The organism is Micrococcus sp. EWR3.9.1 (genome assembly GCF_052615555.1).
The window spans coordinates 111,319-165,054 of sequence record NZ_JBQXFD010000003.1; the positions used below are offsets into that span (position 1 = coordinate 111,319).

Annotated in this window: 56 protein-coding genes and 1 pseudogene (2 of these 57 cut by a window edge); 31 read left to right on the forward strand and 26 right to left on the reverse strand. The window is 74.8% G+C overall.

Translation table 11 applies throughout. The annotated features are described in order from the left end of the window. Positions 1-57 carry the final stretch of an SRPBCC family protein gene (locus tag ACUJ8O_RS03190; protein ID WP_144825846.1) on the forward strand. It extends 423 nt beyond the left edge of the window, so the window shows 57 of its 480 coding nt (coding positions 424-480); its start codon lies off the left edge, out of view; it ends in the stop codon at positions 55-57. A 145-nt stretch (positions 58-202) separates the two neighbouring features. Here ACUJ8O_RS03190 and ACUJ8O_RS03195 read toward each other — a convergent pair whose 3' ends face one another. Next, entirely contained in the window at positions 203-1,501 is a 1,299-nt protein-coding gene (locus ACUJ8O_RS03195) for a fatty acid desaturase family protein (protein ID WP_439247408.1), read from the reverse strand. A gap of 66 nt (positions 1,502-1,567) precedes the next feature. Then, positions 1,568-2,620: a ferredoxin reductase gene (locus tag ACUJ8O_RS03200; protein ID WP_445373140.1), complete on the reverse strand. Its 1,053-nt coding sequence runs from the start codon at positions 2,618-2,620 to the stop codon at positions 1,568-1,570. An 86-nt stretch (positions 2,621-2,706) separates the two neighbouring features. On the opposite strand from ACUJ8O_RS03200, the gene ACUJ8O_RS03205 reads away from it, so the two are divergent. The 4 genes from ACUJ8O_RS03205 (at position 2,707) to ACUJ8O_RS03220 (ending at position 6,120) form a co-directional block, all read left to right on the forward strand. Next, complete coding sequence (locus ACUJ8O_RS03205; protein ID WP_036314531.1) at positions 2,707-3,945, forward strand: PucR family transcriptional regulator; 1,239 nt, start codon at positions 2,707-2,709, stop codon at positions 3,943-3,945. A gap of 99 nt (positions 3,946-4,044) precedes the next feature. Then, on the forward strand, positions 4,045-4,389 hold the full coding sequence (locus tag ACUJ8O_RS03210) for a hypothetical protein (RefSeq protein ID WP_152743628.1): 345 nt from the start codon (positions 4,045-4,047) through the stop codon (positions 4,387-4,389). 267 nt (positions 4,390-4,656) lie between these two features. Beyond that, positions 4,657-5,772, forward strand: a complete 1,116-nt coding sequence (locus ACUJ8O_RS03215; RefSeq protein WP_036314529.1) for a type I restriction endonuclease — start codon at positions 4,657-4,659, stop codon at positions 5,770-5,772. 135 nt (positions 5,773-5,907) lie between these two features. Beyond that, on the forward strand, positions 5,908-6,120 hold the full coding sequence (locus ACUJ8O_RS03220) for a hypothetical protein (RefSeq protein WP_010079881.1): 213 nt from the start codon (positions 5,908-5,910) through the stop codon (positions 6,118-6,120). Positions 6,121-6,155: 35 nt separating this feature from the next. On the opposite strand, the gene ACUJ8O_RS03225 is transcribed toward ACUJ8O_RS03220, so the two are convergent. Further along, complete coding sequence (locus ACUJ8O_RS03225; protein ID WP_020624710.1) at positions 6,156-6,701, reverse strand: GNAT family N-acetyltransferase; 546 nt, start codon at positions 6,699-6,701, stop codon at positions 6,156-6,158. A 72-nt stretch (positions 6,702-6,773) separates the two neighbouring features. Here ACUJ8O_RS03225 and ACUJ8O_RS03230 point away from each other — a divergent pair, with 72 nt between their 5' ends. Further along, positions 6,774-7,283, forward strand: coding sequence for a GNAT family N-acetyltransferase (locus ACUJ8O_RS03230; protein ID WP_044659331.1), 510 nt, complete (start codon positions 6,774-6,776; stop codon positions 7,281-7,283). On the opposite strand, the gene ACUJ8O_RS03235 is transcribed toward ACUJ8O_RS03230, so the two are convergent. Together ACUJ8O_RS03235 and ACUJ8O_RS03240 are read right to left on the reverse strand one after the other, a co-directional pair. Next, positions 7,273-7,962, reverse strand: a complete 690-nt coding sequence (locus ACUJ8O_RS03235) for a M23 family metallopeptidase (protein WP_020624712.1) — start codon at positions 7,960-7,962, stop codon at positions 7,273-7,275. The two genes, ACUJ8O_RS03230 and ACUJ8O_RS03235, sit on opposite strands and share 11 nt — an antisense overlap. A gap of 12 nt (positions 7,963-7,974) precedes the next feature. Next, on the reverse strand, positions 7,975-9,237 hold the full coding sequence (locus ACUJ8O_RS03240) for an NAD(P)/FAD-dependent oxidoreductase (RefSeq protein WP_063189387.1): 1,263 nt from the start codon (positions 9,235-9,237) through the stop codon (positions 7,975-7,977). Positions 9,238-9,310: 73 nt separating this feature from the next. Here ACUJ8O_RS03240 and ACUJ8O_RS03245 point away from each other — a divergent pair, with 73 nt between their 5' ends. Then, positions 9,311-10,078: a sulfite exporter TauE/SafE family protein gene (locus ACUJ8O_RS03245; protein WP_036337137.1), complete on the forward strand. Its 768-nt coding sequence runs from the start codon at positions 9,311-9,313 to the stop codon at positions 10,076-10,078. Positions 10,079-10,099: 21 nt separating this feature from the next. Here ACUJ8O_RS03245 and ACUJ8O_RS03250 read toward each other — a convergent pair whose 3' ends face one another. Then, a complete protein-coding gene (locus ACUJ8O_RS03250) occupies positions 10,100-10,708 on the reverse strand; it encodes a TetR/AcrR family transcriptional regulator (protein WP_095346782.1) in 609 nt (202 codons plus the stop codon). Positions 10,709-10,780: 72 nt separating this feature from the next. Here ACUJ8O_RS03250 and ACUJ8O_RS03255 point away from each other — a divergent pair, with 72 nt between their 5' ends. Genes ACUJ8O_RS03255 through ACUJ8O_RS03270 form a run of 4 tightly spaced genes read left to right on the forward strand, consistent with a single transcriptional unit; the run spans position 10,781 to position 14,591 of the window. Then, positions 10,781-11,566, forward strand: a complete 786-nt coding sequence (locus ACUJ8O_RS03255; protein ID WP_445373141.1) for an ATP-binding cassette domain-containing protein — start codon at positions 10,781-10,783, stop codon at positions 11,564-11,566. Next, positions 11,566-11,982, forward strand: a complete 417-nt coding sequence (locus ACUJ8O_RS03260) for a YhgE/Pip family protein (RefSeq protein WP_445373142.1) — start codon at positions 11,566-11,568, stop codon at positions 11,980-11,982. The genes ACUJ8O_RS03255 and ACUJ8O_RS03260 overlap by 1 nt, the downstream gene beginning before the upstream one ends. Continuing rightward, positions 11,979-14,024: a YhgE/Pip family protein gene (locus ACUJ8O_RS03265; RefSeq protein WP_445373143.1), complete on the forward strand. Its 2,046-nt coding sequence runs from the start codon at positions 11,979-11,981 to the stop codon at positions 14,022-14,024. Before ACUJ8O_RS03260 ends, ACUJ8O_RS03265 begins: the two co-directional genes overlap by 4 nt. Before the next feature lie 6 nt (positions 14,025-14,030). Then, positions 14,031-14,591, forward strand: coding sequence for a GNAT family N-acetyltransferase (locus tag ACUJ8O_RS03270; protein ID WP_020624718.1), 561 nt, complete (start codon positions 14,031-14,033; stop codon positions 14,589-14,591). Between the two features lie 12 nt (positions 14,592-14,603). On the opposite strand, the gene ACUJ8O_RS03275 is transcribed toward ACUJ8O_RS03270, so the two are convergent. Then, positions 14,604-15,134: an SgcJ/EcaC family oxidoreductase gene (locus ACUJ8O_RS03275; protein WP_036314517.1), complete on the reverse strand. Its 531-nt coding sequence runs from the start codon at positions 15,132-15,134 to the stop codon at positions 14,604-14,606. A gap of 29 nt (positions 15,135-15,163) precedes the next feature. After that, a complete protein-coding gene (locus ACUJ8O_RS03280) occupies positions 15,164-15,304 on the reverse strand; it encodes a hypothetical protein (RefSeq protein WP_017488522.1) in 141 nt (46 codons plus the stop codon). 311 nt (positions 15,305-15,615) lie between these two features. Here ACUJ8O_RS03280 and ACUJ8O_RS03285 point away from each other — a divergent pair, with 311 nt between their 5' ends. From ACUJ8O_RS03285 to ACUJ8O_RS03295, 3 genes are read left to right on the forward strand one after another with little or no spacing between them, the layout of a single operon-like run. Further along, positions 15,616-16,866: a polysaccharide deacetylase family protein gene (locus ACUJ8O_RS03285; RefSeq protein WP_095353534.1), complete on the forward strand. Its 1,251-nt coding sequence runs from the start codon at positions 15,616-15,618 to the stop codon at positions 16,864-16,866. 10 nt (positions 16,867-16,876) lie between these two features. Next, complete coding sequence (locus tag ACUJ8O_RS03290) at positions 16,877-17,431, forward strand: TIGR03086 family metal-binding protein (protein WP_036314513.1); 555 nt, start codon at positions 16,877-16,879, stop codon at positions 17,429-17,431. 39 nt (positions 17,432-17,470) lie between these two features. Further along, complete coding sequence (locus ACUJ8O_RS03295; protein ID WP_036314546.1) at positions 17,471-17,779, forward strand: hypothetical protein; 309 nt, start codon at positions 17,471-17,473, stop codon at positions 17,777-17,779. A 17-nt stretch (positions 17,780-17,796) separates the two neighbouring features. Here ACUJ8O_RS03295 and ACUJ8O_RS03300 read toward each other — a convergent pair whose 3' ends face one another. The 4 genes from ACUJ8O_RS03300 to ACUJ8O_RS03315 all read right to left on the reverse strand — a co-directional run bounded on the left by ACUJ8O_RS03300 (position 17,797) and on the right by ACUJ8O_RS03315 (position 21,560). Next, the gene (locus ACUJ8O_RS03300; RefSeq protein WP_235187731.1) at positions 17,797-18,198 is read right to left on the reverse strand and encodes a VTT domain-containing protein; all 402 of its coding nucleotides are present in this window, start codon (positions 18,196-18,198) and stop codon (positions 17,797-17,799) included. 538 nt (positions 18,199-18,736) lie between these two features. Then, the gene (locus ACUJ8O_RS03305; RefSeq protein WP_036314511.1) at positions 18,737-19,579 is read right to left on the reverse strand and encodes a GTP pyrophosphokinase; all 843 of its coding nucleotides are present in this window, start codon (positions 19,577-19,579) and stop codon (positions 18,737-18,739) included. A 65-nt stretch (positions 19,580-19,644) separates the two neighbouring features. Beyond that, the gene (locus ACUJ8O_RS03310) at positions 19,645-20,100 is read right to left on the reverse strand and encodes an acyl-CoA thioesterase (protein WP_036314509.1); all 456 of its coding nucleotides are present in this window, start codon (positions 20,098-20,100) and stop codon (positions 19,645-19,647) included. Beyond that, positions 20,097-21,560: an FAD-binding oxidoreductase gene (locus ACUJ8O_RS03315; RefSeq protein ID WP_239074307.1), complete on the reverse strand. Its 1,464-nt coding sequence runs from the start codon at positions 21,558-21,560 to the stop codon at positions 20,097-20,099. The genes ACUJ8O_RS03310 and ACUJ8O_RS03315 overlap by 4 nt, the downstream gene beginning before the upstream one ends. A gap of 86 nt (positions 21,561-21,646) precedes the next feature. On the opposite strand from ACUJ8O_RS03315, the gene ACUJ8O_RS03320 reads away from it, so the two are divergent. The 3 genes from ACUJ8O_RS03320 to ACUJ8O_RS03330 all read left to right on the forward strand — a co-directional run bounded on the left by ACUJ8O_RS03320 (position 21,647) and on the right by ACUJ8O_RS03330 (position 24,586). Beyond that, positions 21,647-22,309, forward strand: coding sequence for a GNAT family N-acetyltransferase (locus ACUJ8O_RS03320; RefSeq protein ID WP_020622112.1), 663 nt, complete (start codon positions 21,647-21,649; stop codon positions 22,307-22,309). A gap of 1 nt (position 22,310) precedes the next feature. After that, positions 22,311-23,681 (forward strand): glutaminase A, encoded by a 1,371-nt coding sequence (gene glsA, locus ACUJ8O_RS03325; protein ID WP_036339005.1) that lies wholly within the window; start codon positions 22,311-22,313, stop codon positions 23,679-23,681. Positions 23,682-23,806: 125 nt separating this feature from the next. Further along, positions 23,807-24,586, forward strand: a complete 780-nt coding sequence (locus ACUJ8O_RS03330; protein ID WP_036339002.1) for a Pr6Pr family membrane protein — start codon at positions 23,807-23,809, stop codon at positions 24,584-24,586. Positions 24,587-24,729: 143 nt separating this feature from the next. Here ACUJ8O_RS03330 and ACUJ8O_RS03335 read toward each other — a convergent pair whose 3' ends face one another. The 6 genes from ACUJ8O_RS03335 to ACUJ8O_RS03360 form a co-directional block, all read right to left on the reverse strand. After that, the gene (locus tag ACUJ8O_RS03335; protein WP_070709459.1) at positions 24,730-25,395 is read right to left on the reverse strand and encodes an SDR family oxidoreductase; all 666 of its coding nucleotides are present in this window, start codon (positions 25,393-25,395) and stop codon (positions 24,730-24,732) included. Positions 25,396-25,496: 101 nt separating this feature from the next. Next, positions 25,497-26,552 (reverse strand): siderophore-interacting protein, encoded by a 1,056-nt coding sequence (locus tag ACUJ8O_RS03340; protein ID WP_445373144.1) that lies wholly within the window; start codon positions 26,550-26,552, stop codon positions 25,497-25,499. Continuing rightward, complete coding sequence (locus ACUJ8O_RS03345; protein ID WP_069941200.1) at positions 26,549-27,418, reverse strand: ABC transporter ATP-binding protein; 870 nt, start codon at positions 27,416-27,418, stop codon at positions 26,549-26,551. The genes ACUJ8O_RS03340 and ACUJ8O_RS03345 overlap by 4 nt, the downstream gene beginning before the upstream one ends. Next, complete coding sequence (locus ACUJ8O_RS03350; protein WP_371506708.1) at positions 27,415-28,485, reverse strand: FecCD family ABC transporter permease; 1,071 nt, start codon at positions 28,483-28,485, stop codon at positions 27,415-27,417. Before ACUJ8O_RS03350 ends, ACUJ8O_RS03345 begins: the two co-directional genes overlap by 4 nt. Then, the gene (locus ACUJ8O_RS03355) at positions 28,482-29,540 is read right to left on the reverse strand and encodes a FecCD family ABC transporter permease (protein WP_036314493.1); all 1,059 of its coding nucleotides are present in this window, start codon (positions 29,538-29,540) and stop codon (positions 28,482-28,484) included. The genes ACUJ8O_RS03350 and ACUJ8O_RS03355 overlap by 4 nt, the downstream gene beginning before the upstream one ends. Positions 29,541-29,549: 9 nt before the next feature. Continuing rightward, positions 29,550-30,626 (reverse strand): iron-siderophore ABC transporter substrate-binding protein, encoded by a 1,077-nt coding sequence (locus ACUJ8O_RS03360; protein WP_155934040.1) that lies wholly within the window; start codon positions 30,624-30,626, stop codon positions 29,550-29,552. Positions 30,627-30,828: 202 nt separating this feature from the next. Here ACUJ8O_RS03360 and ACUJ8O_RS03365 point away from each other — a divergent pair, with 202 nt between their 5' ends. From ACUJ8O_RS03365 to ACUJ8O_RS03380, 4 genes are all read left to right on the forward strand, one after another. Continuing rightward, the gene (locus ACUJ8O_RS03365; protein WP_036314489.1) at positions 30,829-31,572 is read left to right on the forward strand and encodes a ubiquinone/menaquinone biosynthesis methyltransferase; all 744 of its coding nucleotides are present in this window, start codon (positions 30,829-30,831) and stop codon (positions 31,570-31,572) included. 334 nt (positions 31,573-31,906) lie between these two features. Further along, positions 31,907-32,635 carry a response regulator transcription factor gene (locus ACUJ8O_RS03370; RefSeq protein WP_036314541.1) on the forward strand — a complete coding sequence of 243 codons (729 nt, stop codon included), beginning with the start codon at positions 31,907-31,909 and terminating at the stop codon, positions 32,633-32,635. 94 nt (positions 32,636-32,729) lie between these two features. Then, positions 32,730-34,307, forward strand: coding sequence for a sensor histidine kinase (locus ACUJ8O_RS03375; RefSeq protein ID WP_235281271.1), 1,578 nt, complete (start codon positions 32,730-32,732; stop codon positions 34,305-34,307). A 140-nt stretch (positions 34,308-34,447) separates the two neighbouring features. Further along, a complete protein-coding gene (locus ACUJ8O_RS03380; protein ID WP_371506707.1) occupies positions 34,448-34,834 on the forward strand; it encodes a WGxxGxxG family protein in 387 nt (128 codons plus the stop codon). Between the two features lie 94 nt (positions 34,835-34,928). Here ACUJ8O_RS03380 and ACUJ8O_RS03385 read toward each other — a convergent pair whose 3' ends face one another. Continuing rightward, positions 34,929-35,852, reverse strand: a complete 924-nt coding sequence (locus ACUJ8O_RS03385) for an ArgP/LysG family DNA-binding transcriptional regulator (protein ID WP_371506706.1) — start codon at positions 35,850-35,852, stop codon at positions 34,929-34,931. A gap of 69 nt (positions 35,853-35,921) precedes the next feature. Between ACUJ8O_RS03385 and ACUJ8O_RS03390 the strand changes: the two genes are divergently transcribed. The 5 genes from ACUJ8O_RS03390 to ACUJ8O_RS03410 all read left to right on the forward strand — a co-directional run bounded on the left by ACUJ8O_RS03390 (position 35,922) and on the right by ACUJ8O_RS03410 (position 41,472). After that, the gene (locus tag ACUJ8O_RS03390; protein ID WP_371506705.1) at positions 35,922-36,752 is read left to right on the forward strand and encodes a LysE/ArgO family amino acid transporter; all 831 of its coding nucleotides are present in this window, start codon (positions 35,922-35,924) and stop codon (positions 36,750-36,752) included. 25 nt (positions 36,753-36,777) lie between these two features. Then, a complete protein-coding gene (locus ACUJ8O_RS03395) occupies positions 36,778-37,248 on the forward strand; it encodes an NUDIX hydrolase (protein WP_010079918.1) in 471 nt (156 codons plus the stop codon). Positions 37,249-37,306: 58 nt separating this feature from the next. Then, entirely contained in the window at positions 37,307-39,169 is a 1,863-nt protein-coding gene (locus tag ACUJ8O_RS03400; RefSeq protein ID WP_371506703.1) for an ABC transporter ATP-binding protein, read from the forward strand. Positions 39,170-39,347: 178 nt separating this feature from the next. Next, a complete protein-coding gene (locus ACUJ8O_RS03405) occupies positions 39,348-40,343 on the forward strand; it encodes a hypothetical protein (RefSeq protein ID WP_445373145.1) in 996 nt (331 codons plus the stop codon). Positions 40,344-40,461: 118 nt separating this feature from the next. Further along, positions 40,462-41,472: a bile acid:sodium symporter family protein gene (locus tag ACUJ8O_RS03410; protein WP_036336767.1), complete on the forward strand. Its 1,011-nt coding sequence runs from the start codon at positions 40,462-40,464 to the stop codon at positions 41,470-41,472. Positions 41,473-41,561: 89 nt separating this feature from the next. On the opposite strand, the gene ACUJ8O_RS03415 is transcribed toward ACUJ8O_RS03410, so the two are convergent. Both ACUJ8O_RS03415 and ACUJ8O_RS03420 read right to left on the reverse strand, forming a co-directional pair. Beyond that, positions 41,562-42,422 (reverse strand): VOC family protein, encoded by an 861-nt coding sequence (locus ACUJ8O_RS03415; RefSeq protein ID WP_445373146.1) that lies wholly within the window; start codon positions 42,420-42,422, stop codon positions 41,562-41,564. A gap of 119 nt (positions 42,423-42,541) precedes the next feature. Next, positions 42,542-43,021, reverse strand: a pseudogene (locus ACUJ8O_RS03420) (ABC transporter ATP-binding protein); the annotation flags it as partial. 165 nt (positions 43,022-43,186) lie between these two features. Between ACUJ8O_RS03420 and ACUJ8O_RS03425 the strand changes: the two are divergent. Then, positions 43,187-43,762: a TetR/AcrR family transcriptional regulator gene (locus tag ACUJ8O_RS03425; protein ID WP_445373147.1), complete on the forward strand. Its 576-nt coding sequence runs from the start codon at positions 43,187-43,189 to the stop codon at positions 43,760-43,762. A gap of 13 nt (positions 43,763-43,775) precedes the next feature. On the opposite strand, the gene ACUJ8O_RS03430 is transcribed toward ACUJ8O_RS03425, so the two are convergent. From ACUJ8O_RS03430 to ACUJ8O_RS03445, 4 genes are all read right to left on the reverse strand, one after another. After that, positions 43,776-44,042 (reverse strand): hypothetical protein, encoded by a 267-nt coding sequence (locus tag ACUJ8O_RS03430; protein ID WP_044659312.1) that lies wholly within the window; start codon positions 44,040-44,042, stop codon positions 43,776-43,778. A 352-nt stretch (positions 44,043-44,394) separates the two neighbouring features. After that, complete coding sequence (locus tag ACUJ8O_RS03435; protein WP_366365680.1) at positions 44,395-45,087, reverse strand: response regulator transcription factor; 693 nt, start codon at positions 45,085-45,087, stop codon at positions 44,395-44,397. Positions 45,088-45,125: 38 nt separating this feature from the next. After that, a complete protein-coding gene (locus ACUJ8O_RS03440; protein ID WP_366365681.1) occupies positions 45,126-46,538 on the reverse strand; it encodes a sensor histidine kinase in 1,413 nt (470 codons plus the stop codon). A 65-nt stretch (positions 46,539-46,603) separates the two neighbouring features. Further along, complete coding sequence (locus ACUJ8O_RS03445) at positions 46,604-47,755, reverse strand: NAD(P)H-dependent flavin oxidoreductase (RefSeq protein ID WP_158184722.1); 1,152 nt, start codon at positions 47,753-47,755, stop codon at positions 46,604-46,606. Positions 47,756-47,835: 80 nt separating this feature from the next. Here ACUJ8O_RS03445 and ACUJ8O_RS03450 point away from each other — a divergent pair, with 80 nt between their 5' ends. From ACUJ8O_RS03450 to ACUJ8O_RS03465, 4 genes are all read left to right on the forward strand, one after another. Beyond that, a complete protein-coding gene (locus ACUJ8O_RS03450) occupies positions 47,836-49,290 on the forward strand; it encodes an L-lactate permease (protein WP_049147037.1) in 1,455 nt (484 codons plus the stop codon). A 316-nt stretch (positions 49,291-49,606) separates the two neighbouring features. Next, on the forward strand, positions 49,607-50,272 hold the full coding sequence (locus tag ACUJ8O_RS03455) for a response regulator transcription factor (protein WP_135101454.1): 666 nt from the start codon (positions 49,607-49,609) through the stop codon (positions 50,270-50,272). Then, complete coding sequence (locus ACUJ8O_RS03460) at positions 50,269-50,913, forward strand: hypothetical protein (protein WP_135101456.1); 645 nt, start codon at positions 50,269-50,271, stop codon at positions 50,911-50,913. Before ACUJ8O_RS03455 ends, ACUJ8O_RS03460 begins: the two co-directional genes overlap by 4 nt. After that, positions 50,862-51,623 (forward strand): sensor histidine kinase, encoded by a 762-nt coding sequence (locus ACUJ8O_RS03465; RefSeq protein WP_135101458.1) that lies wholly within the window; start codon positions 50,862-50,864, stop codon positions 51,621-51,623. The genes ACUJ8O_RS03460 and ACUJ8O_RS03465 overlap by 52 nt, the downstream gene beginning before the upstream one ends. A 128-nt stretch (positions 51,624-51,751) precedes the next feature. On the opposite strand, the gene ACUJ8O_RS03470 is transcribed toward ACUJ8O_RS03465, so the two are convergent. Continuing rightward, positions 51,752-53,736 carry the 3' portion of a beta-phosphoglucomutase family hydrolase gene (locus ACUJ8O_RS03470; RefSeq protein WP_371506699.1) on the reverse strand. 1,393 nt of this gene lie beyond the right edge of the window, so only the last 1,985 of its 3,378 coding nucleotides appear in the window; its start codon lies off the right edge, out of view — the gene reads right to left on this strand; it ends in the stop codon at positions 51,752-51,754.

Sequence of the window (53,736 nt, forward strand, 5' to 3'; positions counted from 1 at the left end):
GAGCAGCTCCGCGCGTCGATCGACCGGCTCGCGGACCTCGCCGAGCGTCAGGGCTGAGCCGGCCGCTCACCCGGCCGAGGGGAATCCGTTGCGGTTCTGGCCCTTCTGACGGCCGAATCGGCGGCCAGAGGGGTCAGATCCGCAGAAGATCTGGCCCGGGCGCGGGGCGGTGCCGGCGTGGTCTGCCACGTCGCGCGCCGCTTCACGGCAGCGCCAGCCGGAACACCTTCTTCCACGCGGAGCCCACCTGCCGCAGCAGCGGGCCGGTCGTGTACGGCAGGCCGTAGCGGGCGCAGATCTCGCGGACCTTGGGCGCCACCTCGGCGTACCGGCTGGACGGCAGGTCCGGGAACAGGTGGTGCTCCACCTGGTGGGAGAGGTTGCCGGTCATGAAGTGCATCAGCTTCGAGCCGGAGATGTTCGCGGAGCCGATCATCTGCCGCACGTACCAGTCGCCGCGGGTCTCGCCGTCCACCATCTCCTCGGAGAACGTCTCCGCACCCTCCGGGAAGTGCCCGCAGAAGATGACCGCGTGCGCCCAGATGTTGCGCAGGCCGTTGGCCAGCAGCGTGCCCACGAGCGCAGCCTTGCCCGAGCCCGTCAGCACCTCGGCGACCGCCGGCGTGGCCACGTAGTCCTTCGCGAACTGCCGTGCGGCCTTGACGCCCACGGAGCGCAGATCCGTCATCAGCTCCTCGCGGGACTTCTCGCCGGTGCGCACCCGGTCCAGCTCGAGGTCGTAGAGCGCGATGCCCCACTCGAAGATCGGCGCCAGCCCCGCATTGATCACGGGGTTGAGCAGGTGGCGGGGCCGCCACGGCTCGGACTCGTCCATGCGCAGGACGTTGTAGCCCACGTCGCGGTCCTTGCCCACCACGTTGGTCCAGCGGTGGTGCAGGTCGTTGTGGGTGTTCTGCCAGGCCCGCGACGGCGTCACGAAGTCCCACTCCCACGTGGTGGAGTGGATGTCCGGGTCGCGCATCCAGTCCCACTGGCCGTGGAGCACGTTGTGCCCGATCTCCATGTTCTCCACGATCTTCGCGACCGTGAGCATGGCTGTTCCCGCCACGAACGCGGCGGGGTGGCGTGCGTTGAGCAGGAGGGCGCGGCCGCCGAGCTCGAGCCGGCGCTGCCAGCGGATGACGCGGCGGATGTAGGCCGCATCGGAGGCGCCGCGGCGGGCGAGCACGTCGTCGCGGATCGCGTCCAGCTCGCGGCCCAGCTCGGCCACCTGCGCGTCCGTCAGGTGGGCGGCGCCGGGCGGGCGCACCGCCGGGCTCCCGACGACGCCCGGCAGTCCCGGCGTCGCGGTCGCGGTGGTGGGGCGGGACGTGGCGGCACGGGACTCGGGGGTGTGCGGAGCCCAGCTCGTGGTGTCGGGGCGGTCCTGCGGCAGGACCCGGGCGGCGCGGCCGCGCACGGTGGTGCCGGGGATGGCCAGGGCCAGATCGTCCGGGGCGGTGGCGCCGGTGCGGCTGGGGGTGGTGGGTGTCTGGGTCATGCGGTGCTCCTGGGGGCGGGAGGCGGGGGATGGTCGGGAGGCCCGGGTCGCGGCCGGGTGTCAGGTTCAGAGGTCGAGGCTCAGCGGGCCGACGGCGGCGCTCACGCAGGTCTGGATCAGTTCGCCGGGCTCGCCGTGCACCTGCCCGGTCCGCAGGTCCGTGACCTGGCCCGAGCGCAGCGGCGTGAGGCATGCGTGGCAGATGCCCATGCGGCAGCCGGAGGGCGCGGCGATGCCGGCGTCCTCGGCCACCACGAGCAGCGGCACGTCGCCGGGGGCGTCCACCTCGAGGTCGGCGTGCTCGAACACCACGCGGCCGCCGGCCCCCGCCACGCCCGGGGCGAAGTCGGCCTGGAACCGCTCGATGGTGAGGTCCGTGGCCGCCTCGCGCCGCCACAGGGCCTCGGCGTCGTCGAGGAACCCGGCCGGCCCGCACGCGTATGCGGCGCGCTCGCGCCAGTCCGGGCAGAGGCCCTCGAGCTGTGCGGGGGAGGAGAGGTCGAGGCGTCCGGCCTCCGCGGTGTGGTGGTGCACCACGCGCAGGCCCGGGAACTGGTCGGCCAGCTCGGCCAGCTCCTCGCGGAACAGGGCGTCCTCGGGGGTGCGGGAGGAGTGGATGAGCACCACGTCGGCATCCCGGCGCGTCGGCACGAGCGTGCGGATCATGGACATCACCGGGGTCAGGCCTGAGCCGGCGGTGAGCATGAGCAGCGGGCGCGGCTCGTCCGGCAGGGTGAAGTCGCCCTCGGGGATGTCGAGGAAGAGGACGTCGCCGGGCTTCGTGTGGCGCACGAGCGTGCCGGAGACGAGGCCGATGTCGGACACCGTGATCTCCGGGTCCGCGCCCGCGGGGGCGGAGAGCGAGTAGGAGCGCCACTGCCGCACCCCGTCCACGTCGACGCCGATGCGTGCCCACTGGCCGGCGTCGTGGGCCCGCCAACCCGGTCCGGGACGGAACGCGATGGTGACGGCGCCGGGCGTCGCGCGGGCGACGGAGGTGACCACCCCGCGCAGCTGGCGGGAGGAGTGCACGGGGTCGAACAGGCCGAGGACGTCCTGCGGTGTGAGCGGGTGCAGGAGCGTCGTGACCAGGCGGGTGAGCAGGAAGGGGCCGGGCATGCCCCCACGCTATGGCGCAGCGCGCCATGATTCTTCATGTCGGACGTACGATCGACCCGCAGGATTCATCGTGAGGAGACAAGATCATGGCCTCAACCCCCGCCCCGACGCGCGGCACCGACTGGCACCCGCCGTGGCTGTCCCTGCCTTCGGACCTCCCCGGCCGGCTGGCCCCCGCGATCCCGGCCATCATGCAGCGCATCATCGAGACGGTGCCGGAGCAGATCCCGGCGTACGTGAGCGCCCGGGACGGCCGCTACGGCGAGAACCTGACGCGCGGGGTGACCGCGGCGCTCGAGCAGCTGATGAGCCTGCCAGGCACCGCCCGTCCCGCGCTCAGCCCCGAGACGCGGGCGCTCATGGCCTACCTGGGCGCGGGGGAGTTCCGGGAGGGCCGCACGATGGACGCCCTGCTCGGCGCTTACCGGGCCTCCGCACGGATCGTGTTCCGGGACCTGTCCGCCGAATGCGCCCACCTCGGCATGGGCATGTCCGTGGTGATCGACCTCGGCGAGTCCATCTGGGCCTACATCGACGAGCTCTCCTCGGTCAGCGCCCAGGCGTACGCGGAGGCGCAGTCCGCCCAGGCGGGCGTGCTCGAGCTGCACCGCGCCGCCCTCGCCACCGCCCTGGTCCGGGGCGGGACCGAGGAGAAGGAGGTGCAACGGCTGGCCGCGCTCGCGGACTGGCGGCTGCCGCGCCGGCTGGCGGTGGTGGTGCTGCCCGCGGACGCCGGCGTCGCCGTCCGGGAGAGGCTGGGCCGGGCCGGGCTCGTGGTGGAGCGGGACTCGGAGGTGGTCGCCGTGATCGACGCGACGCCCTCCCAGGGCCGCCGCGAGCGCATGCTGCGCCTGCTGGCGGGGACGGCCGCCGTCGTCGGGCCGGCCGTGGACTGGCCGCTCGTGCCCCACTCCTACCGGGTGGCCCGCACGCTGGCCGTCCAGGAGGCGGCGGGCCGGACGGCGGAGCCCGCGCAGGGGGAGGACGACGACGGCGCCCCGTCCCCGATCCTCGCCGCGGACCACCTGGCGCGCGTGGTGCTGGGGGCCGAGCCGCGCGTCGTGACGCAGCTGGCCGAACGCGTGCTGGCGCCCCTGGACGAGGTGAGCGAGGCGAAGCGGGCGGTGCTGGAGGAGACCCTGCTCGCCTGGCTCACGCACTGGGGCCAGCGGGCGCCGATCGCCGCGGAGCTCGGCGTGCACCCCCAGACCGTGGGGTACCGGGTGGGCCGGCTGCGCGAGCTGTTCGGGGAGGCCCTCGAGGACCCCGACGCGCGGTTCGACCTGGAGATCGTGCTGCGGGCGCGGCGGGACGGGGTCGGGTGAGCGGGGCGGCAGGGGGTGCCGTCTGACGGGGGCCTTCACTAGCGTGGGTGGACCACGCATCCCGACGAGGGACCCCGACGAGAGAAGAGGGACAGTGCCATGACGAACGCCCCGAACCGCGACGAGCTCCCCCTGCCGGACTACGACCACATCCCCAACGGCACGCTGCCGACCCGGATCACCGGCCTCGACGAGTCGCAGGTGGAGCAGCTGCTCGCCTACGAGCGCGCCCGCGGCGACCGCCTGCCCGTGGTGCAGGTCCTCGAGACGCGGCTCGAGGCGCTGCGCTCCGGCGCCCAGCCCTCCGGCGATCAGGTGCCGGACACCCCGGAGGTCGGCGGCTCCCGCACCGGCTCGCCCGTGACCCCGGAGACGAGCGGCCCGCCCGTGGAGCCCCTGAGCCGCGGCATCCCGGCCGACCCGCAGCACCCCGGCAACCGCTGAGCCGGCCGGGCGTCGCCTGACAGGGCGGCCCCCCGCGGAACGCGGCCACGACGCCCCGTCTCCTTCCTGTGAGAGGCGACGCGTCGTGGCCGCCTCGCGTTCCGGGCGATCCCGCGGTCCGGCCACGGAGCGCCTGCGAGGGTCCCCGTAGCGTGTTTGTGAGCTGGGTTATATTTCGACACAGCTGCGGCGGGCCTTCGGGCGCTGACGTGCGAGGCTGCCGGATTCCCGGCTGTCCGGCTCCTACTCACGGATGGGTGAAACGGCATGACTGAATTCGAGGACAAGCTTGCGCAAGTGGCTCGGCGAGCCCGCGACTACGCAAGCTCCCTGGACACGGAAGAGGCGACGAAGAACGCGCTCGTCATGCCATTCATCTCGCAGGTGTTGGGCTACGACGTGTTCGATCCCCAGGAGGTCGTCCCGGAGTTCGTCGCAGATCTGGGCCTGAAGAAGGGGGAGAAGATCGACTACGCCATCATGCGGGAGGGGAAGGTCAACATCCTCGTGGAGGCCAAGAAGGTCGGCTCGGAGCTGTCCCTGGCGCACGCGAGCCAGCTGGTGCGCTACTTCCACACCAGTGAAGCGCGGATCGGCGTGCTCACCAACGGGCGGGTGTGGAACTTCTACACGGACCTCGACAAGGCCAACATCCTCGACGAGCGTCCGTTCCTCGTCCTCGATCTTCTGGACATCGACCCGGTCACCGTGCCGAAGCTCGAGCAGCTGGCGAAGGGATCCTTCGATCTCGACTCGGTCATCGCCGCAGCCGAGGAGCTGAAGTACGTATCGGCCATCAAGCGCGAGATTTCTGCCGAGATGGCTGCGCCGAGCGATGAGTTGGTGAAGGTCCTCGCCAAGCGCGTGTACTCCGGGTACATGAACGCCAAGGCGGTGGAGACCTTCACCCGGCTCACCGAGGAGGCTGCGCGCCAGTACATCAACGATCGCGTCAACGCGCGGCTGAAGACTGCCCTGGGCGACCAGGTCGCTCCGGTACTGGCGGCTCCCGCTGAGCCCGTGGCCACCGGCGATCAGACGGTCCTGTCCGACGAGGAGAACGGTCAGGAGGGCCAGCTCAAGCCGGGCGTGGTGACGACCGAAGAGGAGATCGAGGGTTTCCGCATCATCAAGGCGATTCTCGCCGGAATCGTGCCGATGAACCGCGTCTACATGCGCGACGCAGCCTCGTACTGCAGCGTCATCCTGGACGACAACAATCGGAAGCCGATCGCGCGCCTTCACTTCGACGGGAAGGTGAAATATCTGGTGCTGTTCGATGCGGACAAGAACAGGACGCGGGCCGACCTCGAGAACTTGGAGGACATCTACGAATCCGCCGAGGCACTGCGGAGCGTCGTCAGCTCCTACGTCGGGGCCTGAGCGGACTCTGACCCGCCTACTGACCGGATCCGGCCCGCGGGCGGGCAGGACTGTGCCCCGCCGCCGTCGATGCGCCACCCTGGTGCGCACGCCCCGGTGGGACAGACCCGCCGGGCGCCGACCCGAGAGGACGTCATGACCCATCACGAGCGCGACGACCGCCAGGCCCTGGCCGCCGGCGAGACCTACCTGATCCACGTGCTGGAGACCTCCGACCCGCCCGGCAACCCGGACCACTACCGGATCACGGACGCGGTCGAGGCCCACCACGCGTCCACCGGCTCCTACGACGTCGAGGCCGGCGGCCTGGACGCCGCCCGCGAGCTGCTCGCCCGCCACGCCAAGTGAGCGACCGGGGCTGAGACGTCCGGCCGGGCCGCGCCTCACGCGCCCGGCCGGAGCCTCATCCCCAGCACGGTGCGCGCCTCGAGCCCCAGAGCCGCGCGGGCCTCGGGCGCGCCGGTGCGGTCCTCGCCCACCACGGTCATCCCGATCCGCTCGGCCACCCGGCGCGAGGCCGTGTTCTCCGGGTGGATGATCGCCACGAGCTCGTGGTGCCCCAGCACGTCCCGGGCGTGGTCCCGGCAGGCGGCGGCCGCTTCGGTGGCGTAGCCGCGCCCCCACAGGTCGGCCCGCACGTGGTAGCCGACCTCCAGGCGAGGCTCCCCGTTGACCTCCTGCCACGTCAGGCCGCAGTCGCCCACGAAGCCGGGCCCGCCGTCGTCGTGGGTCTCGATGATCCACAGCCCGTGCCCGTCCTGCGCGTACCGGCGCCGGTTGCCCGCGATCCACGCCGCCGCCTCCGCGCGCGTGCGCGGGGCGGGGTAGAAGCGCATCACCACGGGATCGGCGAGGAGGCCGGCCAGGTGGTCGAGGTCGGCGTCGGCCATCTCGCGGAAGCGCAGACGGGCGGTGGGGGCGGGCGGCATGCGCCCAGGCTAGCGGCGGGCGGATGCGCCCCGCCTCTTGTCTGCGCGGGGCCGGGCTGGTCGACTGTGCCCATGCCGCATTCCCTCTCCCTGCGCCCGTTGCGGGTGGATGACGCCGAGGCCATGGCCGCGGTCCTCGCCGACCCGGACCTGTACACGTACACCGGCGGGACGCCGCCGGGCGAGGAGGAGCTGCGGCAGCGGTACGCGATCCTCGCGCGCGGTCGCTCCGAGGACGGCGCGGAGGACTGGGCCAACTGGATCGTGGTGCTGGAGCCGGAGGGCCGGCCGGTCGGCTACGTCCAGGCCACCATCCCCGTGGACGGGGGACCCACGCAGATCGCCTGGCTGATCGGCACGCCGTGGCAGGGCCGCGGGCTGGCGAAGGAGGCCGCCGGCCTCCTCAAGGGCGAGCTGCGGGACCGGGGGGTGCGGCGCCTCGTGGCGGATGTCCACCCCGAGCACACGGCCTCCCAGCGGGTCGCCCAGGCGATCGGCCTGGCGCCGACGGACGAGGTCGTGGACGGGGAGGTCCGCTGGGCCGGGTCCGTGGACGACGGCGGCGGCCCGGTCACCGGCTGAGGCCGCGGCGCCGCTCCGGGTAGGAGCCGCCGAGCTCCACGCCCCGCTCGGCCAGGTAGGCCTCCGGGTCCACCGGCTCGCCGTCCACGCGCAGCTCCAGGTGCAGGTGCACGCCGGTGGCGGCGCCGGTCTGCCCGACGCCGGCCAGGTGGTCCCCGGCGGAGACGCGCTGGCCCGCGTCCACCACGGTGGAGTCCGGGGCGGCGTGCAGGTAGCGCCACACGTGGCCGTCCCCGGCGTCCACGGCGAGCAGGTTGCCGCCCGCGTCCCCGCCGGCCTCCACGAATAGGACTCGGCCGTCGGACACCGAGTGGAAGGGCGTGCCCTCCGGCACCCCGCCGAGGTCCACGCCGTCGTGGCGGGTCAGGGCCTCCTCGGACACCCCCGAGGGCACCACGCCCTCGCCGAACGGGTTGGGGCGGGGCCCGAAGCGGGAGGTCACGCGGCCCTGCACGGGCTCGGCGTACCCCTGCGTGTTCACCGTGGGCGGGGCGGGGGTGAAGCCGCCGTTCCAGCGCCGCCGCTCGGCGCCCGCGCCGGCGTCGTCCCGGCCGGCCGGACCGAACGCGAGGACCAGCGCCAGGACGGTCGCGATCAGGGCCAGCGCCCCCACTGCGGCCAGCACGCCCCCGGCCACACCGCTGCCCGGGGAGCCGGCGCCGGGGGTCGGGGTGGTCATCCCCTCAGTCTGTCATGCAGGGTCGGGACGGCCCCGGCCTTCGCCCACGGCATCCCGGCCCGCCACCAGCTCCCGCCCGCGCTCGTAGTCCTCGTCCGCGTTGTAGGTCAGCACGCCCACCACGCGGTCCTGCGCGTCCGTGTACCAGAGAGTGAACCCGCCGGTGCGCTCCACCATGCGGGCCTGCTCGTGGCCGTCGCCCCACGCGGCGTGCTTGAGCGTGTGCTCGCCGATGGTGCTCCAGAACCCGGGCACGGCCTCCCACCGCCGCAGGGACTCCGGGTCCGCCGTCGCCGCGTGGGCCAGCACGGAGGCCTGGCCGGCGCCGCCCGGCACGCCGACCTCGGTGCGGGCCGCGTTGTGCCCGGCGACCTCGCCCATGCCGAGGGCGTCGCCCCAGTGCTCCACGGGGATCGGCCGGCCGGCCACGGCGTGGTGGGCGCGGGCCACGTCCCCGGCCACCCACACGCCCGGCGCCGCCGCCAGGTGCTCGTCCGCCACGATCCGCCCCTCGTGCACGGTCAGCTCGGAGTCCTCGAGCCACCCGCCCCCCGGCTCGACCCCCACCGCGGCGAGGATCAGGTCCGGGGCGAGCGTGGCGCCGTCGTCGAGGTGGACGGTGCGCGGGGCGCGCACCTGCCCCACCCGCACGCCGGTGCGCAGCTCGACGCCGGCGCCGATCAGCCACTGCGCGATCCGATCGCCCGCCTCGCGGCCGAGCCGCTTCTGCTGCGGCACCTCGTCCGGGGTGACCAGCGTGGTGGCCACCCCGCGCAGGGCCAGGGAGGCGGCCGCCTCGCAGCCGATGAACCCCGAGCCGATCACGACGGCGGAGCGCGCGTGCCCGGCGGAGGCCACCAGGCGGCGGGCGTGGTCGAGAGAGCGCAGCAGGTGCACCTCGGCGTCGTCGTCCGCGACGGGCAGGGGCTTCGGGTGCGCGCCGAGGGCGAGGATCAGGCGCTCGAAGCGGACCGGCTCCTCGCCGACCCGCAGCGTCCGCGCGGCGAGGTCCGCGCCGGTGACGGTGGTGCCGCGGCGCAGCTCGACGCCGTCCGGCAGCTCCTCCCCGGCGATCGGCGTGCCCTCGGGGGCCGCCATGCCGCGCAGCACCTCCTTGGACAGCGGCGGGCGCTCGTAGGGGTGGTCCACGTCCGAGGTGAGCATGAGGACGGGGCCGGGTCCCCCGGCGTCGACGTAGGCGCGGGCGGCGCTGACGCCGGCGGGGCCGCTGCCCACGATCACGAGCGGGAACGGGGTGGAGCTGTGCTGGGCCATGCGGCCAGCATGCGCACCCGTCACGGGCGGAAGCCAGGGCCGACGGACACCCCGGCTCCGGCATACTGCCCGCATGGACCCCTCCCTGGTGTGGCTGCCGGCCGTCGTCGCGCTGGCCGCGATCACCGTGGGCGGCACGCTCCAGCGGGTGAGCGGCATGGGCGTCGGCATGATCGCCGCACCCACGCTGTCCCTGCTCCTGGGCCCGGTGGCGGGGGTGACGCTGTCCAACGTGGCCGCCTCGGTGTCCGCGGTGCTGCTGTTCGCGGTGCTCCACAGGCACGTGGACTGGCCGCGCTTCGTCCGCCTCGCACCCCTGCTCGTGGCCGGCTCGTTCGCGGGGGCGTGGGCCGTGCGGGTCCTGGACGCCCACGCCCTCGAGATCCTCCTGGGGTCCTCCGTGCTGGTGGCCGTGGCCGCCGTCCTGGGCCTGCAGCAGCGCTTCACTGCCCAGGGGAACGGGGCCGTGTTCGCCTCCGGCGCCGTGGCCGGGTTCATGAACACCACCGCGGGCATCGCCGGGCCGGCGCTCGCGGTCTACGCGGTGGCGAGCCGGTGGGACCAGCGCTCGTGGGCGGCCACCCTCCAGCCCGTGTTCCTGCTGGCCAATCTCACCTCGCTGGTCACCAAGTCGCTGTTCGGCGCGGCCGTGCCCGCGGGGCTGCACGTGCCGTGGCCGGTGTGGGTCGCCGTGGTGGCGGGCGGTCCGCTGGGTGTCCTGCTCGGTTCGGTGGTGGCCCGCCGGGTGGACCCCGCGAAGGCGCGCGTCCTCGCGATCTGCCTCGCCGGCCTCGGGGGCACGGTGGCGCTGGTGCGCGGTGTGGCCGGCACCCTGGGCTGAGGCGGGGCCGGCGCGCAGGCGTCAGGGCAGGAGGGAGCGCACGGCCGCGGCCAGCGTGTCCCGCACGTCGTCCACCGTCAGGTCCTCCGGGGCCAGGTGCCGCTCGACCGACAGCGTGTGCACGAGCATCAGGAGCATGGCCGCGGTGTGCGTGACCTGCTCGTCCGGGACGTCGGCCAGCACGCGGTGCTCACGCAGCAGGCCGGCCAGGAAGTCCCGCCGCCGGACGGTGAGCGTCCGGTAGGCTCTCCCCACGGCGGGCTCGCGCAGGCCCACGGCCTGGAACTCGTGGAGGAGCAGGGGCCAGGAGCCCGTGGTCTCGAGCACGACGTCGGCCAGGGCCTCCGCCACGCGGGCCACCAGGTCCTCGCGCGGCAGGTCGGGGTCGTCCAGGGCGTCGGCGACGCCGTCCATGGCTCGGGTGGTCGCCCGCTCGAACTGGACGGTGCAGGCGGCGGCGAAGAGGTCCGGCTTCCCCGCGAAACCGGAATAGACGGCGCCCTTGGTGTAGCCGGCCTCCGCCGCGATGCGGGCGAGGGAGGCGCGCGCGTAGCCCTCCCGTCCGAACACCCGCGCCGCGTGGTCGAGGATGGCCGCGCGGACATCCTCGCGGCGGGGTCGGGTCGCCATGTTGCCCTCTCGATGCCGATGGTATTGAATACCGATGGTATTGAATCCGCCTCGACTCGGCAAAGAGGGCCTATGTCTTCCACTCCCACCGGCGCCGATCACCATGGCCCCGGGCCCGCCCCCGTCCCGGCGCACCTCGACGACCTCCCGCCCGCCACCCTCGTGGCGCGCGGTCTGACCCTGCGCGGCGGTCGTGGGCCGGTGTTCGGCCCCCTCGACCTCGTGCTGCCCCCGCAGACCCACCTGGCCGTGCTCGGAACCCAGGGCTCGGGCCGCTCGGCCCTGCTGCTCGCCCTCACGGGGCGCCTGCAGGGCGTGCGCGGCGAGCTCGTGCTCACCGGCGGCCCCGTGGACGTCGCCCTGGACGGCCCGGAGCGGCCCGCCGCCCGCGCGTACCGGCCCCCGATCGACGCCGCGCGCCACCCGTACGCCCTGCGCGCTTGCACCGCCGTCGCCCACACCACCGACCTGGTGGAGCTCGAGCCGGCGCTGACCGCGGCCGAGGTCGTGGACGAGCGCTGCCTCGCCGACGGCGTGCGCCGCCGCGCCGGCCGCGCGCGCTTCGCCCTCCTCGCGGACGCGGTGAGGCTGACCGTGGCGCCGGAGGCCGTCGTCCGGGAGCTGTCCGCGCCCGATCGCGCGCTGCTGGCCGCCGTCGTCGCCTGCCTGCGCCCGGCCCGCCTCGTCACCTTCGACGACGTGGACGCCACCCTGACCATCGATGAGCTGGTCGCGCTCCACGCGGCCCTGGACGTCCTCAAGGACCACGGCCACCCGTTCGCGGTGAGCGCCGTGGCCTCCGCGCCCGTGCCGCGCGACGCCGTCGTCCTCACCCTGCCCCCCGTCCGGGAGAACTGATGCTGTTCCGCTACGAGCTGCGACGCTTCCGCCGTGGCCTGCCCCTGCTCGCCCTGCTGTTCATCTTCCTCGTCCCCGCCATCTACGGCGCCCTCTACCTGTCCGCGAACTGGGACCCCTACGGGGCCATGGACCGGCTGCCGGTGGCGATCGTCAACGAGGACGAGCCCGTCCAGCGCGGCGACACCACGCTGCGCACCGGCGCGGACATGACCGAACGCCTCAAGGACGACCGCGCCTTCGACTGGCGCGAGACCACGCGCGAGGAGGCCGAGGAGGGGCTGCGGGAGGGCCGGTACTACCTCGTCCTGGAGATCCCGCCGAGCTCAGCCGTGACCTCGTCAGCCCCGAGGGCGGCGGGACACCGCGGCAGGCGCAGATCACCCTGCGCCGAGACGACGCCAACGGCTTCGTGATCGGCTCCGTCACGAACGCGAGCCAGGCCAAGGTCGAGGCCGCCGTGAACCGGTCCGCGATCGAGGCGTACTTCGAGGCCGTCTTCTCCAGCCTCGGCGAGCTGCGGTCGGGCATGGTGGACGCCGCCGACGGCGCCGCGCAGCTGGCCGACGGCACGGCCTCCGCGGAGGACGGCGCGAGCCAGCTGGAGGACGGGATCGTCCAGGCCCACGACGGCTCGGGCAAGCTGGCCGAGGGCGCGGGCCAGCTCGCCACGGGTGCGGGTGACCTCGCGGACGGCGCCGCCCAGGCCGACGACGGCGCCCAGCGACTCGCCGAGGGCGCCGCATCCGCGCAGGACGGGGCCGGCCGCCTGGCCGACGGGCTCGACCAGGCGCGCGAGGGATCCCAGGCCCTCGCCGACGGAGCCGGGCAGCTCGCCGAGAACGCCCCCGCCCTGCGTCAGGGCGCCACGGACCTCTCCGACGGGCTGGCCCAACTGCAGACCGGATCGGCCGAGCTCACCGACGGCGCCACGCAGGTGGCCGACGGCACCCAGCAGCTCTACGACACGGTGATCCCCGGCCTGGACCAGGTGATCGAGCGGCAGGACGCGGTGGCCGCCGACGTCGCCGCGGTGGACGAGGACGTCCAGCGGGTCGCCGAGGTGGCCGGCACGGCCGAGGACGGCGCGGGCGCCCGCATCGCCGACGCGCAGGCCGCCCTGGCCGAGCTCGCCGAAGAGGACCCGACGCTCGCCGAGTCCGAGCAGTACGCCGCGCTCCAGGAGGCGCTCACCGGCGCGGACGAGCGGGTGACCGCCGTCGCCGGCCGCGCCGAGGAGGCCGCCGCGACCTCCGCGGCCGCCAACGAGCGCGTCCAGGGCTTCGTCGAGGACGACGTCGCCGCCTCCGCCAAGGCGGATCTGACGGACCTCAACGACGGCGCCCACGCCGTGGCCGCGGGCGCGGAGAAGCTGCAGGGCGGGATCGGTGAGGCGAAGGACGGGGCCGACTCCCTCGCCGACGGCGCCGGGAAGTTCGCGGACGGCCTCGAGCAGCTGGGCTCCGGCGCGACCGAGCTCGACGGCGGCCTGGCCCAGCTCCAGGACGGCGCCGGGGAGCTGCAGTCCGGCCTCGGCGAGCTGACGGACGGGGCGACCACCCTCGCCGAGGGCAACGCCGCGCTCCACGACGGGGCGCTGACCCTGCAGGACGGTGCGGGGCAGCTGGAGTCCGGCGCGACCGAGCTCGACGGCGGCCTGGCCCAGCTCCAGGACGGCGCCGGGGAGCTGCGCGCCGGCCTCGGCACCCTCGACGACGGCGCCCACGAGCTCGCCTCCGGGCTCTCCGACGGCGTCGACCGCGTCCCCGCCCTGACCGAGGACCAGCGGGACGAGGCCGCCCTGGTGATGTCCCGGCCCGTGGAGGCCGTGATGCAGGTGGACAACTCCGCGGAGGTCTACGGCCGCGGCATGGCGCCGATGTTCTTCTCCATCGCGCTGTGGGTGTTCGGCATCGCCGCGTTCAACATCATGCGGCCCATCAGCGGGCGGCTGCTGGCCGGGCGCCGCAACCCGGTGGCGATCGCGCTGGCCGCGTGGCTGCCCGTGGGCATCGTGGCCGTGGGCGGCGGCCTGCTCATGCTCGCCGCGACGCTGCCGCTGGGCCTGGCCCCCGTGCACCCGGTGCGGGCCGTGGCCCTGACGGTGCTCGTGGCCGTGGTGTTCTCCCTCATCGCGCACCTGATGCAGACGGCGCTCGGCACCCCCGGTTCGGCGCTGCTGCTGGTCCTGCTGGTCCTGCAGCTGGCCTCCACCGGCGGCACCTACCCGGCCGAGGTGCTGCCCGGCTTCTTCCAGGCGCTGCACCCGTTCATGCCGATGAGCTACTCCATCGAGGCGTTCCGCAACGCGATCTCCGGCGGTCCGGACCAGCGCTTCTGGGTGCCGGTGGTCGTGCTGATGGGCATCGGGGCGGCGGCGCTCGCCCTGGACGTGCTCGTGGTGCGGCGCCGGCGTCGGTTCCGCATGAAGGACCTGCACCCCGCGCTGCAGGCCTGAGCGGGGATGACTTCCGCACCCCGCGCCGCCGTCGTCCGTCCGGCCCGCCCCGAGGACGCGCCCGCGATCGCCGCGATCGCCGCGGCCACCTTCCCGGACGCCTCCCCGGCCTCGCTGCCGCGTGCCGCGGTGGAGGCGCACATCGCGTTGCACCTGAGTGAGGCCGCCGTGGCCGCGTGGATCGCGGACCCGGAGCGGATCGTGCTCGTGGGCGCCGCGGCCGACGCCCCGGAGACCCTGCTCGGCTACGCCATGTACGAGACCGCCGCGGCCCCCGAGGCACCCGTCACGGAGCGGCTCGGCGACGTGCCGGCCGGCCACCTCTCGAAGCTGTACGTGCTCGCCGAGGGGCGCGGCACCGGGCTGGCCGAGGCCCTCGTGCACGACGGCGTCGAGCGGCTGCGGCGGCTGGGGTTCCGGCACGTGTGGCTCGGCACGAACGCGCAGAACGCACGGGCCAACCGGTTCTACGAGCGCCTCGGCTTCGAGACGGTCGGGGCGCGGCAGTTCGTGGTCGGCGGGGAGCGGGTCGAGGACGACTGGGTGCGGCTGCTGACGGTGGCGTGAGCCGGTCGCCGCTCAGCAGGCCTCCGGGCCGTCCGGGTCCTCGTCGGGATCGATCCACGCCGACGGGTGGTAGTGCACCGCGGCGAGCCCGTCGTCGTCGGCCAGGTGCGTCTGCGCCTCGGGCACGGAGTCCGTGTTCTGCCCGGCCACCGCCTCCCACGTCCCCGCCTCGGTGCGGTGCACCACGAGCAGCAGGACGCCGGTGCGCTCGCCGGCCTCGTCGCCGTCGGGCGCGGTCTGCCCCGTCATGGTCCACGGCGCGTGCACCACTGCCACGTCCCCGAGCTCCCGCACCCGCACGCGCCCGAGCTCGAGCCGCGAGTGCGGGAACATCCAGCGGAAGCCGAGCGCGTGGTTCACCCGGATCTGCCGACGCCGCCTCCACCACACGCCCACCACGTTCACGAAGTCCGCGTCCTCGGCGAACAGCTCGGCGAGCGCGTCGGCGTCGGCGGCGTTCCAGGCGGCCGCGAAGGCTTCGGCCACCGCGGCGGGGCCGGTCGGTCGGGCCGCGACGTCGGCGGTGGGGTCCGCGGGGGACATGGCTGCTCCTGGATCGGGGAAGGGCGGGTTCAGCGGGCGGGTCCGTAGGCCAGCGTCAGCACGACGGCGGCGAACAGCACCGCCATCACGGCCAGGACCGTGAGCACGGCGCGCAGGGCCGCACGCGTGCGCGGGTCGGCCGGGGGCGGTGCATCCGGACGTCGGGTCACGCTCGCCAGTGTGGCACGCGGCACGGCGCGAGGGGCGCGTGCGTCGGCGCGCGTCGAAGGCGCCTCCCAGCCGGGGCTCAGTCGACGCTGAAGCTGCGGATGTGGTTGCTGAACACGAAGCGGTCGAACACGGTCCGCGCCGAGCTCGGGTCGTCCGCGTGACCACTCTGGGCCGTCTACGGCGGATCGAGCCCCGCCGCCGGCCGGCCTCCCATGCCCGGCCGGTTCCCACCTCCGCCCGCCCGCCCGGCAGGGGTGGTCCCGGGCCGGGCGGCCTTGGGATGATGGGTGCCCCCGGAGAAAGGTGCCCGATGCCCCCGCCCGTGCCGCAGCCGACCCGCCGACAGATGCTCCTGGCCGGTTCCGCCCTGCTCGGATCGGGACTGCTGGCCGCCTGCGGGCAGGACGGGGAGGACGCGGCGTCGTCGTCCGTGCCGACCTCGTCCGCGCCCACCTCCGCCGCCCCCGCTGGTCCGCCGCCCGCCGGCGAACCGGTGGCCTGGTCGGACGTGGCCCGGGTTCCGCACCTGTTCTTCCACTCCCTCGTGGTGGACCCGGCCCGCGCCTTCGACGGCGACGACAAGGCCGGCGGCTATCTGGACTTCATGGTCACGGTGGACGAGTTCGACGCCGTCATCCGGCAGGTCTACGAGCGCGGTTACGTGCTGGTCTCCCCGCACGAGCTGTACGAGGTGGGGGAGGACGACGTCGTGCGCCCGAAGACCCTCATGGTCCCCGAGGGCCGGACCCCGCTGATCCTCTCCCTGGACGACTGCTCGTACTACCTCTACATGGACGGCGACGGCTTCGCGGACCGCCTGATCGTGGCCGAGGACGGCCGCGTCCGCAACGAGTACACGGACGCCGAGGGCACCACGCACGTCGGGGCGTTCGACGTCGTCCCGCGCCTGGACGACTTCCTCGCCGAGCACCCGGACTTCAGCCTCAACGGCGCCCGCGGCGTGCTGGCCATGACCGGCTACGACGGCGTGTTCGGCTACCGCACCTCGGCCCGCGAGTTCGGGGACAGCCCCACGTTCGACGCCGACGTCGCGGCCGCCACCGAGGTCGCCGACGCGCTCAAGGACAGCGGCTGGGAGTTCGCCTCCCACACGTGGGGCCACCGGACGGTGCCGAAGCTGACCATGGAGGAGCTCGAGTTCGACATGAGGCACTGGCACGAGGAGGTCGAGCCGATCCTCGGCCCCACGGACATGCTCATCTACCCGTTCGGCGCGGACGTCACCGGGCCCGGCACGTACACGGAGGACAACGAGCGGTACCGCTACTTCCGCGAGCTCGGCTACCGCTCCTTCTTCCTCGTGGACGGCACCTCCAAGGCGTGGGGCCAGCTCGAGCCCGGCTACTACCGCGGCTCGCGCATCAACGTGGACGGCATCAGCCTCGCCGCGGCCGTCTCGGGCGAGCGGCCCGTGCTGGAGGAGTTCTTCGACCCCCGGTCCGTCCTGGACCCGGCCCGCCCCGAGTCCATCCGCGGCCCGAAGAAGCCGAGCCCGGCGCCGTCGTCGCCCGCCGCGGCCCCGAGAACCCCGCGACCCTGAGGAGAGCACCATGTCCATCCCCGCCACCGAGGTCGAGGCCCGCTGGAACGCGGCCGCCGAGCCGTTCACCGCCGTCGTCCGGGAGGTGCGGGACTGGGACGCCGCCACCCCGTGTGAGGGCTGGGACGCGCTGGACCTGCTGGACCACGTGATCGCCGGCCAGCGCGACTTCGCCGCCCGCCAGGGCCGGGAGGTGCCCCTCTTCGACGGGTCCCGCCAGCAGCTGGCCACCCAGTGGGCCAAGCACGCCGCCGCCATGTCCGCCCTCGCCGGTGACGAGGAGTTCATCATGCGGCCCATGAAGACCGCGCGCGGGGAGATGCCCGTGGGCGAGGCGTTGATCCGCTTCCACGCGTTCGACGTGATCGTGCACCGTTGGGACCTGGCCCGCTCGCAGGGCGTGGACGCGCGGTTCACGGACGCGGAGATCGACTGCGTGGAGGAGTCGCTGGAACTGTTCGGCGACGCCGCCTACACGCCCGGCATCCTGGGCGAGCCCGTCCCCGTGGCCGACGACGCCGACCGGCAGACCCGCCTGCTCGGTCGCCTGGGCCGTCGGGGCTGAGACCAGGGCAGGACCCGTCCCCGCACCCCAGGAGGCACCGTGAGCGAGTCCACCGGTTTCAGCGCCGCGGAGCAGGCCGCGATCGCCGAGCGCGCGCAGGAGCTGCGCGCCCAGCGCGGCGGCAGGAAGAAGGCCGACGCCCTGCAGGACCTGCTGGTGAAGATCGAGGAGATGCCCGAGCAGGACCGCGCCATGGCGGTGGGGGTGCACCGGATCGTCACGGAGGCGGCCCCGGAGCTCGAACCCCGCACCTGGTACGGCATGCCCGCCTACGCGCGCGGCACGGACGTGCTCGTGTTCCTGCAGGTCAGCAGCAAGTTCGGCGTGCGATACACGACCCTCGGCTGACGTCCGGCGCAGAGTGGTCACGACACGCCGCGTCGCCTACGGGGAGACGGCGTGTCGTGACCACTCTGCGGGTTCTCCGGCTCCTCCGCGGACCGGGCTGCCCGTCGCCAGCGCCGCACCGCCCACAGGGTCAGACCGCCCACGGCGAGCCAGCCCACCCCGAGCAGCACGCCGTTCACGACGCCCGGGCGCACCGCGAACGCCCCCATCGCCACGAGGGAGAGCTGCCCGGGGATCACGCCGACCGCGGTGGAGCCGGCGAAGATCCCCAGCGGCACGGCGAGCGCGCCCGCCCCGTAGTTCACGGGCCAGTACGGCAGCCCCGGGGCGACGCGCAGGGCCAGCAGGGCGAGGAACCCGGTGTCCTCGAGCCGCCGCTCCACGGTCTCGGCGTGGCGGCCGAGCCAGCGCAGGGCCACCTCGCGTCCGACCGCGCGCGATGCCGTACGCCCCGAGCGAGCCCAGCAGGGCTCCGACGACGGACAGCACCGTCCCCTCGATCGCGCCGAAGAGCACACCGGCGGTGACCGCCATGATCGTCACGGGGATGGGGGTGAGCGCCACGGCCGCGTACAGCACGGTGAACGCCAGCCAGCTCCACCAGCCGAAGCCGTCCAGCTGGGCGCGCAGCTCGTCCACGCCGGGCAGGCGCACGGTGAGTGCCAGCCACACGAACGCCGCCACCACGAGGACGAGGGCGGCGGTGCGCAGGATCGACACCCCGCGGTGCCCTGTGCGGGCGGGCAGGGTGGAGGCGGCGCCGGAGTCGCGCGGCGGCACGGCGGTGGAGGGCATCGGCTCAGGCTACCGGCAGCCGCTCCCTCCGCATGTCCTCCCTGGCCTGCGGTCACGCCCTGCTCTGCTTTGCTGGATCACACGCGTGTGACTCATCCACACCTGTGGACAACTCTGTGGAGAACCCTGTGCACGCGGCCCGCCGGGTGTGGACGGAGGGGCTCAGACGGTGGACGCGCCGGGCGCGTCGTCACCCGGCCGCGCCTCGCCCGGCCCCGCCGCCGGCTCGTCCTCGAAGACGGGACCGCCGTCGTCCTCCCAGGCCGCGGCGGCGTCGTCGTCCCTGTCGGTCTCCTGCACCTGGTCGTGCAGGCGCTCCATGCGGGTGTCCAGGTCCGCAGCCACGCGGGCGGCGGCCACGAGCTCGGTCGCGATGTCCGGGGGCACGCCGCCGTCGAACTTGTAGTTGATCTTGTGCTCGAGCGTGGCCCAGAAGTCCATGGCGCTCGTGCGGAACTGCATCTCCACGGTCACCGGGATCGTGCCGGTGGACAGGTGGATCGGCACCTGCACGAGGCAGTGCAGGCTGCGGTAGCCCGAGGGCTTGGGCCGGGAGATGTAGTCCTCCACCTCGAGCACCCGGATGTCCGGCTGCTGCGTGAACTGGCGGAACACGCGGTACACGTCCCGGGCGAAGCTGACGATCACGCGCGCCCCGGCGATGTCCGTGACGTTGGTGCGCAGCGCGTCCAGGTCCAGGGACAGCCCGCGGGCGGAGGCCTTGCGCAGGATCGACTCCGGCGACTTCACCCGCGTGACGATGTGCTCGATGGGGTTGTAGTCGTGCAGGTGCGTGAACTCGTCCCGCAGCACCTCGAGCCGCGCCTCCACCTGGAGCAGGGCCGAGCGGTACTCGAGGTCGAAGCGCTCGACGTCTCGGCGCAGCCGCTCCAGCGCCCCTGACGCCGCGGGGGTGAGCTGCGTCAACTCGGACACGGGGGTGCCGCGCAGCGCCTCGACGTCCGCCGAGGGCGCGGGCGCGTCCGGGGAAGGGTCCTGCTCCATGGCCTCAGAGCCTACGGCGGGATCCTGCGAGACGGTTGGCCGTCCACAGGCCCGACGGCGGCCCGTCAGTCCTCGGCGGGGATCAGCACGCGCTCGAAGGCGGCGCGCTCCTCGTCGGAGACGGCCACGGGCCGCCCGGCCGCCGGGTCCACCTGCACGAACACGGCGTCGCACAGCACGCAGCGCCGCCCGTCCTGCCACAGCTCGTGGCGCAGCGTGAAGGACGTCCGGCCGATCCGCAGGATCCACACCCGCGCCGTCACCTCGGGCCCGGCGTAGACCACGGGCGCCTCGTACTGGACCTCCATGGACCGCACGACGCGCTGGACGTCCGGGGACGCCGTCGTCGTGGCCCACGCGCCCAGGGCGCGCACGCGCGCCTCCTCGGTGAGGGTGAGCAGTCGGGCGTTGTTGACGTGGCCGTAGCGGTCCTCGTCGGACCAGCGCAGCTGCAGCCCGACCTCGAACGGGGTCGGCGTGCCGGCGTCGGCGGGGGTCTCGGGGGTGGTCGGCTGCGTCACGGGGTGAACACCTTTCCTGGGTTGAGGATGCCGTGCGGGTCGAACACGGCCTTGATGCGCTGCTGGAGGTCGTGCTGGGCGTCGCCGAGCTCGTCTCGCAGGAACGCGCGCTTGAGCAGGCCCACGCCGTGTTCGCCGGTGAGCGTGCCGCCGAGTTCCAGGCCCGCGCGGAACAGCTCGCCGGCGGCCTCCCACACGTCCGCCGGGATCGACGCGGCGTCCTCGGCCGCGCCGCCCACCTGCGCCGCCGCGCCGAACAGCAGGATCGGGTGCAGGTTGCCGTCCCCGGCGTGGGCCGTGGTGGGGATGGCGACGCCGGTGCGTGCCTCGATCTCACGGATCCGCGCGAACATCTCGGCCATGCGGCTGCGGGGGACGGCCACGTCCTCCACGAGCGGGGTGCCGAGGCGCTCGAGCGCGGGGAACGCGGTGCGGCGCAGGGCCATGAGGGCCTCCCCCTCGGCGGGGTCCACGGTCACGGTGACGTCCCCGCCGTGGGCGCGCATGAGGGCGGCCATGGCCTCCCCGTCCGCCTCGGCGCCGGCGCCGTCGGCCTGCACCAGCAGGAACGCGCCGGATTCGGGCAGGGCGGCCCCGCGCTCGGGCCCCGCGTGCGCGCGCACCGCGGCGAGCGTCGCCTCGTCCATCAGCTCCATCAGGGCGGGCACGTGACCGGCCCCGGTGATCGCCTCGGCCGCGGCGGCGCCCGCGACGACGTCCGGGAAGAACCCGCCGAGCGTCACGGGCACGCCGCGCACGGCCGGCCGCAGCGCCAGCGTCGCGCCCACGATCACGCCGAGCGTGCCCTCCGAGCCGATCATCAGCGCGACCAGGTCGTAGCCGGTCACCCCCTTGACGGTGCGGTGGCCCAGCCGCAGCAGGGTGCCGTCCGCGAGCACCACGTCCAGGCCCAGCACCGCCTCGCGCGTGACGCCGTACTTGGCGCACAGCAGCCCGCCGGCGTTCATCGCGATGTTGCCGCCCACCGTGGAGATGTCCTTCGACGCGGGATCCGGGGCCCACCACAGCCCGTGCTCGGCGAGCGCGGCGTTCAGCGCCCCGTTGAGGATCCCCGGCTCGACGACGGCCACGCGGTCCGCGGGGGAGACCTCCAGGATCCGGTCCATCGCGGTCATGTCCAGGACGATCTCGCCCGCCCCCGCGACGGCGCCGCCGGCCAACCCCGTGCCCGCTCCGCGGGTGACCAGCGGGGTGCGGGTCCCGTGCGCGATCCGGCACGCGGCCTGCACGTCCTCCACCGTCCGCGCGCGGACCACGGCCAGCGGCGCGGCGGGGGAGCGATGCCCCGAGCGGTCCGCCCGGGCGGCCTCGAGTGCGGCGGCGGAGACGTCCACGCGGCCGGGCAGCTCCGCCTGCAGGCGGGCGACGACGTCGGCGGGCGGGGCGTCCGCGGCAGGCGGGGCGGCGCGGGTCGGGTCGAGGGGTGCGGAGGAGTCCATGTCCACCAGTGTCGCCGATCACACGGGGTGGAACGTGCGTCGGCCGGTCCGATGACGCGCCCGGCCCCGTCCCTAGACTGGCGACCATGACCTCCCCGGACCCCGCTGCGCCGCGCCCCCGCGTCCACGTGCTCACCCTGCGCCCGGGTGGAGCCCGCGAGGACACCGCCCGCCGCGTGGGCGCCGTCCTCGCCGAGGCCTTCGCCACGGACCCGTACACGCTCGGGCTCGTGCCCGAGGACCGGCGCGAGGCCCGCCTCGAGCGCAAGTTCACCGCCGCCGTGCGCCACGGGCTGCGCGCGGGGGCCGACGGCGCCCCGCTCGGCGCCGTGGACGTCGCCGTGGACGCCGACGATGGCACGCTGCTCGGCGCCGCCGTGTGGACCTCCCCCGCCGCCCCCCGCGGGGTCGACGTGCCGGGCCTGCTGGCGGGGCTGCCCACCGCGGTCGCCGTCCACGGCCGCCACACCCTCGCCCTGAAGCGGATCCAGGCCGCCTGCGAGCGTGCCCGCCCGGCAGGCCGGCACTGGTACCTTGAGGAGGTCGGCACCGTCCCGTCCGCCCGCGGGCGCGGGGCGGCGAGTGCGCTGGTGCGCCACGGCCAGCGCCGCGCGTCGGGTCTGCCCGTGCACCTCGAGGCGTCCGTGCCCGCCACCGTCCCGTTCTATGAGCGGCTCGGCTTCCGTGCGACCGGCCACGTGCCCGTGCCCGGGGGCGAGCCCCTGACCTGCCTGCGCTGGGAGGCCTGAGATGAGACACCCGATCCCCGACTACCTGGCGAGCCTGATCACCGAGCTCGGCGCCGTGAACCCGGGAGAGACGGCCCAGTACATCCCCGTGCTCGCGGAGGCGGACCCGGACCGCCTCGGCATCGCGCTGGCCACCCCCACCGGGCGGCTGCACTCCGCGGGGGACGCGGACGTGGAGTTCACCATCCAGTCCGCGTCCAAGCCGTTCACGTACGCGGCCGCGCTCGTGGACCGGGGCTTCGCCGCCGTGGACCGACAGGTGGGGCTGAACCCCTCGGGCGAGGCCTTCAACGAGCTCTCCCTCGAGGCGGAGTCGCACCGCCCGGACAACGCCATGATCAACGCGGGCGCGCTCGCGGTGCACCAGCTGCTGGTGGGGCCGGAGGCGAGCCGGAAGGAGCGGCTGGACCGGGCCGTGGAGATCATGTCCCTGCTCGCCGGGCGTCGGCTCGCGGTGGACCGGGAGACGTACGAGTCCGAGATGGCGGTCTCGGACCGCAACCTCTCCCTGGGGCACATGCTCCGCAGCTACGGGGTGCTGCAGGACTCGGCCGAGGAGATCGTGGCCGGGTACGTGGCGCAGTGCGCCGTGCTCGTCACCGCCAAGGACCTCGCCGTGATGGGCGCGTGTCTGGCCACCGGGGGCATCCATCCGATGACGGGTGAGCGCGTGCTGCCGTCCATCGTGGCGCGGCGCGTGGTGTCCGTGATGACCTCCTCCGGCATGTACGACGCCGCCGGGCAGTGGCTCGCCGACGTCGGGATCCCGGCCAAGTCCGGGGTGGCCGGCGGTGTGCTCGGCGCGCTGCCGGGCCGCGTGGGGATCGGCGTGTTCTCGCCGCGCCTGGACGAGGTGGGCAACTCGGCGCGCGGCGTGCTGGCGTGCCGCCGCCTCTCCGAGGACTTCCGGCTGCACCTCATGGACGGCGACAGCCTGGGCGGAACCGCCGTGCGCTTCGTGGAACGCGAGGGTGACCGCGTGTTCCTGCACCTGCAGGGCGTGATCCGGTTCGGCGGCGCCGAGGCGGTGCTGGACGCGCTCACGGACCTGCGCACCGGTGCGGAGAAGCCCGGCACCGGCTGGGACGCCGCCGTCTACCCGCGGTGGCAGGAGGCCGCGGCGGACAGCGCGGCGCTCGCGGCCGCGACCGGCGGCGGGGCGGTGTACGAGGCCGCCGCCGTGGCCGCCCAAGACGAGAACGACGGGCCCATCCGTACCGTGGTGCTCAACCTCACGCGGGTGGACCGGATCGACGACGTCGGCCGACGGCTGATCGCCGAGGGCGTGCGCCGGCTGCAGGCCGACGGCGTGCGCGTGGAGGTCGAGGATCCGGAGCGCATCCTGCCGCTGGAGGAGGCCGGCGCCCACTGAGGCGGCGGGGCGGGCAGGAGGGGGGCGCGGCGATGTTCTCCGTCTCGCTCCCTTTCGTTCCACTGCTGTTCATGTGAGAATGGGCGGTCTCATCCCTTGACTCCACCGTTCGAGGACGACCCCCCATGCCCCTTTCCACCCTCCGCGTCAGCCTGCCCTCCCTCCGCCGCACCCGCCCCGCCCCGCAGGGGGTCCGTGAGCGGATCGCGCACGCCGTCGTGTCCCGGCTGCAGCCGCGTCCCGTGCCGCCGGTGGACCGTCGGAGCCGCCTGGCGTGGCACGTCTCGGGGGCACTGCCGCTGATCGGGTGCCTGACCTCGTTCCCCATCGGCATGTCCAAGGACTCCATGGTGATCCCGGGCGTCGGCTATCAGGGCGGTTTCCCCGCGGGCTGGTCCCACGCCCTCAACCAGCCGGCGTACTTCACGTGGCTGTCCAACGCGCTGGTCGCGGGCACGTCGCTGACGCTGGCCGCGCGTCGTGAGGCGCCCACGTCGGACGCGTTCTGGGCCGTGCGCACCGCCGGCCTCGGCTCGGTGATGGTCACGGGGATCGTCTACAACGCGGTGCTGCGCGGCCGCGAACAGGACACCTTCCTCTACCGGTTCAACGACGCGCTGCAGCACATCGTCAACCCCGTGCTCGCCCCGGCGGTGTGGGCGCTGTTCGACCCCCGCGGGCAGATCACGCCGCGGCGCGCCGGGCTGGCCTCGGTCATCCCGCTGATGTGGGCGGCGGCGACCATGGCGCGCGGGCCCCGCATCGACTGGTACCCGTACCCGTTCCTCGACGTGCCGCGGCTCGGCCGACGCAGCGTGGGCGTCGTGCTCGCCGGGATCCTGGCCGGCTTCACCGGGCTCATGGGTGTGCTCGGCACCGTGGACCGCCGCCTCGGCCTGGCCTGAGCGAGGGCGGTCCCCGGCGCTGGCGGCCGCCGCCCGGCGCTTTCGAACGTGAGAGAGGGCCTATCTCACGTTCGAAAGCCCCCATTCGCCCCCTTTCACGTTCGAAAGCGCGGGTGGGCGGGGCCGACGACGACGGCGGCGCGTCAGTCGCCGCGGACGGCCTCGGCCACGGGCACGTCGCCGTCCACGAAGTCGATCTTCCGGCCCACCGTGCCCGGTTCGTTGAGCACGGCCACGATCGCTCGGGCGACGTTGCCGCGGCTGACCTCACCCTGCGAGGCGTCGGAGCCGGAGAGATCCGGGTCCACGGTGATGCGGCCGGACGGCTCCTCATCGGTCAGGGTGCCGGGACCGAGGATGGTCCAGGCCAGCCCGGAGTCCCGCAGCGCCTCGTCCGCCTCGGCCTTGGCCTGCGCGTAGGCGTAGAAGGGGTCGTCCTCGGGCACGTCGTGGTGCAGGGACGCGCCGAGGTAGGACACCATCACGTAGCGCCGCACGCCCGCGGCCTCGGCGGCGCGCATGCTGGCGACGGCGGCGTCGTGGTCCACGGCCCGGGTGCGCTGGGCGTCCCCGCCGCCCGCGCCCGCGGAGAACACGACGTTGTCCGCGTCGCGCAGCGCGTGGAGCAGCTCCTCCTGGTCCGCCTTCTCGATGTCCAGGACGAGCGGTTCGGCGCCGGCGGCGCGGACGTCCTCGGCGTGGTCGGGGTTGCGGATGATCGAGACGACGTCGTGGCCGGCCTCCGCCAGCAGGGGTGCGGCGAGCAGGGCCACCTTGCCGTGGCCGCCGATGATCACGGTGCGGGTCATGGGGATCTCTCCTTCGGTTCGATCGGGTGCTGGACTTCCACAGTAGGGAGAGCCCGACGCCGGTGCGAGGGTGGAGCGGCGCGCGACGGCCACCCCACTCCTCAGCTCTCCGCCTGGCCCTGCCGCCAGTAGCCCATGAAGGAGACGTGCTTCTTCGGCACGCCGCCGGGGCCCACGCTGAGTCGGCGCAGGGCGCGCACCATCGCGGACTCCCCGGCGAGGAACACGTAGGCCTCGGGCCGTTCGTCGGCCTCGAGGGCGGCGACGGTCCACTCGCGCTCGACGGAGGCCGCGGGCGGCGCGACCGGCCCGCCGGCGTCGTCGGGGTCCACGCCCAGCAGGGCGGCGAGGCGGGCGTGCGCCCAGGACCCCGACGGCGCCCCCGGCGCCCGGCGGCCCACGTGCAGGCGCACGCGGCCCCGGTCCGTCAGCTCCGTCACGGCCCGCCAGTCCCACGGTTCGGGGACGGCCAGGCGCTCGGCGATGAGGTCTGCGGCCTGCCCGTCGTGGGGCAGCTCGAGCACGAGGTCCGCCTCGCCGTCGAACCCGCCGAAGGGGTCCGCGAGCTCCTCCGCCACGGACACCAGGGCGGGGACGGCGGTCTCGTCGCCCACGGCCAGCACGCGGCGCGCCCCCGTCTGCCGCCAGCCGGACCACGCCGGGGCCTCCGCCGAGGGCACCAGCACGTTCACCGCGTCCCCCGCCTGGACGGCGCGCGCCCAGCGCAGGCCCGGCCCCTGATGCGGGTCGGCGGGGTCGTCCGGGTCGCCGTGCAGCACCACGTCCACGGTCAGCGAGGGCACCTGCCGCCCGTCGAGCCGCACGAGCCCGGCCGAGCGCACCGTGTACGTGCGCATCCAGCCGCGCTCCTCCTCGGGGATGGCCAGGAACCCGGCGCGGAATCCGGCGGACAGGTCCGGGTCCGCCGACGTCCCGCCCGGCGGGGGGATCAGCAGCTTCACATAGGCGTCCCGGCGCGGCCGCGCGCCCCGGTACAGGGCGTGCAGGTCGGCGACGCCGGGCGGCAGCAGTCCCAGCAGGTCCCCGCTGGCGGCCTCCAGGTCCGGGCCCGCCAGCACGATCCGCCGGAACCCGCGGCACGGCTGCTCCACGGACACCACGCGCGTGTGCGCCACGATCATGCCGTCGGCGCTCATCGGCGGTCCCCGTCCCCCCGCGGCAGCACCACGGGGTGGCCCAGCAGCGGGTCGGCCACCACGTCCGCGTCCAGGCCGAACACCTCGGCCAGCACCTCCGGCACGATCACCTCGCCCGGCGTGCCCTGCGCCACCACCCGGCCCGCGGCCATCGCCACGATGTGGTCCGCACTGCGCGCCGCCAGGTTCAGCTCGTGCAGCACCGCGACGACGGTCGCCCGGCCCTCGCCACGCGGGTCCGGGAGCGTGCGCACCAGGTCGAGCACCTCCACCTGATGGCTGAGGTCGAGGTAGCTCGTGGGCTCGTCGAGGAGCACCACCGGGGTCTGCTGGGCGAGCACGAGGGCGAGCCACGCCCGCTGCCGCTGCCCGCCGGAGAGCGTGCCGGCCTCGCGCTCGGCGAGCTCGACGAGGTCGGTGCGCTCGAGCGCCGCGGCGACCGCGGCGTCGTCGCCGGCGGCCCGGCCGCCCAGGAGCCCGCGGTGCGGGTGACGGCCGCGCGCCACGAGCTGCGCCACCGTCATGCCCTCGGGCGCCACGGGATGCTGGGGCAGCAGCGCCACGGTGCGGGCGTAGTCGCGCGCGGACACGCGGGCGGCGTCCCGACCGAGCACCTCGATGCTCCCGGCGCGCGGGGCGAGCTGGCGGGTCAGGCCGCGCAGCAGCGTGGACTTGCCGCAGCCGTTGGCGCCGATGATCGCGGTGACGCGCCCGGCGGGCACGTCCAGGTCGAGGTCCGCGACGATCGGCGGCGCCGAGGCCGGGCCGTAGCCGAGCGTCAGGCCGCGCAGGCGGATCGCGACGTCGTCGGCGGCCCCGGCGCGCGGTGCGGCGGGGGACGGGACGGTGAGCGGGGGAGCGGTCATGCGGAGCGCACGCCTCCTGGGGTCCGGCCCTGGCACAGCAGCAGCCAGAGCATGAGCGGGGCGCCGGCGGCGCCGGTGAGCACACCGGTGGGCAGGGCGGCGCCGGTGAGCAGGGGGACGGCCTCACCGGCCACGAGGTCCGCGAGCAGCACGAGCGCGGCGCCCGTGAGCGCCGCCGCGGGCAGGGAGGGCAGGCCACGGGTGAGCCCGCGCGCCACCGGGGTGGCCAGCAGCGCCACGAACGCCAGCGGCCCCACGACGGCGGTCGCCACGGCGGCCAGCACCGCGCCGAGCCCCAGCGCCGCGGCCGAGGTGGGACGCGGCCGGGCGCCGAGGGCGTGCGCGAGGTCCGGGCCGACGTCGGCGGGGGCCAGCCGCGCGTGGAGCACCCCCGCCAGCGGCAGGGCGACCACGAGCACGCCCGCGAGCAGCGCGATGCGGCCCCACGTGACCCCGTTGAGCGAGCCGGCGATCCAGACGGTGGCCGACTGCAGGTCGTGCTGGGCCAGCGAGAGCATCGCCCCGGCCACCACGGCCTGGCCCGCCGCCGCCACCGCGATGCCGGCCACCACGAACCGTTCGCCCCCCACGGAGCGGGCCGTGGCGAACACGGCGGCCACCGCCACAAGGCCGCCGATCAGTGCCGTGGCGGCGCGCATCAGGTCCGATCCTCCGCCGGTCTGCCCGGCGGTCGCCAGCATCCCCAGCACGACCGCCGCCGCGGCGCCCTGGGTGACGCCCAGGATGTCCGGCGAGGCCAGGGGGTTGCGCAGCGTGCGCCGGTAGAGCGCGCCGGCCGCGCCCAGGGCGGCGCCGGTGAGCACTGCGGCCACGGCGCGGGGCAGCTTCTCCTCCAGCACGATGAAGCTCGCTCCCGGGATCGTCTCCCCGCCCAGGATCCGCACGAGGTCCGGGACGGTCACCTGGTACGTGCCCCACACCACGCGCAGCAGGGCGAGGACCAGCACGGCCACGGCGAGGCCCGCGCAGGCCCGTCCGAGGCGGCGCCGGTCGGAGCGGCGCAGGCGGGCGACGACGTCGTCCGGGGCGGTGTGCTGGAGGTTCATGCGGCCACCCCCGGGCGGCGCAGCAGCGCCAGCAGCACGGGCACGCCGAGCAGGACGGTGGTCACCCCGAGGTGGATCTCCCCGGGCGCCACGACGAGCCGCCCGGCGAGGTCCGCGAGGATCACGAGGACGGCGCCCCACAGGGCGCAGCCGGCCATCAGGGCTCGCGTGCTCGGCGGCCGCAGACGGCGCAGCGCGTGGGGCACGAGCAGCCCCACGAACCCGACCGGCCCGGCCAGCGCCACCGCCGCGGCCGTGAGCAGCACGACCGCGCCCAGCAGCACCGCGCGCACCCGCTCCGGGCGCCCGCCCAGACCGTGCGCGAGGTCGTCGCCGAGGGCGAGGGCGTCGAGCCCGGGGGCCACGGCGACGGCGGCGAGCAGCCCGACGGCGATCACGGGCGCCAGGGCGAGCGCCTCGCCGAGGTCGGCGCGGGCCACCGTGCCCACGGCCCAGAAGCGCAGTCGGTCCTGGACCGTGGGGGAGAGCACGAGCAGCGCCGTGGTGCCGGCGGTGGCGCCGGCGGTGATCGCGGCGCCGGCCAGCACGAGCGCCATGGGGGAGGGGGCGCCGGGTGTCGTCCGGCCCCTCCGCGTGGCGGCCGCCGCCACCGCGTAGCCGAGCGCCGCCGCGACCAGCGTCCCGACGGCGGCCAGCGCCAGCACCCCGAACGTGGAGCCGGCGACGCCGAGCGCCATGCCCGCCGCCACGGCCAGCCCCGCGCCGGCGGAGAGCCCGAGCAGCCCCGGGTCGCCGAGCGGGTTGCGGGTGGCCCCCTGCAGGGCGGCGCCGGCCACGGCCAGCGCCGCCCCCACCAGCGCCCCCGTCACCACGCGGGGCACGCGGGAGGCCACGGCCGCCGCCTCGATGCCCTCCGGCACGGGGTGCCCGGTGAGGACCGCGCCCAGGGTGTCGAGCGCCGTCGTCGCCGGCACGGTGCGCGCGCCGAGGGCGACGCCGGCCACGAGCGCCGCCAGCAGCAGCGCCGCGGGCAGGGCGCCCATCAGCACGCCCGCGCGGACGCGGGCCGGGGAGGCCAGGGCCGTGGACGGCATGGGGAGGGATCAGCCCTGCGCGGTCTTCGCGGCCTCGGCGATCGGCGGGACGACCTTCTCGAGCGCGAACGGGATGGACAGCGGGGAGATCGCGGAGACGGAGAGGACCTCCTGCTCGTCCGTCTGCAGGACGAGGGCGCCGGCCTTCACGGCCGGGATCGAGCCCAGCAGGGGGTCGGACTCGATGGCCTCGCGGACCGAGTCCTCGGCGGCCCAGGAGACGAACACGTCCGACTCCAGCTCGTCCGCGCGCTCGGGCGACCACGTGAAGAAGAACGCCTGGTCCTCCGGGGAGTTCTCCGTCACCACCGGCGCCTGCTCCATGCCGAGCAGCTCGAGGAACTTCGGGCGGTTGTCCACGTCCGTGTAGATGCTGATCTGGTCCGCGGCGGCGGGGTCGATGGTGCCGTAGACGAAGGACGCGCCCTGGAGGTCCGCGTGCTTCTCGCCCGCGTCCTTGATCTGCTGCTCGAGGTCCGCGATGAGCTCCTCCGCCTCCTGCTCCTTGCCGAGCACGCGGCCGATGACCTCCGTGGACTGCTGCCACGAGGTGCCGTAGGCGGGGACGTCCTTCGGGTAGGCCACGGTGGGGGCGATCTTCGAGAGGCGGTCGTAGTCCTCCTGCGTGATGCCGGAGTAGACGGCGAGGATGACGTCCGGCTTCACGGCGGCGATCGCCTCGGCGTCGATGCCGGAGGCCTCGGACCACTGCACGGGCTTCTGGGCGCCCTCGGTCTCGGCGAGCTTCGCGTCGAACCAGTCGGTGGACTTCTCCGCGTTCCCCCCGAACTCCACGGCGGCCATGCCCACCGGCACCACCCCGAGGGCGAGGGTCACGTCCTGGTTCACCCAGGACACGGTGGCCACGCGGGTCGGGCGCTGCGGGATCTCGGTGGTGCCGTAGACGTGCTCGATGCTGCGGGGGAACGCGGCGTCCCCGCCCGCGGCGTCCGACGACGACGCACCGGCCGACGAGGACGAGGCCGAGCCTCCGGCCGGGCCGGTGGAGCACGCGGCGAGCAGGAGGGTGAGGCCGACTCCCCCGCCGGCGAGGAGGGAGCGGCGGGACAGGGGGGACGGTGCCATGGTGGTGGCCTTTCACGGTCGCGACGCGCGGGCGCCGGGCGGAGGGGGTCGGGTCTGCGGTCGGAGGATGCGTCGGCCCTGCCGGGCCGGCATTAGCAAACACTGACGTGAGGTAACTCCGGAAGGTTAGGGCAACCTAACGCCTCTGTGCAATCCCGGTGAGGGGCGTCGTCGGGGGAGGTGGGCGGGATACGGTGGCCTGGTGAGCCAGAACCCCCTCCCCGCCCCGCGCGGCGACGCGCAGCGCGGCGCCGCCGACCACCACGACCGGGTCTCCGCGATGTTCGACGCCATCGCCGGCCGCTACGACCTGATGAACGCCGTCATGACATGGGGTCAGGAGCCGCGCCTGGTGCGCCGCACGGTGGCGCGGGCCAACATCCCCGCGCAGGCCCGCGTGCTCGACCTGGCCACCGGCACCGGGGACCTCGCGTTCGAGGTGCTCAAGCAGCACCCCGACGCGCAGGTGGTGGGCGCCGACATCGCCGCCGAGATGATGGAGGTCGGCCGTGCCCGCGCGGGCGGGGACCGCATCGAGTGGGTCGTCGCGGACGCCACGGACCTGCCGTTCGAGGCCGGCTCGTTCGACGCCGTGACCCACGGCTACCTGCTGCGCAACGTCGCGGACATCCCGGCGACCCTCGCCGAGCAGTTCCGTGTGCTGCGCCCGGGCGGCTGGGTCGCGGCCCTCGAGACGTCGCCGGCGCCGGACAACGTGCTCAAGCCCTTCTCCTCCTTCTACATCCACCGGGTGATGCCACAGCTGGCGAAGCTGATCGCCGACCGGCCGGAGGCCTACGCGTACCTGTCCTCCTCGACGAAGGCGTTCCACACGCCGGACGAGGTCGCGGACCTCTTCGCCGAGGCCGGCTTCGTGAACATCGGGCACGAGACCCACATGTTCGGCACCCTGGCCACGCACTGGGCCATGAAGCCGGTCGACTGACGCGGGCCACGCGGCGCGGCGTCAGCACAGGGCGGCCCCGGTGGCGCCGCCGGATGCGTCAGGGCTGTGACGAGTCACGCTGATGTCCGCAATCCGAGAAGACTCTGGGCCGACCCGGCTGATCCGCGTAGCATGGGGCTCCGTCGAGGGGGGATCCGCGCACCCCCCGGCCTCCGGTCGCCGCCCGTCCGCCATCCCCCGGAACGGCGTCGCCCCTCCGTCGCGAGGCGCTCGTCCCCCGCAGCCCGCGACGTCCGCGTGGGCACCGTGAACCGTCTCTTGAACGTAGAGGAACCTTGTGAGCCCCATCCAGAGCACCACCGGCCCGTCATCCATGGCGGAGCTGAAGAAGGTCCTGCCCGAGCTCTCGCACCCGGACGGCGCGCCGGTGCGGGTGCTCGTCGTGGACGACGAGCCGATGATCGCCGACCTGCTCTCCATGGGCTTCACCCTCTGCGGCTGGGAGGTGATCGTGGCCCACGACGGCGCGACCGCCGCCGAGCTGGGCACCGCCGGCCGTCCGGACCTGGCGATCCTGGACGTCATGCTGCCGGACATGGACGGCCTGGACGTCCTGGATCGCCTGCGCGCCCACTGGTCGGAGATGCCCGCCATGTTCCTCACCGCCAAGGACGCGACCGAGGACCGCGTGGCGGGCCTGGCCGCCGGCAGCGACGACTACGTGACCAAGCCCTTCTCCATGGAGGAGGTGCTCATCCGCGCGCACCGGCTCGTGCAGCGCTCCGGCGTGGTCTCGGGCGGCTCCGAGGTGCTCGTGGTCGGCGACCTGGTGATGAACACCCGCACCCACGAGGTGACCCGCGGCGGCGACGAGATCGAGCTGACGGCCACGCAGTACAACCTGCTGAAGTTCCTCATGGCCAACGTCCGCACGGTGCTCTCCAAGGAGCGCATCCTGCAGGACGTCTGGGGCTACGACTTCGGCGGCCGCGCGAACATCGTCGAGCTGTACATCTCCTACCTGCGGAAGAAGATCGACGCGGACCGGGATCCCATGATCCACACCATCCGCGGCGCCGGGTATGTCATCCGGCCTGCCTGAGACCGCCGCGGTCCCGTCGGGGCACGGCAGCACCCGCCGCAGGCGGCCCACGTCGCTGGCCCGACGCATCGGCGCCGGCGTCCTTCTGATCCTGATGGCCACCATCCTGGCCTACTCGTTCTACGCGGCCGGCATCACGAAGGCCCTGCTGACCGAATCCGCCTCCCGGGACGCCTCCGAAGCATGGATCCGCGCCTCGGAGCAGCTGACGGCCCCCTCGCCGGGCGGAGGGGGCGACGGCGGCCCGGGGCAGGGGGACCTCCGCGTGCCGGGCACCCTCGGCCAGCCCGAGGGCACGGTGGTCGCGCTCGTCCCGCTCTCCGGTCTGGAGGAGCATCAGCAGGACGCCCTCATCGGGCACCGGGTCGGTGACGCCGGGGAGTCCGTGCCGCTCACGGCGCGGGAGGCCCACGACCTTCTGCACGCCCTCCGGGACCGGCCGGGCGGGCCGATGCTGGACGCCGTCGTCGGCGACGTCTCCTATCGCGTCCAGGCCCAGACCCTGACCGCGCCGGGCCCCTGGGTGGCCGCGGACCAGGTGCTCGTGGTGGGGGCGCCGACGGGCGCCATGTCCGACGTCACACGGCAGGCGCTGCTCGCGGTCGCCGTCGGACTGTCCGTCACCGTCCTCACCACCGCGATCCTGGTGACCCTGTGGCTGCGTCGGGGACTGGCCCCGCTGCGCGAGGTCGCCGCCGTCGCCGAGCGGGTCGCCCAGGTGGACATGGCCCGCGCCGGGCTCGATCCGGAGGACTCACGCATGCCGCCTCGGCTCCTGCAGGGGCCGGACGAGGTGGCCGTCGTCGCCCAGGCGCTCGACCGGTTCACCGGCTCGGTCGAGGCGGCCCTGGAGCAGCGCCGCGTGCAGGAGCAGCAGATGCGCCGGTTCATGGCGGACGCCTCCCACGAGCTGCGCACGCCGCTCGCCTCGGTGCGCGGCTACGCCGAGATGATCGCGATGACGGAGGAGCTCTCCGCGACCGGCCGGCGGTCGCTCGACCGGGTGCTGTTCCAGGCCGACCGGATGGCCGCCCTCGTGGACGACATGCTCCTGCTCGAACGGCTCGAGTCCGTCTCGCGCGGCCGGGCCATGGGCCTGAAGCCCTCCGGGGAGGTGGCGCTGGCCGAACAGGTGGACCTGTCCGAGGTGGTCCTCGAGGGCGTGATGGACGCCCGCGCGGCGTGGCCGGACCACACATGGGTGGTGGACCTGCCCGAGGGGGCGGAGCCGGGCACCCAGCGGTCCGTCACCGGCGACCGGTCGCAGCTGGCCCGCGTGGTCGGCAACCTGCTCTCCAACGCGGCCAAGCACACCCCCGTCGGGACCACCGTCACGGCCTCCGTGCGGGAGGACCGGCCCCGGCCCGGCCTCATGCTCGTCAGCGTCCACGACGACGGCGGCGGCATCCCGGCCGACCGACACGCCACCCTCTTCCACCGCTTCGTCCGCGGCCCCGGGAAGGGCCGGACGAGCGCCTCGGGCACGGAGCCGTCCACGGGTCTGGGTCTGGCCATCGTGCGCTCGATCGCGCGCAGCCATGGCGGGGACGTGACCGTGGCGTCCGAGGGCGGGTGGACGCGTTTCGACGTCGTCGTGCCCTGCACCCCGGGGCGCGCCGGGCCGGGGGCTGCGGGCTCCTGCTGCGGCTCCGCCCGGGCCGGCCGGCCCTGACCCCGGGACGGCAACCGTTGACGTATCCCCACCCCCCTATGCGTACGGTGCCTGTGTATGACCGAAAGGGTCGTCCGGGACTTCCGGCCGATCCACCCCGACGCCGGTCGGCGCAGGCCGCCGGTGAGAGGAGCACGATCATGACTGACATCCGCCGCACCGCCACCGCCCTGACCCTCGGCGCCGCCGTCGTCACCGGCCTCGGTGCCCCCGCCGCCGTCGCGCAGACCACGGCCCCGGCCACCGAGGCCGCCACGACGGCACCGGCCTCCGAGTCGCCCGCCCCCCAGGAGGAGGAGAAGGACGACAACGGCAACTGGGGCCTGTGGGGCCTGGCCGGCCTGCTGGGCCTGGCGGGCCTGGCCGGCCGCCGCAAGCGTGAGGTGCACGCCGAGCCCGTGCGCCGCGACCACCACGTGGGCGGCGCGCACCGCGACCATGACGTGCACCGCGTGGACGACCGCGCCGGCGACGTGCGCGCCGAGGGCGCGGACACCCGCCGCCCGGGCACCGGCGACGGCCGCTGACCCGACCCCGGCCGCCCCGAGCGGCCCGTGACCGCGACCCCCGTCCCTGAGGCGGGGGTCGCGGCGCGTCCGGGGCGGGTCTCGAATGCGCCCGTCAGTCCGCGGTGTCCCCGGCGGAGGGCGCGGCGCGCAGCACCGCGTCCGTGAGGCGGTCCAGAGCCGCGGTCCCGGCCGTCCAACGCTGCCAGTGCAGGTGCACGTCGACCGCGCCGAGGGCCGGGATCGGCTCGAGATCGGGGTGGCGGCCCTCGAGCACGCCCGGCGGGATCTGCACCGAAGGGAGCATGCCCCAGCCCAGCCCGAGCTCCACCGCCCGCAGATACGCGTGCACGGACGGCACCAGGTGGGTCGGCGGGACGATCGCGGGGCGGCCCCGGGTGACGCGGCGCAGCACCGTGCGCTGCAGGCCGTCGCGGGGGCCGTAGTCCACGATCGGCAGCGAGCCGAAGTCCACCCGGCCCCGCGCGTCGCGGTGCAGCTCCAGCAGGAAGGACGCGCACACCGCGTGATAGCGCATCGTGCCCAGCGGGGTGGAGGTGCACCCGGCCACGGGCGTGGGGTCGTCCGTCACGGCGGCCACCACCGCACCGTCCCGCAGCAGGACGGCGGTGTGCTCCTGGTCCTCGGACTGCATCTGCAGGACGACGTCGTCCCACGTCGCCGCCTCGCGCAGCACGTGCTCCCACCACGTGTCGAGGGAGTCCGCGTTGAGGGCCACGCGCAGCGGCACGCGGCCGCCGTCGCCCCGGCCGAGTGCGGCGAGCGCCTCGTCCTCGAGTGCGAGGGTCTGCCGGGCGAGGCGGAGCATGCGCTCTCCGGCCGCGGTCGGCCGGACGGGGACGGTGCGGGCCAGGAGCACCTGGCCCACCTGCCGCTCCAGGGCCTTGATCCGCTGCGAGAAGGCCGAGCCGGAGATCCGCAGGGAGTCCGCGGCGGCGTCGAAGGTGCCGTGGTCGACGGCCGCGACGAGTGCGCGCAGGTGGTCGGAGTTCATGCGGTCCAGGGTAGGGGTGGCCATGAAGGATGTCTTCAGATCCTGAAGAAGATCGCGATGGCACGGACGTGGGACGGCTCCTATCCTCGCTCGGTGACCATCTTCGCCACCGGATTCCTGACCTACCTCGCCCTCATCGTCGCCATCGGCGCGCAGACCCTGTTCCTGCTGCGCCAGATCGTCCGACGCGACCGCGTGTGGACCGTCCTGACCGTGTGCTTCGTGGCCGATGTGGCGCTGCTCGTGCTCGGCGCCGGCGGCGTGGGCGTGGTGGCCGAACGCTGGCCGTGGCTCGTGCCCGCGCTGACCGTGGCCGGCGTGGTCTACCTCCTCGCGTTCGCCGTGGGCGCGCTGCGCTCCGCCTGGCGCGGGGACCGGACCCTCAGCACCGCGGCCGCGGACGGCGCGGGGACCGGGCACGGCCCCGACCGCATGGACCTCGCGGTCCTCACCGGCGAGCTGCCGCTGATCGACCCGGCGACCGGCCGCCTGGCCGAGCGCGAGCCGGCCGGGGCCGGCGTCGGGCATCACGACGACGGCGCGCCCGGCGTCGGCGCCCCCTCGGGCGGCGGGTCGGTGACGGTGCGGCAGCGCGTGCAGCCGCGCCGCATGGCGCTGGACCGTCCGCAGACGCCGCTGCCGCGGATCATCCTGCTGGCGCTGTCCGTCTCCCTGGTGAACCCGCACGCCATCCTCGACACCGTGGTCATGATGGGCACCTTCGCGCAGACGTTCGGGGCGGCGAAGTGGACGTACGTGGGCGGCGCGTTGGCGGCCTCCCTCGTGTGGTTCACCGCGCTCGGCTGGGGCGGCACCAAGCTCGCCCCGTCCATGGACTCGGCGCGGACGTGGCGGATCGTGGACGCCGTGGTGGGCGTGCTCATGCTGGGAATCGCCGTGAAGGTGGGGCTCACGCTCCTCTGAGCCGCGCGGAGAGGATGATGGGGGCATGAGTCCTTCCCCTTCCGACTCCGCCCGCACGCCGACCGTCGCGGCCGGGGAGGTCATCCGCGTCTCCGCCGTCGTGCTGGCCCGCCCGGACCGCCGCGTGCTGACCGTCCGCAAGGCCGGCACCGCCATGTTCATGTTCCCCGGCGGCAAGCACCTGCCCGGCGAGGCCCCCGTGGACACCGCCGTCCGCGAGGTGGCCGAGGAGACCGGGCTGCGCCTGCGCCCGGACGAGCTGACCCGCCTGGGCGCGTGGGACACCGCCGCCGCCAACGAACCCGGCGCCGCCCTGCACTCGGAGGTGTTCGCGCTGTGGCGGCCCGTCGCCCGGCACGAGGTCCCCGAGCCGACGGACGAGATCGTCGAGCTGCACTGGATGGACCCCGCCGCCCCGGCCGCACCGGGCGGGCACGGCGTGGCCCCGCTGCTGCACCCCGTGCTGGCCGCCGTCGCCGCCACGCCCCCGTTCTGACGTCAGCGCGGGCCGACCGGCCCGCGCTGACGTCCGCCCCGGCCACTAGCCTGGCCCGGTGACGTCGCTGCTCCGCATCCTGCGCTTCGCGCCCCAGCTCCACCGCCTCTACCTCGGCATCGCCGTCAGCTCCGTGCTGGCCGCGGTGCTGGCCCTGGCCACCCCGTTCCTGATCGGTGCGGCCACGGACCGGATCGTCGCCGCCGTCGCGGGGGAGACCGACGTGGCCGAGGCCGTCACCGCGGTGACCTGGCTGGCGGTCGCGTTCCTCGCCGTCGAGGTGGCGACCACCCTGGTGGTGAGCGTCGGCGGCTACTGGGGCGACGTGATGGCCGCACGCATGCGCACCATCCTCTCCACGCGGTACTTCGAGCAGCTGCTGCACCTGCCCCAGCGGTACTTCGACACCGCGATCACCGGGCGGGTCGTCAACCGGTTGAACCGCACCATCAACGAGCTCACCCAGTTCCTGCAGTTCTTCGCGAACAACGCGTTCACCATGCTCATCACCACCGCCGCGGTGCTCGTGATCACCGCGTTCTACTGGTGGCCGCTGGCGATCCTGCTGGCCGTCGTCTTCCCCGTGTACATGTGGCTCACCGCGCGCACCTCCACGAAGTGGCAGGTGTGGGAGGGGGAGAAGAACACGGAGGTGGACATCGCCTCGGGGCGGTTCGCCGAGGTGGTCTCCCAGATGTCCGTGGTGCGGGCCTACAACCGGCAGGACCACGAGCTCAGCGGGTTCCGCGACCGGTTCCTGCGGACCGTGGGAATCACCCGGCAGCAGTCCCGGTTCTGGCACGGCATGGACGCCGGGCGCCGGCTCGCCCTGAACGTGGCCTTCGGCGCGATGTACCTGATCGTGTTCGTCCGCACCGCGCAGGGCCTGTTCTCCGTGGGCGACATGGTGATCCTCCTGCAGCTGATGAACATGGCCCGGCAGCCGATCTTCTCCATGAGCTTCCTCGTGGACTCCGCCCAGCGGGCCGTCGCCGGGTCGAAGGACTACTTCGAGGTGCTCGCCGAGGAGCGCGAGCGGGCCGGCGGGGCGGCGCTCGCGGTGGCGGGCGCGGACGCACCGCGCGCGCCGGCGGAGCCGCGGGCCGACGTCGTGGCGGGTGCGCCGGACGTCCCCGCGGACGTGCCGGCAGTCCGCTTCGACGAGGTCTCCTTCGCCTACGACGCCGACGCCTCCCGCCCCGTGCTGGACCGCGTGTCCTTCGACATCCCTCAGGGTGCCAGGGTGGCGCTCGTGGGCGAGTCGGGCGGCGGGAAGTCGACCATCGCGCACCTGCTGCTGGGGCTGTACCCGGTGACGAGCGGACGCATCGAGGTGTTCGGACAGGACGTCGCCGGGCTGGACCTGGCCGCGCTGCGCGGGCGGATCGCCACCGTGTTCCAGGAGCCGAGCCTGTTCTCCGGGACGGTGCGCGAGAACATCGCCTACGCGGACGCCGACGCCTCCGACGAACGCGTCCGGGCCGCGGCGAAGGCGGCGTTCGCGGACGGGTTCGTGGAGGCGTTCGACGACGGCTACGACCAGGTGATCGGCGAGCGGGGGCTGCGGCTGTCCGGCGGGCAGAGGCAGCGGATCGCGGTGGCGCGGGCCGTGCTGAAGGACGCGCCGATCCTTGTGCTGGACGAGGCCACCTCCGCACTGGACACGAAGTCCGAACGGCTCGTGCAGGCGGCCCTCGAGGACCTGATGGTGGGGCGGTCGAGCCTGATCGTGGCGCACCGGCTGAGCACGATCGCGTCCGTGGACCGGATCGTCACGCTGCGCGGCGGGCAGGTGCAGGAGATCGGGACCCCGGCCGAGCTGGCCGCGTCCGGCGGGATCTACGCGCAGCTGCTCGAGCTGCAGAGGGCCGGCACCCAGGAGGCCCGGAAGATGCTGAAGGAGTACGGGCTGAGCGGGTGATCCCGGAATCTTCTGCGGATCCGACCCTTCCGAGCGCTGCGCGGCGGCCCGGAAGGGTCAGATGTGCAACGGATTCCCCGCGCGCGGCAGGACGCCCACGACGACGTCGCCCCGACTCCGCCGCATGGCCTGTGGACAACCCGACCCGCCGGCGTCGGGAGCGAGCAGGATCGGGGCCATGCGCGTGCCCGGACCCTTCCCCGCCCATCTCCAGGACGCCCCGTTCACGCGGGCGGAGGCGCTGGCCGCTGGCGTGTCCGGGTCGCGGCTGCGCAGCCGGGACGTCGAACGCGTCGCGCACGGCCACTATCGCTGGATCGGCCCTGTCACCGGGGTGACGCCGCCCGCGCGCCCCCTCGCCACCGAGCTGTCCCGGCTGCAGGACCTGGCGGCGATGCGTCCCGACGTCGTGGTGACCGGAGAGTCCGTGGCCCGGCTGCTGGGCTGGCCCCTCCCGGAGGACGTGAAGGCCCGGGTGCGTCCCACTGTCCTGCGGTCCCGCACCCGCCGGGTGCTGCGGGTGCCCGGCGTGCGCACCCGGCTCGTGGACCTGGACCGCGTCCTCGTGCGGCGGGACCGGCTGCACGGGCTGCGGTGGACCTCGCACGCCGACACCTGGTTCCACCTGGCCACCGTCCTGGACCGGGACGCGCTCGTGGCGGTCGGAGATCGCCTGGCCCGGGAGGACGAGAGGCGGGGGAAGGTCGCGCTGGCCACCCGCCGCGAGCTCGACGCCGCGCTCGAGCGGCACACCGGCGAGGCCGGGATCGTGCGGGCGCGGGAGGCGCTGGCGCTCGTGCGCACCGGGTCCGACTCCCCGGTCGAGACCGAGCTGCGCCTGGCGCTGATGGCCGCGGGGCTGCCCGAGCCGGACCTGCAGATCGAGCTCTGGGACCCCGACTACTCGCTGTGGCACCCCGCGAGCGCGGACCTCGGCTACCGGCGGTGGCGGATCGCGATCCACTACGAGGGCAAGACCCACGACGGCGCCGCGCAGGTCGGCAAGGACACCCGCCGGGACGCGGTGTTCCTGCGTCAGGGCTGGCTCAACGTCCGGGTGGCGGGGACGGACCGGTGGCGGGGATTCGTCGAGACGGTGGCGCTGGTGCGGGCCGCGATCGCGGAGCGTGGCGGTCTCGACGCCGGTGGCGCGGAGGATCGTCTGCGGACCTGACCCTTCTGGGGCGGGAGCGGACGTCCAGAAGGGTCAGAGGCGCAGAAGACTCCGGAAGGCCGACGACGATGCCGCGTCACGCGACGACGCACCGCGGTCGCGCTCCTACCATGACGGGATGACCGCACCGGATCCCGCCCCCACCGACGCCCGCCGCGCGGAAGACCGCTCCGCACGCATCGCCGTCACCGTCTTCCCGCTGCTGGTGCTCGCCGCCGCGCTCGTGGGCTTCCTCGCCCCGACCGCCGCGAAGACGCTGCTGCCCCAGGTCAACCTGTTCCTCGGGATCATCATGTTCGGCATGGGCCTGACGCTGACCCTTCCGGACTTCGGCCTCGTCGCCCGCCGGCCGCTGCCCGTGCTGCTGGGCGTGGTGGCGCAGTACGCGATCATGCCGCTGCTGGGGCTCGGCGTCGCCGTCGTGCTCCAGCTGCCGCCCGAGCTCGCGGCGGGCGTGATCCTCGTGGGCTCGGCCCCGGGCGGCACGTCCTCGAACGTGGTCAGCTACCTCGCCCGCGCCGACACCGCCCTGTCCGTGGCCATGACCTCCGTGTCCACGCTCCTGGCTCCGCTGCTCACGCCGCTGCTCACCCTGTGGCTGGCAGGCCAGTACATGGCCGTCGACGGTGGCGCCATGGCGAAGTCCATCGTGAACATCGTGCTCCTGCCGGTCCTGGGCGGACTCGTCGTGCGCCTGCTGCTGCGCCGCGTCGTCGACCGCGTGCTGCCCGCCCTGCCGTGGGTCTCGGTGGTGTTCATCGCGCTGGTGGTGGCCGCCGTCGTCGGCAACAGCGCCTCCCGCGTGCTGTCGGCGGGTCTGCTGGTGTTCGCCGCGGTGGTGCTGCACAACGGGCTCGGCTACCTGCTCGGCTACGGCGCGGCGAAGCTGTTCCGGCTGCCCACGCCCGTGGCGCGCACGGTCTCGATCGAGGTCGGCATGCAGAACTCGGGCCTCGCTGCGGGCCTCGCGGCGCAGTACATCTCGCCGGCGGCGGCCCTGCCGGGCGCCGTGTTCTCGATCTGGCACAACCTCTCCGGGGCCGTGCTCGCCATGGCCTACCGCCGTGCGGACGGCCGCAGGGCCGCGGGCGTCCCCGGTTCGGCCCCGGCGGATCGTCTGCGGATCTGACCCTTCCGAGGCGGGATCGGACGTCCAGAAGGGTCAGATCCGCAGACGATTCCGGACGGTCAACGGTCGTCGGTCGACGACGGCGGCCGTCAGCCCTCGGCCGGCGGCTCGTTGATCTGGAACGTGGCCCCGGCGGGGTCCAGCACGGTGGTGACGCGGCCGAACGGGGAGTCCTGGGGGCCGTCCAGGACCGTGCCGCCGTGCTCGCGGATCACCTCGAGCGCGCGGTCCGTGTCCGCCACGGCGAAGTACACGCGCCAGTACCCCACGGTGTTCGGCGGCAGCCAGGCCCGCGCGTCGCACAGGCCCGCGGTCGCGCGGTCGAACGGGTGGTTCGTCGCGTAGCGGGGGCTGTCGTGGGCCGCGTCCTCGGCGTCGGCTACGGTCTGCGTGTCCTCCGGGGCGTCGTCGTCCCCCATCAGGGTGGGCTGCCAGCCGGCCACGGCGCGGTAGAACTCGGCGGACTCGTCGAAGCGGGTGGTCAGGAGCTCGAACCACACGGAGGTGCCGGGGGTGAGCGGCAGATCGTGGCCGGGGAAGGTGCCGGACTGCCAGAAGCCCACGACCTCGTGGCCCGGGCCCTCGGCCACGGCCATCACGCCGAGGTCGCCGACGGGCATCGCGTCCACGAGCACGGCGCCGCCGTTCTCCCGCACCGCGGTGAGGGTGGCGTCCATGTCCTGCGTGCGCAGGTAGACGGTCCACGCGGCGGGCAGGGGGTCCTCGCCGGTCATCTGCGAGACCTGGTCGGCGTCCATGGCGCCGCCCACGGAGGCGCCGTCCTTGGTGATCATCAGGTAGTGGCCGAACTCTTCGCCGGAGTCGGTGAAGGTCCAACCGAAGAGGGCCTCGTAGAAGGCCCGCTGGCGGGCGAAGTCGGGGGCGGTGTAGTCGATCCAGGCGGGGGAGCCGGCGGGGGCGGCAGGGGCAGCGAGGAGGGTCTCGCTCATGCGGCTCAGCGTAGGGCGCGCCCGGGACCCCGTCACGAGGTCTCGGGCGCGTCGCCGGGGCCGCGGACCGGCGCCGAGCTGTGGGGCGCGGCTCGCACGCACCGCGCCCCGCCTGCTCACACCTCGGTGGAGGTGGCGGTGTCCAGGTTGCCGGTGGGCTCGTCCCCGAACACGACGCCCGGTCGGGTGAGCAGGGCGCGGGCGACGGCGACGCGCTGCTGCTGACCGCCCGAGAGCTCGTGCGGGCGGTGGCGCAGGCGGGTCAGGGCGGTGTCGTCCAGTCCTGTGATCTCCGTGCCGCCGATCCTCACGGAGCCCGAGGTCCGCGCGTCCAGCCCGGCCAGGCAGTGCAGGAGCGTCGACTTGCCCGACCCCGAGGGCCCCATGATCGCGGTGAACGCGCCCGAGGCGAAGTCCACGTCCACCCCGCGCAGGGCGTGCACCTGCGCGTCACCGCGCCCGTAGGCGCGGGTGAGGCCGCGGGCGCAGACGGCGGGCGCCGTCGTCGTGGTGGCGGACGACGACGGCGTGCCCGGCCCCGGCGCGACGGGGCCGGGGGTCGTGGGGGAGAAGGGGTGTGCGGGGGAAGCGGTGTCCATGGCGGCCACTCTTCCGCGCGGACGCGGCGGGGCGGATCGGAGGAGGGGACCACCTCTGCGGGCGGCGGGTCATGCCCGGGGATGAGGCGGGCCGGCGAGGCGTGGACCCGAGGGCGTCAGGCCCCCGCCGCCGGGCGGTGCCGGGCGGAGTGGGATGATGGGGACATGAGAACCGACGCCCCCGCCAACCGCCAGGACCTGCTGGCGGCCGCCGGCCGTCTCATCGCCACCCAGGGGGCCGCGATGTCCCTCCGCGGGGTGGCGCAGGAGGCCGGGGTCGGCGTGGGCACGCTGTACCGGCACTTCCCCACGCGTCGGGATCTGCTGGACGCCGTGCTCGAGGACGTCGTGGCCCGCACCGGAGGGATCCTGCAGGCCTTCCTCGACGGGGCGGCCGGGGACGAGCGCGACGGCGGGGCCGAGGCGCGGTGGCGGCGGCTCGCCGAGGACCTGGGGGCCGTGAACCTGGCCTCGCTCGCGGCGGCCCGGGACGACTTCGACCCCGCCGACCGGCCGCCCGAGGCCCTCATCGCCGAGGCCGAGCGTGTGATCCTCGAGCTCGCGGACCAGGTGGTGGCCGAGGCGCGGCGGGCCGGGCTCGTGGGCCCGGACGTGACCGGGGCGGACTACCTGTTCGGCCTGCTCATGGTCACCCGGTCGCCGGAGTGCGCGCTGCTGGGCCACGGCCCGGACCAGCGGCGCTGGCTGCTGGACACGTACCTGCGCGGCCTGCGGCCCTGAGGGCGCAGCCGGGTCAGTCGCCCGGGGCGTCGTCCTCCAGGACGGGGCGGGCGGTGGCCCACGCGACGGCGCCGGCGAGCAGGCCGGCGCCCGCGGTGAGCGCCAGGCGCAGCAGCCCCTCGACGCCCGTGAACAGGCTCAGGCCCAGCATCACGACGGCGGCCGTCACCAGTGCGACGAAGAAGGCCACGCATTCGCTGTCCCGCTGCGCCCGCTCGGCGGCTGGGTCGGAGGCGCGGGACGTCGTCGGGGCGGGGTGGTCCAGGATGCTGCCGGTCATGGTGCCTCTCCTCCAGTGCGCGTCGGGCCGGGGCGGCCGTCGGCGCGTGCACCCCGGCGGCGGACCCGCTGCGGGGCCTGCGTCCAGCATCGCGGAGGCGGTGGGCGCACCGGCAGGGCCATGAGGATGAACCTCGGGGCGTCCGACTCATACCCAAGTATGACCTGTGATTGTGCTGGCAGGTGCCTGGGGAGTGGCTCAGGGAAGGGCCCCGCCGCCCCGGCCGACCGCTGAGGCCGGCAGACACGCCGCTACGACGTCGGCGTAGCGGCGTGTCTGCGGGCCTCGACGAGGGGTGGGGCAGGAGCGGGGCAGGGATGGAGCGGGAGCGGGGGCGTGCCGGAACGGCGGGTCAGAACTGCACGAGGCCCGCGCGGTGGGCGATGAGCACGGCCTGCACGCGGTCGCGGGCGCCGAGCTTGGCCAGCACCCGGCCCACGTGCGTCTTCACGGTGGCCTCGGAGAGCACGAGCTCGGCGGCGATCTCCAGGTTCGCGGCGCCCTGCGCCATGAGCACCAGCACCTCGTGCTCGCGCGGGGTCAGCGACGCCACGGCCGCCTGCTGCTCCTCGCACTCGGCGCTGCGGACCTGGTCCGAGCGCAGACGCGGGGCCATGTGCGTCAGGAGCCGGCGCGTCGTGGACGGGGCGATCACGGCGTCGCCCCGGTGCACCGTGCGGATCGCGGCGAGCAGCTCCTCGGGCGGGGCGTCCTTGAGCAGGAAGCCGCTGGCGCCCGCCTCGATCGCGTCGAAGGCGTACTCGTCCAGGTCGAAGGTGGTCAGCACCACGACGCGCGGGGCGTCCGGCCGGCGCAGCAGCGCGCGGGTGGCCTCGATGCCGTCCATCTCCGGCATGCGCACGTCCATCAGCACGACGTCGGCGCCCGCCACGGACACCGACGCCACCGCTTCGTGCCCGCTGCCCGCCTCCGCCACGACCGTCAGGTCCGGCTGCGAGTCCACGAGCATGGCCAGCCCGGACCGGATCAACGCCTGGTCGTCCACCAGGGCCACGCGGACGGGGGCGGTCTCCTCGGAGCTCATGGGGTCATCCTCTCAAGTCGGGCGGGGGCGGCCGCCCCTCACACCGCCGAGTACGGCAGGTGGGCGGACACGCGGTACCCGGCCCCGACGCGCGGCCCCGACTCGAGCGTCCCGCCGAACAGGGCCGTCCGCTCGGCGGCCCCCCGCAGACCCTGGCCGCTGCCCCGGGTGGCGGGGTCGGCGGCGGCGCCGCAGCCGTCGTCGTCGATCTGCAGGTCCAGGCCGCGCGCCGTCCAGGCGAGCGTGACGAACGCGTCCGCGTCCGGCCCGCCGTGGCGCAGCGTGTTGGTCAGCGCCTCCTGCACGATCCGGTACGCGGCCAACTCGCCTCCCGCCGGCAGCGCACGGCGGGGCGTGCCGGTCTCGAGCAGGGACACCTCGAGTCCGGAGAGGCGCATCGTCTCCACGAGCGCGGGCAGGTCCGCGAGCCGCGGCTGGGGCCGGCGGGTGCCGCGGCCGTCGGGGGAGGCGACGACGTCGGGACGCGTCCCGGCGGCGTCCGCGCGGTCCGGTGCGGGGTCGGCAGGCCGTGCGGGGTCGGCAGGCCGTGCGGGGGCGCCGTCGGCGGCGGGCCGCCGGGCGTCGTCGTCGGTCACGCCGGGCACCCCGGCCACGGTCTCGCCGGTCTCGCGGAGCACGCCGAGCAGCTGGCGCATGTCCGCGAGCGCGGAGCGGCCGGTCTGGCCGATGGTCTCGAGCGCGGTGACCGCGAGCGCGGGCTTGGCGGCGGCGGCGTACCGGGCGCCGTCGGCCTGGGAGATGACCACCTGCAGGGAGTGGGCGACGATGTCGTGCATCTCCCGGGCGATGTGGCTGCGCTCGTCGGCGGCGGCGAGCTCGCGCTCCTGCCGGGACTGCACCTCGAGGCGGTGGGCGCGGTCCTCGAGGGCGCGCACGGCGAGGCGGCGGTTGCGCACGACGTCGCCGAACGCCCACGCGGTGAGCACCACGAGCCCGCAGCCGATCGCCATGATGACCATGGCCAGCGGCTCCGCGGGGGAGCGGACGGTGAGGCCGTCGGGCGTGACGAACTGCGCCGGGAACAGCCACACCTTCACCCCGTTGGCCACGCCGCCGGCCAGCCCCGTGAGGAGCCCGGCCACGGAGATGCTCCGGGGCGCGTTCGCGGCGAGGTTGTAGACGGTGAGCGGCACCATCAGCAGGGACATGCTGAACTCGGGCCCGGCGAGCAGGTGCAGGACGGCCGCGGCCGTCACGACGGCGGCCGAGGCCACCGGGCGCACCCGGCGCACGGCCCACGGCAGGACCATGCCGGCCCCGGCCAGGAGGGAGACGGCCGTCTGCCTGCCCTGGGGGTCCGGGGCGACCATCGGCCCGAGCGCGATCCACGGGAGCGCCACGAGTACGGTGAACAGGGCTGCGGCGGCCATCACGTCCGTGCGCACGGGGTGCAGGCGCGTCCACTGGTCGAGGCGGCGCAGGGGGTTCACGCGGGCCAGCCTAGGCCGCAGGCCGAGGGGCCGGCGTCAGTCCGCGGGATGATCCGGGACGGTCCTCAGGGCGCGAGGGAGGCGAGGACGTCGGCGGCCGGCGCCTCCCGGACCCGGTGCGCCTCGGTGCCGGCCCACAGGTGGACGCGCTCGAGGTCGCCGGCGGCCGCGGCGGCGGCGCGCAGCCCCTTCGTCAGGACGTTGACCTCGGGGTACGCGGCGGGGGCGTCCGGGTGCTCCGCCATGAACGCGGTGACCAGCGACCGCGCCCACCGCCCCGTGTAGGCGCGGGTCAGGCCGGTGCGGGCCCGGCCGTCGTCAGCGGAGAAGCGTGTCCCGGCCGCACACGCCGCGACGGCGGCCCGGTGCGCCGCCGAGGTGCCCGCCTCCGGGGTGAGGAGGAACGCGGTGCCGGCCGAGACGGCGTCCGCGCCGGCGGTCAGCAGGGCGCGCACGTCCTCGGCGGTGCCCACGCCGCCGGCGGCCACCACGGGCGCGGCGCTCGCGGCCCCCGTCCCGACGACGTCGCGCACCGCCGCCAGCACCGTCGGCAGCTCGGCGCGGGTCGGCTCCGCAGCCGGGTCCGACGTGCCCCGGTGCCCACCGGCGCGGTGGCCCTGCACCACGAGGAACGCGGCTCCGTGCTCGAGGGCGGCCCGCGCCTCGGCCGCGTCCGTCACGGTGGCCCCGGTCGGGACGCCCGCCTCGGCCAGCCGGGCGAACACGTCCGCGGCCGGCAGGCCGAACGTGAAGGAGACCAGCGGCCACGCCTGCTCCTCGGCGGCGGTGAGCAGGGCGTCGAAGTCGGCCCGTTCGGCGTCCGGGTCCGGGACGACGTCCGCGGCGGTGGGCAGGCCGGCGGCGCCGTCGGCCGTCAGGCCCGCCCGGTACGCGGCGACGGCCGCCGTCCGCGCCGACCGTGCGGCCGCGGTGCGTGCGGCGGCGGGGATCGCCGTGTTCACCGCGTCCGGGACGAACAGGTTCACGCCCCAGCGGTCCGGCCCCTCCGCGCCCAGCAGCGCGCGCAGCGCGTCCACCTGCGCGCGCATCTGCACGGCCGTCCGCATGCCGCCGGCGAGGAACCCGCCGCCGCCGGCGCCCACGACGGCGGCCACCAGCTCCGGGGTCGAGGGGCCGCCGGCCATCGGGGCCACCGCCACGGGCACGGGCGGGATCAGGCGGGCGCGGGTGACGTCGTCGTGGGATGGCTGCGTCATGACCCCCAGCGTAGGGGGAGGGCCCGGACCCGCCCCGCGCCTACAGTGGGGCGGGGTACACGAGGAGAGGGAGGTGCGTCGTGGAGGTGCTGCTCGCGCTCTCGCCCATCCTGCTCACCCTCGTGCTGCTGCTCACCCGGCTGCCCGCGTGGGTGGCCCCGGCGGCCGGGACGGCCGTGGCCGTGCTGCTGGCCCTCACGGCCTTCGGCGTGGCCCCGGGCGACCTGGGCGGCGCGATCGGCGCCGGCGTGCCCACGCTGCTCGAGATCCTGGCGATCATCGCCGGCGGCATCACCCTGTCCCGCGTCATGGAGTACTCGGGCGGGCACGCGCGCCTGGCCGCGTGGCTGTCGGCGGGCAACGGCCCCACGATCGCGACCGCGCTGCTCATGGTGCACGGCGTCATCCCGTTCCTCGAGACCGTGACCGGGTTCGGCGTCTCCCTGATCGTGGGCGTGCCGCTGCTGCTGGGTCTGGGCTACACGGCGTTCCGGTCCGCGCTGATCTCCGTCCTCGCGCTCACGATCGGGCCGTGGGGGTCCATGGCGCCGGGCACGCTCATGGGCGCCCGGCTGTTCGGCCTGGACTTCCGGGAGATCGGGGTCACCGCCGCGGTGTTCAACCTGCCGGCCTGCCTGGTGGCGGGCGTGGCCACGGTGCTGCTGCTGCGCGGGGCGCGCGGCATGCGAGTCGACGCCGGCCCGGCCCGGACACTGCCCTGGCTCGGCGTCGCCGTGCTCTCCGGGGTCGCCCAGTGGGCGCTGATCCTGGGGGCGAACCTCGTGGTCGGCACCGCGCCGGCGGGCGCCGTCGCCACGTTCGTGCTCACCGTGGCCTGGCTCCTCGTGATCCGCGGCGGCCGGCTGCTGCCCGGGCCGGGGCGGGACGTGGTGCCGTACCTGACGCTCATGGCCGGCACCGTGCTGGGCACCACCGTGAAGGGCGCGTTCGGACTCGAGGGGGCGGCGGCCCTCGTGGGGACGCCGGCGCTGTGGGCGTTCGTGGCGGTGGGCGTGGGCGTGCAGCTGCTCCACCTCGACGCCGCCGCCCGCCGCCGCGTCCCCCGCGAGGCCGGGAAGCTGTGGGTGGGCACCGCCATCCCCAACGCGCTCTACGTGGCGTTCGGGCTCATCCTCTCCGCCGGCGGGGTCTCGCAGGCGCTCGCGGGCGCGCTCAGCGGGATGGGGGAGTCCTACCTGGTGGCGATGCCGTTCCTCGGTGCGTTCGCCGGCTTCATCACGGCCTCGAACACCGGGGCCATGGCCCTGATCGGCCCCCTGCAGATGGACACGGGCGCCGCCCTGGGCGTCCCCCCGCCCTGGTCCAACGGCCTGCACAACGCGGCCGCGGGCTGGGGCATCGTCGCCGGGCCCGCTCGCATCCAGGTGGCCCACGGCATGGCCGCGGGGGCGCAGTCGCCGCAGATGCCCGGCTGGGCCGTGACGCGGCGGAACCTGTTCGTGGTGCTGCTGCCGGCCATGCTCGCCGGGATCCTCGGCATGGCCGTGATGGGCTGGTTCCTGCTGCCGCGGTGACGCGCGGGGGTGGAGCGGGGCCCGGGTGGGGCGGCCCGGTTCCGTGGGCGGAAGCGGCAGGCCAGAGCGTTCCGTGGGCAGAAGTGCCCTCTCTTCTGCCCACGGAGGCGATGGGGTTGTGGGTTCTGCCCACGGAGGCGACGGGGTTGTGGGTTCTGCCCACGAAGGCGATGGGGTTGCGGGGTCTGCCCACGGAGGCGCCGGGACTGCGGTGGCCGGCCGGGCGCGGTGGCCGGCCCGGTCCGCCCCGAGGCGGGGGCCGACGTCGACCTTCGGCGGACGCGCGGCGGCCTGTGCGCCGCCTAGGCTGGGCGCCATGATCCGAGTAGTCGTGGCCGACGACCAGGCGTTGATGCGCACCGCCCTCGAGCACTTCGTGGCCCAGGCGGAGGACCTCGAGGTGGTCGGCTCCGCCGAGGACGGGGTCCAGGCCCTCGAGGCGGCCCGCACGCTGGCCCCCGACGTCGTGCTGATGGACATGCAGATGCCCCGCATGGACGGGGTCGAGGCCACCGCGCGCATCTCCGCCGAGGCCCCGGGCGTGCGCATCCTGGCGATCACCACCTTCTCTTCCGAGCAGTACCTCGTCCCCGCCCTGCGCGCCGGCGCTGCCGGCTACCTCGTGAAGGACGCCCCGCCGGCCGAGGTCGTGGACGCCGTCCGCCGGGTCCACGCCGGGGATGCCGTGTTCTCCGCCCCCGTGGCCGCCGATCTCGTGGAGGCCGTCACCGCGGCCCCCGAGCACGCCGCCCCGGGCCCGGCCGAGCCGCTCGCCCCGCACGAGCGCCTCACCGAGCGCGAGCTGGACGTGGTCCGCGAGCTCGCCAAGGGCGCCTCCAACGCGGAGATCGCCGGCGCCCTGTTCCTCGCCGAGGCCACGGTGAAGTCCCACATCGGCAAGGTCCTGGACAAGTGGCAGGTCCGCGACCGCGTGCAGATCCTCATCCGCGCCGCCCGCGCGGGCCTCGTGGACATCGGATGAGCACCGCGGCGCCCGCCCCCGCCCGGCCCACGACGACGGCGACGTCGCGCCCACCCGCCGATTCGCCCCTGGACTCCCGCCTGCCGGCGATCCTGCGCGCGGAGCCCGTCTCCCGGCACATGCGGATCGTCCTCTACGTGATCGTCGGGCTCATGGTGCTGGGGGAGATCCTCACCCTGGTGCTGGGGCCCATGGTGGCGGCCGGGCTGAGCGCCGACCCCGAACTCGCGGCCATCTTCGAGGAGGACGGCGGGCTGACGGGTGAGCGGCGGGAGCCGCTCCTGCGCTGGGTCCTGTTCCTGGCGAGTGTGCTGGTCACGCTGCTGTTCGGGTGGCAGCCCACCCTCGCGGCGGTGTTCGTGCTGCTCGGGAGCGCGTTCGGTCTGGTGGGCCTCGTGGAGACGGACCACGCGCACTTCACCCCGCAGGCGTTCAGCGGCGGGGTCATCCTCGGCGCCGCCATGGTGACCCGGTACTCGCACCGGGTGTTCGTCTGGTCCGCCCTGGGCGCCCTCATCCCCTGTTCACCGTCGCGGGCGAGGTCCTCACGGACGGCACGTGGGCGGACGAGGACAGCCTCAAGGGCGTCATGGTCGTCACGCTCATCCTCGCGCTGTGCGTGGCGGTGCCGGCCTTCATGATCCGCCGGTCCCGGCATCGGGCCCGGGACCGCGAGGCGGCCCTGCGCCGGGCCGAGGAGGCCGCCGCCTGCGCGGCGGAGGCCGAGCGGCAGCGGATCGCGGCGGAGCTGCACGACGTCGTCGCGCACGGGCTCACCGTGATCTCGATGCAGGCCGCCATGCTGCCCACCCAGAGGGACCCGGAGAAGCGGGCCGCCGCGGAGAAGGCCATCGAGCAGGCCGCCCGGCAGTCCCTCGTGGACCTGCGCCGCATGCTCACCGCCCTGCGCGGCTCCTCCCGCAACGCGCAGACGACGGAGGGGGACGCCGTCGTGGACCTGCCGGCCCGCCTCGACGAGTTCGAGGCCCGCCTGCACGCGGCCGGGTTCGCGGTGGAGCGCTCGCTGACCGAGCTGGACGAGCTGCCGCGCTCCCTGGAGCTGACCGTGCTGCGCGTGGTGCAGGAGTCGGTGACGAACATCCTCAAGCACGCCCCGCGCCGCGGCACGGTGCGCCTGACCTCGGAGCTCGAGGGCGCGGACCGCCTCGTGCTGTGCATCGCCAGCCCCATGGACGAGGGCGAGCCCCGCCGGGACCGCGTGGTGGTCGCGATGGCCAGCGGCTTCGGCCTGGCCGGCATGCGCGAGCGCGTGGCCGTGTTCGGCGGCACCCTCACGGCCGGCCCGCTGGACGGCTGCTGGGTGGTGCGCGCCGAGCTGCCGCTGCGCTGAGCCGGGGCGGCAGCCGCGTCCTCCCGCGTCCTCCCGCGTCCGGGGGCGAAAGTGGGCGGTATCCGCGCGGGATACCGCCCACTTTCGCCCCCAAAGGGACGGGGTGGGGTGGCCGACGACGGCGGCCCTCAGCCCAGCGGGACCGTCAGCTTCTCGCCGGGGGAGAGGGTGTGCTCGCGGCCGGCGATGATCATCGGCACGTCGTGCCACATGCCCTCGCCCGCGGCCACCGTCACCTCCCGCTGGGTCATGTGGATGACCACGGGCTGCTGGCGGAACCGGATGGTGAAGCGGGCGCCGGGCAGCTGGGCGGGCATGCGGGGGTGCAGCCGGACGACGTCGTCGCGCGTCTCGAGGCCCGCGTAGCAGCGGATCACCGTGTCCACGGTGCCCGCCATCAGGCCCAGGTGGATGCCCTCCTTGGTGGTGCCGCCCTGCGTGTCCGAGAGGTCCGACTCGAGGGCCTCCGTGAACAGGTCCCACGAGCGGTCCGGGTCCGTGCGGGCCGCCACCCACGCGTGCACCAGGCGGGAGAGCGTGGAGCCGTGCGTCGAGCGGGCCTCGTAGTACGTGACCATCCGCTCGAACGCCTCCTGCGGCAGCTCGTAGCCCATGCGGCGCAGGATCCGGTCCAGCTCCTCGGCGGAGAACAGGTAGCCGAGCATGAGGGTGTCGGCCTGCTTGGAGAGCTTGTACCGGTTGGTGGCGTCGCCCTCGGCCTGCAGGATCAGGTCCATGCGGCCGATGTTCCCGTACTTGGCGCGGTAGGCCTCCCAGTCGAACTCGAGCAGGTCCTGGTAGCCCTCGAACTGGGCGAGGATGCCGGCCTCCTCGCCCTCCTCGAAGAACGGCACGGTCAGGCGGGTGCTGACCTCCTCCCAGCGCTCGATCTCCTCCTCGGAGATCTCCATGAGCTCGGGCAGGCCGTCGTCGATCGTGTCCAGCCAGCGGACCAGGCGGGCGGTCTCCGCGAGCACCCACGAGGTCAGCACGTTCGTGTACGCGTTGTTGCGCAGGCCGGAGCCGGGGGTCTCGGGATAGCCGTCGTGGAACTCGTCCGGGCCCATGACGCCGTGGATCTCGTAGCGGTCCGTGACGGCGTTGTGCAGGGTCATGGACATGAAGAACCGGGAGATCTCCACGAGCATCTCCGCGCCGTAGTCCGAGATGAAGGACGTGTCCTTCGTGATCTCGATGTACCGCAGCACCGAGTAGGCGATGTCCAGGGAGACGTGCCGCTGGTTGTGGGAGTTGTCCGGCATCCACATGCGCGAGCGCGGGTTCCACAGCTCGGTGGGCGTCTCCTCGGAGCCGTCCGCGCCGGACTGCCACGGGTACATGGCGCCGGCCCAGCCCGCGGCCTGGGCGTTGGCGCGGGCCTCGTTGAGACGCCGGTAGCGGTACATCAGCAGGCCGCGGGTGATCTCGGGGCGGCGCAGCGTGAGCATGGGGTAGACGTAGATCTCGTCCCAGAAGATGTGGCCGCGGTAGCCCTCGCCGTGCAGGCCGCGCGCCCCCACGGAGGCGTCCAGGTCCCGGCGGCGGCCGTAGGCCGTCTGGAGCACGTGGAACGTGTGCAGGTTCAGCGCGAGCTGCTGGCGCAGCGACGCGCCGTCCTTGCCCATCGGGACCGCCGACCCCACCGGGGCCGAGTGGCCGGCGGCGACGACGGGCGGCGCGTACTCGCCGCCGGTCTCCGCCGCCGTGGAGCGGCGGTGGTGCCGGTACGGCTCGGCCAGGTCGATGCGCACGGAGAACCGGTCCCAGTTGGTGCCCCAGCGCTGCTCGTGCAGGGTCAGCAGGTTGCGGAAGTTCTGGGCGCGCTGGGCGTCCTTCACCGCCGACTCCCACACGGAGGCGCTGGCGTGGTCGTGGCTCGTGGCGACGGCGGCGACCTTCTCCAGCACGAGCGGCACGCCCTCGTCCACGTGGAGGAGGATGTCCTGGCCGACCACCAGGTCCGAGCCGTCCACGGGGCGGCGGATGGGCTCGTGGTGGCCCACCGGCGCCACCTGGCGGGTGCGGGTGGCCACGGCCACGTGGATGCCGGACTGGTTGGTGGCGGTCTCGAGCAGGACGGTCTCGCCGTCGATCTCCCGGGCCTGGACCGGCT

What these genes read in the sequence shown, in the direction of transcription:
- ACUJ8O_RS03395 (WP_010079918.1), top strand. Translation starts at nt 36,778, where the DNA reads ATGAGTCCTTCCCCTTCCGACTCCGCCCGCACGCCGACCGTCGCGGCC.
- ACUJ8O_RS03305 (WP_036314511.1), bottom strand. Translation starts at nt 19,579, where the DNA reads ATGGAGCAGGACCCTTCCCCGGACGCGCCCGCGCCCTCGGCGGACGTC.
- ACUJ8O_RS03360 (WP_155934040.1), bottom strand. Translation starts at nt 30,626, where the DNA reads ATGGCACCGTCCCCCCTGTCCCGCCGCTCCCTCCTCGCCGGCGGGGGA.
- ACUJ8O_RS03195 (WP_439247408.1), bottom strand. Translation starts at nt 1,501, where the DNA reads ATGACCCAGACACCCACCACCCCCAGCCGCACCGGCGCCACCGCCCCG.
- ACUJ8O_RS03380 (WP_371506707.1), top strand. Translation starts at nt 34,448, where the DNA reads ATGACTGACATCCGCCGCACCGCCACCGCCCTGACCCTCGGCGCCGCC.
- ACUJ8O_RS03415 (WP_445373146.1), bottom strand. Translation starts at nt 42,422, where the DNA reads ATGAGCGAGACCCTCCTCGCTGCCCCTGCCGCCCCCGCCGGCTCCCCC.
- ACUJ8O_RS03460 (WP_135101456.1), top strand. Translation starts at nt 50,269, where the DNA reads ATGAGCACCGCGGCGCCCGCCCCCGCCCGGCCCACGACGACGGCGACG.
- ACUJ8O_RS03220 (WP_010079881.1), top strand. Translation starts at nt 5,908, where the DNA reads ATGACCCATCACGAGCGCGACGACCGCCAGGCCCTGGCCGCCGGCGAG.
- ACUJ8O_RS03425 (WP_445373147.1), top strand. Translation starts at nt 43,187, where the DNA reads ATGAGAACCGACGCCCCCGCCAACCGCCAGGACCTGCTGGCGGCCGCC.
- ACUJ8O_RS03225 (WP_020624710.1), bottom strand. Translation starts at nt 6,701, where the DNA reads ATGCCGCCCGCCCCCACCGCCCGTCTGCGCTTCCGCGAGATGGCCGAC.
- ACUJ8O_RS03210 (WP_152743628.1), top strand. Translation starts at nt 4,045, where the DNA reads ATGACGAACGCCCCGAACCGCGACGAGCTCCCCCTGCCGGACTACGAC.
- ACUJ8O_RS03465 (WP_135101458.1), top strand. Translation starts at nt 50,862, where the DNA reads ATGGTCGTCACGCTCATCCTCGCGCTGTGCGTGGCGGTGCCGGCCTTC.
- ACUJ8O_RS03235 (WP_020624712.1), bottom strand. Translation starts at nt 7,962, where the DNA reads ATGACCACCCCGACCCCCGGCGCCGGCTCCCCGGGCAGCGGTGTGGCC.
- ACUJ8O_RS03435 (WP_366365680.1), bottom strand. Translation starts at nt 45,087, where the DNA reads ATGAGCTCCGAGGAGACCGCCCCCGTCCGCGTGGCCCTGGTGGACGAC.
- ACUJ8O_RS03410 (WP_036336767.1), top strand. Translation starts at nt 40,462, where the DNA reads ATGACCGCACCGGATCCCGCCCCCACCGACGCCCGCCGCGCGGAAGAC.
- ACUJ8O_RS03240 (WP_063189387.1), bottom strand. Translation starts at nt 9,237, where the DNA reads ATGGCCCAGCACAGCTCCACCCCGTTCCCGCTCGTGATCGTGGGCAGC.
- ACUJ8O_RS03445 (WP_158184722.1), bottom strand. Translation starts at nt 47,755, where the DNA reads ATGACGCAGCCATCCCACGACGACGTCACCCGCGCCCGCCTGATCCCG.
- ACUJ8O_RS03290 (WP_036314513.1), top strand. Translation starts at nt 16,877, where the DNA reads ATGTCCATCCCCGCCACCGAGGTCGAGGCCCGCTGGAACGCGGCCGCC.
- ACUJ8O_RS03245 (WP_036337137.1), top strand. Translation starts at nt 9,311, where the DNA reads ATGGACCCCTCCCTGGTGTGGCTGCCGGCCGTCGTCGCGCTGGCCGCG.
- ACUJ8O_RS03270 (WP_020624718.1), top strand. Translation starts at nt 14,031, where the DNA reads ATGACTTCCGCACCCCGCGCCGCCGTCGTCCGTCCGGCCCGCCCCGAG.
- ACUJ8O_RS03205 (WP_036314531.1), top strand. Translation starts at nt 2,707, where the DNA reads ATGGCCTCAACCCCCGCCCCGACGCGCGGCACCGACTGGCACCCGCCG.
- glsA (WP_036339005.1), top strand. Translation starts at nt 22,311, where the DNA reads ATGAGACACCCGATCCCCGACTACCTGGCGAGCCTGATCACCGAGCTC.
- ACUJ8O_RS03315 (WP_239074307.1), bottom strand. Translation starts at nt 21,560, where the DNA reads ATGGACTCCTCCGCACCCCTCGACCCGACCCGCGCCGCCCCGCCTGCC.
- ACUJ8O_RS03275 (WP_036314517.1), bottom strand. Translation starts at nt 15,134, where the DNA reads ATGTCCCCCGCGGACCCCACCGCCGACGTCGCGGCCCGACCGACCGGC.
- ACUJ8O_RS03230 (WP_044659331.1), top strand. Translation starts at nt 6,774, where the DNA reads ATGCCGCATTCCCTCTCCCTGCGCCCGTTGCGGGTGGATGACGCCGAG.
- ACUJ8O_RS03355 (WP_036314493.1), bottom strand. Translation starts at nt 29,540, where the DNA reads ATGCCGTCCACGGCCCTGGCCTCCCCGGCCCGCGTCCGCGCGGGCGTG.
- ACUJ8O_RS03430 (WP_044659312.1), bottom strand. Translation starts at nt 44,042, where the DNA reads ATGACCGGCAGCATCCTGGACCACCCCGCCCCGACGACGTCCCGCGCC.
- ACUJ8O_RS03455 (WP_135101454.1), top strand. Translation starts at nt 49,607, where the DNA reads ATGATCCGAGTAGTCGTGGCCGACGACCAGGCGTTGATGCGCACCGCC.
- ACUJ8O_RS03335 (WP_070709459.1), bottom strand. Translation starts at nt 25,395, where the DNA reads ATGACCCGCACCGTGATCATCGGCGGCCACGGCAAGGTGGCCCTGCTC.
- ACUJ8O_RS03255 (WP_445373141.1), top strand. Translation starts at nt 10,781, where the DNA reads ATGTCTTCCACTCCCACCGGCGCCGATCACCATGGCCCCGGGCCCGCC.
- ACUJ8O_RS03345 (WP_069941200.1), bottom strand. Translation starts at nt 27,418, where the DNA reads ATGACCGCTCCCCCGCTCACCGTCCCGTCCCCCGCCGCACCGCGCGCC.
- ACUJ8O_RS03385 (WP_371506706.1), bottom strand. Translation starts at nt 35,852, where the DNA reads ATGGCCACCCCTACCCTGGACCGCATGAACTCCGACCACCTGCGCGCA.
- ACUJ8O_RS03260 (WP_445373142.1), top strand. Translation starts at nt 11,566, where the DNA reads ATGCTGTTCCGCTACGAGCTGCGACGCTTCCGCCGTGGCCTGCCCCTG.
- ACUJ8O_RS03370 (WP_036314541.1), top strand. Translation starts at nt 31,907, where the DNA reads ATGGCGGAGCTGAAGAAGGTCCTGCCCGAGCTCTCGCACCCGGACGGC.
- ACUJ8O_RS03285 (WP_095353534.1), top strand. Translation starts at nt 15,616, where the DNA reads ATGCCCCCGCCCGTGCCGCAGCCGACCCGCCGACAGATGCTCCTGGCC.
- ACUJ8O_RS03350 (WP_371506708.1), bottom strand. Translation starts at nt 28,485, where the DNA reads ATGAACCTCCAGCACACCGCCCCGGACGACGTCGTCGCCCGCCTGCGC.
- ACUJ8O_RS03405 (WP_445373145.1), top strand. Translation starts at nt 39,348, where the DNA reads ATGCGCGTGCCCGGACCCTTCCCCGCCCATCTCCAGGACGCCCCGTTC.
- ACUJ8O_RS03375 (WP_235281271.1), top strand. Translation starts at nt 32,730, where the DNA reads ATGGCCACCATCCTGGCCTACTCGTTCTACGCGGCCGGCATCACGAAG.
- ACUJ8O_RS03215 (WP_036314529.1), top strand. Translation starts at nt 4,657, where the DNA reads ATGACTGAATTCGAGGACAAGCTTGCGCAAGTGGCTCGGCGAGCCCGC.
- ACUJ8O_RS03200 (WP_445373140.1), bottom strand. Translation starts at nt 2,620, where the DNA reads ATGCCCGGCCCCTTCCTGCTCACCCGCCTGGTCACGACGCTCCTGCAC.
- ACUJ8O_RS03340 (WP_445373144.1), bottom strand. Translation starts at nt 26,552, where the DNA reads ATGAGCGCCGACGGCATGATCGTGGCGCACACGCGCGTGGTGTCCGTG.
- ACUJ8O_RS03250 (WP_095346782.1), bottom strand. Translation starts at nt 10,708, where the DNA reads ATGGCGACCCGACCCCGCCGCGAGGATGTCCGCGCGGCCATCCTCGAC.
- ACUJ8O_RS03320 (WP_020622112.1), top strand. Translation starts at nt 21,647, where the DNA reads ATGACCTCCCCGGACCCCGCTGCGCCGCGCCCCCGCGTCCACGTGCTC.
- ACUJ8O_RS03330 (WP_036339002.1), top strand. Translation starts at nt 23,807, where the DNA reads ATGCCCCTTTCCACCCTCCGCGTCAGCCTGCCCTCCCTCCGCCGCACC.